Origin of the sequence: Eggerthella sp. BIOML-A4, from assembly GCF_009875575.1 — a bacterium.
Lineage (GTDB): Bacteria > Actinomycetota > Coriobacteriia > Coriobacteriales > Eggerthellaceae > Eggerthella > Eggerthella lenta.
The window spans coordinates 1-57,671 of the sequence record NZ_WWRX01000010.1; the positions used below are offsets into that span (position 1 = coordinate 1).

Annotated in this window: 36 protein-coding genes; 28 read left to right on the forward strand and 8 right to left on the reverse strand. The window is 65.4% G+C overall.

All coding sequences use genetic code 11. The features are described 5' to 3' along the window. On the forward strand, nucleotides 1-475 hold a 475-nt coding region (locus GT613_RS11240; RefSeq protein WP_161172626.1), incomplete at its 5' end, for a molecular chaperone. Here the strand turns inward: GT613_RS11240 and GT613_RS11245 are convergent. Both GT613_RS11245 and GT613_RS11250 read right to left on the reverse strand, forming a co-directional pair. Further along, nucleotides 433-1,374, reverse strand: a complete 942-nt coding sequence (locus tag GT613_RS11245; protein WP_009608734.1) for a YafY family protein — start codon at nucleotides 1,372-1,374, stop codon at nucleotides 433-435. The two genes, GT613_RS11240 and GT613_RS11245, sit on opposite strands and share 43 nt — an antisense overlap. A gap of 10 nt (nucleotides 1,375-1,384) precedes the next feature. Then, entirely contained in the window at nucleotides 1,385-2,026 is a 642-nt protein-coding gene (locus GT613_RS11250) for a GNAT family N-acetyltransferase (RefSeq protein WP_009608740.1), read from the reverse strand. A gap of 706 nt (nucleotides 2,027-2,732) precedes the next feature. Here GT613_RS11250 and GT613_RS11255 point away from each other — a divergent pair. The 6 genes from GT613_RS11255 (at nucleotide 2,733) to map (ending at nucleotide 11,954) form a co-directional block, all read left to right on the forward strand. Beyond that, on the forward strand, nucleotides 2,733-3,845 hold the full coding sequence (locus GT613_RS11255; protein ID WP_009608771.1) for a serine hydrolase: 1,113 nt from the start codon (nucleotides 2,733-2,735) through the stop codon (nucleotides 3,843-3,845). Then, complete coding sequence (locus GT613_RS11260) at nucleotides 3,842-5,017, forward strand: hypothetical protein (RefSeq protein WP_009608762.1); 1,176 nt, start codon at nucleotides 3,842-3,844, stop codon at nucleotides 5,015-5,017. Before GT613_RS11255 ends, GT613_RS11260 begins: the two co-directional genes overlap by 4 nt. 445 nt (nucleotides 5,018-5,462) lie before the next feature. Then, nucleotides 5,463-6,515, forward strand: coding sequence for a phenylalanine--tRNA ligase subunit alpha (pheS, locus tag GT613_RS11265; RefSeq protein ID WP_345784125.1), 1,053 nt, complete (start codon nucleotides 5,463-5,465; stop codon nucleotides 6,513-6,515). A 192-nt stretch (nucleotides 6,516-6,707) separates the two neighbouring features. After that, entirely contained in the window at nucleotides 6,708-9,146 is a 2,439-nt protein-coding gene (gene pheT / locus GT613_RS11275; RefSeq protein WP_009608763.1) for a phenylalanine--tRNA ligase subunit beta, read from the forward strand. A gap of 952 nt (nucleotides 9,147-10,098) precedes the next feature. Then, complete coding sequence (locus GT613_RS11280; RefSeq protein ID WP_009608721.1) at nucleotides 10,099-10,824, forward strand: TVP38/TMEM64 family protein; 726 nt, start codon at nucleotides 10,099-10,101, stop codon at nucleotides 10,822-10,824. A 245-nt stretch (nucleotides 10,825-11,069) separates the two neighbouring features. After that, nucleotides 11,070-11,954 (forward strand): type I methionyl aminopeptidase, encoded by an 885-nt coding sequence (gene map, locus GT613_RS11285; protein WP_009608735.1) that lies wholly within the window; start codon nucleotides 11,070-11,072, stop codon nucleotides 11,952-11,954. A 161-nt stretch (nucleotides 11,955-12,115) separates the two neighbouring features. Here map and GT613_RS11290 read toward each other — a convergent pair whose 3' ends face one another. Beyond that, complete coding sequence (locus GT613_RS11290) at nucleotides 12,116-13,525, reverse strand: sensor histidine kinase (protein ID WP_009608711.1); 1,410 nt, start codon at nucleotides 13,523-13,525, stop codon at nucleotides 12,116-12,118. Between the two features lie 6 nt (nucleotides 13,526-13,531). Continuing rightward, the gene (locus tag GT613_RS11295; protein WP_009608757.1) at nucleotides 13,532-14,251 is read right to left on the reverse strand and encodes a LytTR family DNA-binding domain-containing protein; all 720 of its coding nucleotides are present in this window, start codon (nucleotides 14,249-14,251) and stop codon (nucleotides 13,532-13,534) included. 265 nt (nucleotides 14,252-14,516) lie between these two features. On the opposite strand from GT613_RS11295, the gene GT613_RS11300 reads away from it, so the two are divergent. Beyond that, the gene (locus GT613_RS11300) at nucleotides 14,517-15,812 is read left to right on the forward strand and encodes a GHKL domain-containing protein (RefSeq protein ID WP_009608722.1); all 1,296 of its coding nucleotides are present in this window, start codon (nucleotides 14,517-14,519) and stop codon (nucleotides 15,810-15,812) included. A 111-nt stretch (nucleotides 15,813-15,923) separates the two neighbouring features. Then, nucleotides 15,924-27,425 (forward strand): fibronectin type III domain-containing protein, encoded by an 11,502-nt coding sequence (locus GT613_RS11305; RefSeq protein ID WP_009608731.1) that lies wholly within the window; start codon nucleotides 15,924-15,926, stop codon nucleotides 27,423-27,425. Between the two features lie 260 nt (nucleotides 27,426-27,685). On the opposite strand, the gene GT613_RS11310 is transcribed toward GT613_RS11305, so the two are convergent. Next, a complete protein-coding gene (locus tag GT613_RS11310; RefSeq protein ID WP_009608760.1) occupies nucleotides 27,686-29,341 on the reverse strand; it encodes an FAD-dependent oxidoreductase in 1,656 nt (551 codons plus the stop codon). Nucleotides 29,342-29,635: 294 nt separating this feature from the next. Between GT613_RS11310 and GT613_RS11315 the strand changes: the two genes are divergently transcribed. The 3 genes from GT613_RS11315 (at nucleotide 29,636) to GT613_RS11325 (ending at nucleotide 32,423) form a co-directional block, all read left to right on the forward strand. Next, complete coding sequence (locus tag GT613_RS11315) at nucleotides 29,636-31,186, forward strand: helix-turn-helix transcriptional regulator (RefSeq protein ID WP_035577212.1); 1,551 nt, start codon at nucleotides 29,636-29,638, stop codon at nucleotides 31,184-31,186. Between the two features lie 192 nt (nucleotides 31,187-31,378). Continuing rightward, on the forward strand, nucleotides 31,379-31,624 hold the full coding sequence (locus GT613_RS11320) for a hypothetical protein (protein ID WP_009608764.1): 246 nt from the start codon (nucleotides 31,379-31,381) through the stop codon (nucleotides 31,622-31,624). Further along, nucleotides 31,611-32,423, forward strand: coding sequence for a hypothetical protein (locus tag GT613_RS11325; protein WP_009608745.1), 813 nt, complete (start codon nucleotides 31,611-31,613; stop codon nucleotides 32,421-32,423). The genes GT613_RS11320 and GT613_RS11325 overlap by 14 nt, the downstream gene beginning before the upstream one ends. A gap of 109 nt (nucleotides 32,424-32,532) precedes the next feature. Here GT613_RS11325 and GT613_RS15780 read toward each other — a convergent pair whose 3' ends face one another. From GT613_RS15780 to GT613_RS11340, 3 genes are all read right to left on the reverse strand, one after another. Further along, nucleotides 32,533-32,961, reverse strand: coding sequence for a peptidylprolyl isomerase (locus GT613_RS15780; protein ID WP_009305051.1), 429 nt, complete (start codon nucleotides 32,959-32,961; stop codon nucleotides 32,533-32,535). 205 nt (nucleotides 32,962-33,166) lie between these two features. Further along, complete coding sequence (locus GT613_RS11335) at nucleotides 33,167-33,601, reverse strand: peptidylprolyl isomerase (protein ID WP_009608716.1); 435 nt, start codon at nucleotides 33,599-33,601, stop codon at nucleotides 33,167-33,169. Continuing rightward, nucleotides 33,598-34,881, reverse strand: coding sequence for a glutamate-cysteine ligase family protein (locus GT613_RS11340; protein WP_009608737.1), 1,284 nt, complete (start codon nucleotides 34,879-34,881; stop codon nucleotides 33,598-33,600). The genes GT613_RS11335 and GT613_RS11340 overlap by 4 nt, the downstream gene beginning before the upstream one ends. Nucleotides 34,882-35,018: 137 nt before the next feature. Between GT613_RS11340 and GT613_RS11345 the strand changes: the two genes are divergently transcribed. From GT613_RS11345 to rplL, 16 genes are all read left to right on the forward strand, one after another. Then, nucleotides 35,019-36,869 (forward strand): nucleoside-diphosphate sugar epimerase/dehydratase, encoded by a 1,851-nt coding sequence (locus tag GT613_RS11345; RefSeq protein WP_009608723.1) that lies wholly within the window; start codon nucleotides 35,019-35,021, stop codon nucleotides 36,867-36,869. A 967-nt stretch (nucleotides 36,870-37,836) separates the two neighbouring features. Then, nucleotides 37,837-38,901 (forward strand): N-acetyl-gamma-glutamyl-phosphate reductase, encoded by a 1,065-nt coding sequence (gene argC / locus GT613_RS11350; protein WP_009608759.1) that lies wholly within the window; start codon nucleotides 37,837-37,839, stop codon nucleotides 38,899-38,901. A gap of 55 nt (nucleotides 38,902-38,956) precedes the next feature. Next, nucleotides 38,957-40,234: a bifunctional glutamate N-acetyltransferase/amino-acid acetyltransferase ArgJ gene (gene argJ / locus GT613_RS11355; RefSeq protein WP_009608719.1), complete on the forward strand. Its 1,278-nt coding sequence runs from the start codon at nucleotides 38,957-38,959 to the stop codon at nucleotides 40,232-40,234. Continuing rightward, nucleotides 40,231-41,217, forward strand: a complete 987-nt coding sequence (argB, locus tag GT613_RS11360) for an acetylglutamate kinase (RefSeq protein WP_009305043.1) — start codon at nucleotides 40,231-40,233, stop codon at nucleotides 41,215-41,217. The genes argJ and argB overlap by 4 nt, the downstream gene beginning before the upstream one ends. Nucleotides 41,218-41,238: 21 nt before the next feature. Next, nucleotides 41,239-42,510, forward strand: coding sequence for an aminotransferase class III-fold pyridoxal phosphate-dependent enzyme (locus GT613_RS11365; protein WP_009608736.1), 1,272 nt, complete (start codon nucleotides 41,239-41,241; stop codon nucleotides 42,508-42,510). 361 nt (nucleotides 42,511-42,871) lie between these two features. Beyond that, entirely contained in the window at nucleotides 42,872-43,300 is a 429-nt protein-coding gene (locus GT613_RS11370) for an arginine repressor (protein ID WP_009305040.1), read from the forward strand. 265 nt (nucleotides 43,301-43,565) lie between these two features. Further along, complete coding sequence (locus GT613_RS11375; RefSeq protein ID WP_009608767.1) at nucleotides 43,566-44,960, forward strand: argininosuccinate synthase; 1,395 nt, start codon at nucleotides 43,566-43,568, stop codon at nucleotides 44,958-44,960. Between the two features lie 10 nt (nucleotides 44,961-44,970). Beyond that, entirely contained in the window at nucleotides 44,971-46,365 is a 1,395-nt protein-coding gene (argH, locus tag GT613_RS11380) for an argininosuccinate lyase (protein WP_009608754.1), read from the forward strand. A 281-nt stretch (nucleotides 46,366-46,646) separates the two neighbouring features. Continuing rightward, the gene (locus GT613_RS11385) at nucleotides 46,647-48,911 is read left to right on the forward strand and encodes a transglycosylase domain-containing protein (RefSeq protein WP_009608733.1); all 2,265 of its coding nucleotides are present in this window, start codon (nucleotides 46,647-46,649) and stop codon (nucleotides 48,909-48,911) included. Between the two features lie 111 nt (nucleotides 48,912-49,022). Beyond that, on the forward strand, nucleotides 49,023-49,529 hold the full coding sequence (locus tag GT613_RS11390) for a hypothetical protein (RefSeq protein ID WP_035577226.1): 507 nt from the start codon (nucleotides 49,023-49,025) through the stop codon (nucleotides 49,527-49,529). 225 nt (nucleotides 49,530-49,754) lie between these two features. Then, nucleotides 49,755-50,360, forward strand: coding sequence for a hypothetical protein (locus GT613_RS11395; RefSeq protein WP_009305035.1), 606 nt, complete (start codon nucleotides 49,755-49,757; stop codon nucleotides 50,358-50,360). 99 nt (nucleotides 50,361-50,459) lie between these two features. Then, nucleotides 50,460-51,545 (forward strand): isocitrate/isopropylmalate dehydrogenase family protein, encoded by a 1,086-nt coding sequence (locus GT613_RS11400; protein WP_009608769.1) that lies wholly within the window; start codon nucleotides 50,460-50,462, stop codon nucleotides 51,543-51,545. 22 nt (nucleotides 51,546-51,567) lie between these two features. Then, nucleotides 51,568-54,231: an aconitate hydratase AcnA gene (acnA, locus tag GT613_RS11405; RefSeq protein ID WP_009608710.1), complete on the forward strand. Its 2,664-nt coding sequence runs from the start codon at nucleotides 51,568-51,570 to the stop codon at nucleotides 54,229-54,231. A gap of 96 nt (nucleotides 54,232-54,327) precedes the next feature. Then, on the forward strand, nucleotides 54,328-56,253 hold the full coding sequence (locus tag GT613_RS11410) for a Tat pathway signal sequence (RefSeq protein WP_114548039.1): 1,926 nt from the start codon (nucleotides 54,328-54,330) through the stop codon (nucleotides 56,251-56,253). A 248-nt stretch (nucleotides 56,254-56,501) separates the two neighbouring features. Continuing rightward, entirely contained in the window at nucleotides 56,502-57,023 is a 522-nt protein-coding gene (gene rplJ / locus GT613_RS11415) for a 50S ribosomal protein L10 (RefSeq protein ID WP_009305031.1), read from the forward strand. Between the two features lie 90 nt (nucleotides 57,024-57,113). Further along, nucleotides 57,114-57,491 carry a 50S ribosomal protein L7/L12 gene (gene rplL, locus GT613_RS11420; RefSeq protein ID WP_009305030.1) on the forward strand — a complete coding sequence of 126 codons (378 nt, stop codon included), beginning with the start codon at nucleotides 57,114-57,116 and terminating at the stop codon, nucleotides 57,489-57,491. The last annotated feature ends 180 nt before the right edge of the window (nucleotides 57,492-57,671 follow it).

Sequence of the window (57,671 nt, forward strand, 5' to 3'; positions counted from 1 at the left end):
CGCCGACGCGCTCCTGCGCGCCCTGCGCCCGGAGGCCACGCGCCTGTTCGTCGGCGCGCCCGGGCCAGCCTGCTCGCCCTACGAGGGCGTGTGGGCCGCCGAGGCCGACGGGGTGCAGCCGCTTTTGTTCGTGAACCCCCGCTCCATGGAGGTCGAGCGCTTCATGAGGTCCTGCGGCCTCGGCCGCCCCGAGGGCACCAGCGAGCCCCTCGACCATGTCGCCACGGAATGCGAGCTCCTCGAGCACCTGGCCCTGCGCGCGGCCGGCGCCCCGGCTTCCGAGGGCGCCCCGGACGGCGCCGACCTCCCCGGAGGGAGCCCGGCCGCCGCCTACGGGCGGTTCCTCTCCGGGCACGCCCAAGCCTGGATGCCAGCCTTCGCCGAGCGCCTGGCCGCCGAGGCGCGCCATCCCTTCTACCGCGCGGCGGCGGCCTACTTGGGCGCGCTGCTGGCCGACTGGCCGTCGGAAGCGTAAGTGCGCGCCACGGCTTCGGCGTGCTTGAGCAGCCAGGTGCGGACGTCGGGCGGCTCGAGCACTTCCAGCAGAGGACCGAACGACAGCAGATAGTAGCGCGTGCGTTCGGTGATGTTGCAGGTAAGGGTCACGAGCCAGCTGCCGTCGGCCTCGCGCGCTATCGTCTCGGGCGCGAACTCCTCGCGGACGCGCGACTCGGCCTGCGCGGCGAAGCGCATCACCAGCACGTCGTCGCCTTTCATGTGCCCGCCTTCATCAAGTGCAGGCAGCTCGCGCGCTTCGAACGTTTCCGGCAGCACATCCAGCGTTTCCCAGTCGATGCGGAACAGCTTGAACATGCGCCATGCATCCCGCTCGCGGCACCATGCGCGCAGGTACCACGACGATTCCTTGAACATGAGCTGGGCGGGCTCCACGGTGCGCTCGGTGCGGTTGCCCTCGGCGTCGAAGTAGGCGAACGACAGCGGGTGCCGCCCGATGGCGGCGTCGCGGATGGTGTCGAACGCGGCGCGGTAGTTCGGCGGCGCGCCCCAGAACGAGAAGTCCATGTCCAGCCAGTTCACGTTCTCGCGCTGGAATAGGCGGCCGAGGCGCACGGCCGTCTCGTCGCTCGCATCGTCGCTGGCCCCGGTGCGGTTGAGCGCGGAGAGCGCGGCCATGATGTCGTCCTGCTCGCGCTCGCTCAGCACCGAGCGGTCCAGCACGTAGCCGTCCATGAGGTGCACGCCGCCGCCTTTGCCGCGCGTCATGTACACCGGCACGCCCGCGGCCGACAGCGCGTCGATGTCGCGGCGCACGGTGCGCTCGGACACCTCCAGCTTGCGCGCCAGCTCGCCTGTGGTGGCGGTGCCGCGATCCATCAGCAGGTAGACGATCTCGAACAGACGTTGAGGCTGCATGGCTTCGTCCTTACGCGCAGTCGGTCGGGACGTTGGCTTCCAGCGCGGCGTTCGCTTCGTCAAGCACCTGCTGCACGAAGTCGGGGCGCGTGCGAGCCAGTTCGCTGAAAGGAACGGGATCCGCCGGGTCGTCGTCGAAGGGGGCGAGCTCTTTCACGTACCAGGTCACGTCGTGCCACGAACCCGCCTTCCAGCCGGCGTGCGATTGCACCCAGCAACGCTGGAACCCGCAGCCGGCGTGCAGACGCTCGCTTGCCTCGTTCGGCACGGTTACCAGGCCGTATGCGCTTTTCACGCCCTGCGCGCGCAGCAGTTCCAATAGCGCGCTGTACAGTGCGCGTCCCCGGCCGCCCCCGGTCGCGCCTTGTTCGAGGTACACCGAGAGCTCCGCATTCCACCGATAGGCCGCCCGGCTGGCTTGGGCGTGTGCGTACGCGAACCCGACGACGCGCCCGTCCTGCTCGAGGACGAGGCACGGATAGTCGACCATCGCGTCGGCCATGCGCGCGGCGAATTCGGCGCGCGAGGGCGCGACGGTGTCGAAGGTGACAGGCGTCTCGACGTACGGCGCGTACACCGCGCGCATGGCTTCCGCGTCGCCGCGCGCCGCGATCCGTACGTTCGCGCTGGTCGCACAAGGGGAGAAGTCCATCGGTTCGATCCTTTCGTGCCGGAAGGGAAGGCGGTGCGCACGGTCTGGGCAGAACCGCGTCCCCATACTACCACGAGCATGCAACCGGCGTCCGCGCCCTCGTTTGGCGCGTTCGAGGCTTTCGATCGAACCTGCGTCGAGCGTGCTTCGGAGAAGGATGGCTGCGCCCTGTTCGCCTGCTGGCCCCGCTGGCACGATTCCGCTCATCTATATGCTGCAGAATCGAGGTTTTGGCACGCTGGGCGCTCTCCATCGAAAAAGGTTCGGACAAAACCCCAGATCACGTTTTTCTCGCGGTGACGAAACCATCGTTGCAAGGGGGGGGTCAACTGCCAAAAACTCGATTTTGCAGCATATTTCAACATTGGGAGGCGTACCGCGGCCCGAAGGACGAGCGCGTCGAGGCCGAAACGAATCGCATCTACAAGGTCGGGTTCATCATGCTTTCGATCGGGCTTGTGCTGTATATGTACTTATGTACTACGCAAGCAGCTTGACATGCGTTTGGGCGAATAGCCCTTTCGCGCGCCTCTTCCGACTAGCACGACCCCGTGGCGCTCCTATGTTGTTTGGCCGTTGCGTACTTGTATACTCCTGTTCGTTAGGGAATACTGCACAGACGGAACGACCCGGAAGCGCGAAGCGGCGAGGCGAAATCGCCGGAAAGGCTGTTGTGGCAAGGATTCTCGAAACGATCAAACATCGGTTGAAGCATCGACCGGCTCTCGTCGCGGGCGTGATCGTGGGTGCCGTGGCGGTGTTGACCATCGGCGCGTGCGCGATGGCTGCGAGCGCCGTGCGACCCGAGGATCCCGTCGCCGTGGCCGACGAGGTGGTTGCCGCGCTCCCCGAAGCGACTGCGCAGACGGGACAGGCTGCGGCCTCGCAAGCGCAATCCGGGGATGTCGTCGACCCGCGCGCCGTCGCCGAAGATGCGCGCACAGCGCTCGACGCCGCATCGGGCACCGAAGACGTGAACCTGTTCAATTCGGTGACCGGCATCGCGCGCACCCTGTCCTCCGACGAGATCTCCGATGTGGAAGGCGCCATCGCGGCATACCACGATGCGGGTTACGAGGTGGGCTTTGTCATGTACGACCTGACCACGCACGAGGGTGTGGGGTACAACGCCGATCAATGGTTCTTCTCTGCCAGCACGGTCAAGGCACCGTTCGTGGCTTTCGCGTCGCAGGATATGGTGGACGGCGGCCGAGCCTCTCTTGATGAAGAGGTGGTCGAAGACGTCATCCTCGACGGTACCGGAATCATGTCGTCGGACGACATAGATCGCTACGACCTGCAAACCGTCATGGCCAACACCATCGTGCATTCCGACAACACCGGTTACGGGCTGTTGCGCGAACGCTTCGATCAGAACGATTTCCAGGCTTGGTGCGCTGCGGCCGACGTGGACGCCGCCGCTTGGCAGGGCGAATGGTATCCCTATTACACGCCGCGCGACTTGGCGAAGATGTGGCTGAACGTCGGCGCATACGTGGCCGAGGGCCAGGGCAACGCGCCGTGGCTCGCCGACGTGCTGCAGCAGACTGAACTGTCGTTTCTGCGCACGGCACTGGGCGAGGGCCGTCGTGTTTTGTCGAAGCCCGGCTACGAGATCGATACGCCCTGGTACGACATGGGCGCGCTCAACGATGCTGGCCTCGTGGTCACCGATACTGATGTTTACGTAATCGCCATCATGTCCGATGCCGATTACGATGACGAATACTTCACCGACAACGAGCACCTGATCGTCGATCTTGCGTCCGCGTTGGGGGCGGCGCACGATCGCCTGCTGTTCGAAGGAGGCGTAGCATGAGATCCGCACGCTGGAGCATACCGAACGCGATGCTCGCGGGAGTTCTGGCGCTTGCTCTGTGTTCGGGCGGAACCGTTTTCGGCGGCGGGGTCTTCTCGCGTGCCTGGGCAGACGAAGCGGAAGAGGCGCAAAAGGCCGTCGACGATGCGCAGGCCACGCTCGACGACGCCGAGGCGCATATGGAAAGCATCGCGGGCGACTACGACGCCCTCAAGCAGGACGTCGAGGAGCTGCAAGCGCGCGTCGACGAGATATCGGCCCAGGCCGTGGATGCCCAGCAGGCGGTCATCGAAGGCCGCGCGGCTCTCGGCAAGACGGCGGTGCACGAGTATCTCAACGGGGGAGCGTCGCAATCGCTCGTGACCATGGTGCTGGAGGCGCGAAGCTTCAGCGACCTTATACGCAATCTCACCTATCTCGATTCGATCATGCAGTTCCACGCCGACGAGGTGGAGGCACAAAAAGAGCGCTCGGCGAAGTACGAGAAGCTCATCGACGACCTGAACTTCCAGAAAGACGAGCAGGAGAAGAAGCTCGAAGAGCTGGAAGCGAAGCGCGCGGAAGCCGAAACCGTGCTGTCCCAGGCGAGCTCCAAGCTGTCGAACGCCCAAAGCGACCAGGCCGCGCGTTTGGAAGCGCTCAGGCAGAAGGCCGAGGAGCTGGCGGCTGCCGATGGCGCCACCGGGCCGGTCATCGACGAGAATGCGGATACCATCGGCCGCGAGGACGTGGTCGATTCCAACACCCCGGTCCAGCCGAACCCCGATCCGAACCCTCCGGCGCCGGCTCCCGAGCCCTCGCCCGATCCCGATCCGGCGCCGAGTCCCGCTCCTGATCCCGGCATCAGCTGGTCGACCGGCATCGCGTCCGCGTACGGCGGTTCCACCGATCCGTACACGCCGAACCCCGGCACCACGGCGAACGGGTCGGTGTGCGACGACAACTCCATGGGCGTGGCCATCCCGATGTCATGGCCGAACTTCCGCTCGTATTTCGGCCGCACCGTCGAGATCTCCTACAACGGGCAAACCGTGCTGGCCACCGTAAACGATTGCGGTGGCATGGGCGGGGGCAGCCGATCTCTCGATTTGCAGCCCGGCGTCTGGAAGGCCTTCGGCTTCTCGTCGTGCCTCGACTGGGGTCTGCGCACGGTCAACTACCGCTTCCTGTAGAACGCCGCGACGCGTCCTTGTGAAATTTCCCGCACGGCGTGCGCTCATGTGCTAAACTGCATCGTTACATGCGATGACGAAGACAGCGCCGCGCAACGCGGCTGCCGGCAGAGACGGGTGCCACCGGCTGAAAGCTCCCGGGCAGCAAGCGCGACGATTCCCTTCCGAGCAGCGCGTTTGAACGCGGACGCAGAGGCGCGACCCTGGTCGCCGCCCCGCGAGACGCCAAGTAGGATGCGCCGGGAGCTCCCGTCACAGAGCGAACGAGCGGGCGGCGCGCGCAGGCGCGGCCGTCAACCGAGGTGGTACCGCGAGAGCCTTCTCTCGTCCTTGGACTTTGGGCGCATGCCCTCAGGAGCAAGGACGAGAGAAGGCTCTTTTTCATATGCGCCGCCGGGCGGGCGGCGCGGGGCGAGAGACGGAAAGGGACGGCAGAATGGCAATCGTGGAGGAACTGGAGGCGCTGCGCGAGCAGACCATCGCGCAGATCGCGCAGGCGGCCGACACCGCGGCGCTCGAGCAGGTGCGCATCGGCGTGCTGGGCAAGGCGGGCACGCTGACCGGGTACCTGCGCCAGATGGGGCAGATCGCGAAGGAGGAGCGCGCCGCCGTGGGCAAGACGGCGAACGAGGTGCGCGCCGCCGTGGAAGGCGCGCTGGCCGCGCGCAAGGAGGAGCTGGCCGCATCCGAGCTGGCCGCCGCCATCGACGCGGCCGCCGTGGACGTGACGCTGCCGGGTCGCTCGCAACAGGTGGGCACGCGCCACCTCATCAACCGCATCACCGACGAGATCTCCGAGATCTTCCTCGGCCTGGGCTACACGGTGGCCACGGGTCCCGAGGTGGAGACCGACTACTACAACTTCGAGGCGTTGAACGCCCCGGCCGACCACCCCAGCCGCAGCCTGGCCGACACGTTCTATGTGCGCGACCTTTCCGGCGCGCAGGCGGCCGTGCGCGGCGAGTCCGACGTACTGCTGCGCACCCAGACCTCCGGCGTGCAGGTGCACGCGATGGAGGACAACGAGCTGCCCATCTACGTGATCGCGCCCGGCAAGGTGTACCGCCGCGACGTGGCCGACCCGTCCCACCTGCCCCAGTTCACGCAGATCGAGGGCCTCGTGGTGGACGAGGGCATCACGTTCGGCGACCTCAAGGGCACGCTCGACTACCTGTGCAAGCAGATGTTCGGCGAGGAGCGCAAGACGCGGTTCCGCGCCCACTACTTCCCGTTCACGGAGCCGTCGGCCGAGGTCGACGTGAGCTGCGGCATCTGCCACGGCGAGGGCTGCCGCTTCTGCAAGGGCACCGGCTGGCTGGAGATCCTCGGCTGCGGCATGGTGGATCCGAACGTGCTGTCCATGTCGGGCATCGACCCTGAGAAGTACTCCGGCTTCGCGTTCGGCATGGGGGTGGAGCGCATCGCCTGCCTGAAGTACAACGTGCCTGACCTGCGCATGCTGGTCGAAGGCGACATGCGCTTCTTGCGGCAATTTTAGGTTCCGTCGGCCTGACGGCCGACGGAACGTGCCGACGCTGCGGTTTCCCGTGGCACCCGATCTCGCGGCGAGGTCGAGGGCTCGCGTACCGAAGTACGCTTCACCCTCGCCCTCCCCACGATCTCGGGCACCACGGAAACCCTCGCTGACGTTACTGGACCTATGAAGGTTTGAGAAGAGGAAGAAACCAGTATGAAAGTATCTTTGAAATGGTTGTCTGAGTATGTGGACGTGCCTTCGGATACGAAGGCGTTTTGCGACCGGCTCGATTTGACGGGCACGGGGGTGGAAGCGATCGAGAAGACGGGCGACGCGTACGACGGCGTGGTCGTGGGTTATGTGGAGACGTGCGAGCAGCATCCCGACAGCGACCACATGCACGTGGTCACCGTGGACGTGGGCGCGGGCGAGCCGGTGCAGATCGTGTGCGGCGCGCCGAACATCGCGCAGGGGATCAAGGTGCCGGTGGCCACCATCGGCGCGGTGCTGCCCGGCGACTTCAAGATCAAGAAGTCCAAGCTGCGCGGCGTCACCAGCTGCGGCATGTGCTGCTCGCAGCGCGAGCTGGGCATGGGCAGCAACCACGAGGGCATCTGGATCCTGCCCGAGGACGCGCCGGTGGGCATGCCCATCGCCGACTACCTCAAGCTGTCCGATACGGTGCTCGACCTCGAGGTCACGCCGAACCGCCCCGACTGCCTCAGCATGGCGGGCATGGCGCGCGAGGTGGGCGCGATGTACCGCACCGACGTGAAGCGCCCGCAGATCGACCTCGTGGAGGACGCCGACGCGACCCCTGCGTCCGACCAGGTGAGCGTGGAGATCGCCGACGCGTCCCGCTGCTGCCGCTACACGGCGCGCGTCATCAAGGACGTGCAGGTGGGCCCGAGCCCCGACTGGCTGGCCGAGCGCGTGGCCGCCGCGGGCGCCCGCTCCATCAACAACATCGTGGACGTGACGAACTACATCCTGTTCCTGCTGGGCCAGCCGCTGCACGCGTTCGACTTCGACAAGCTGGCAGGCGCGGACGGCAAGGCGCACATCGTGGTGCGCCCGGCGGCCGAGGGCGAGCGGTTTACCACGCTCGACGGCGAGGATCGCCAGCTCGTGCCCGACATGACCGTCATCGCCACGCCCGAGCGCGCCGTGGCGCTGGCCGGCGTTATGGGCGGCCTCGAGACCGAGGTCACCGAAGCCACCACCACGGTGCTGCTGGAAGCCGCCGCGTTCGACCGCGCGCACACCAGCCGCACGAGCCGCAACCTGGGCCTGATCAGCGAATCGTCCATGCGCTACGAGCGCGGGGTGGACGACAACCCGGTGGCCCTCAACGCCGACATGGCCGCCGCGCTCATCGCCGAGGTGTCGGGCGGCACGGTGTGCCCCGGCATGGTGGACGTGTGGCTGGAGAAGACCGAGCCTATCGACCTGGAGTTCCGCGTGCCGCGCTTCTGCGCCATGATGGGCGCCGAGATCCCGCGCGAGGAGGTCGTCGACATCCTCAGCCGCCTGGGCTGCGAGGTGTCCGATGCCGACGACGCCGACGTGCTGTCCGTGACGGCACCGACGTTCCGCCCGGACCTGGAGCGCGAGATCGACCTGTACGAGGAAGTGGTGCGCCTCTGGGGCATGGACCGCATCCCGGCCACGCTGCCGGGCGGCCGCGGCCGCTACGGCACGCGCTCGCAGGTCGAGCACGTGTCCGACGTCATCCATCGCACCATGTGCGCGAGCGGCCTCAACGAGACGATGACCTACTCGTTCGCCGAGCCGGGCGACCTCGACCGCCTGCGCATGAGCCACGAGGGGCTGGGGCAGCCGGTGGAGCTCATCAACCCGCTGAACGCCGACCAGTCCGTCATGCGCCAGAGCATCGTTCCCGGCCTCATGCGCAGCGTCGCCTACAACCAAAGCCGCGGCGTGAAGAACGTGCAGCTCTACGAGATGGGCGCGGTGTTCTTCGCGACGCAAGGCAAGAAGCAGCCGAAGGAGCGCCGCCGCCTGGCCGGCGTCATGGCGGGCGCCATGGGCGACGCCGGTTGGAACAGCGCTCCGGCCGCGTTCGACTTCTTCGACGGCAAGGGCGCGATCGAGAATCTCGCGCGCGAGCTGGCGCTGCCGAAGCTGCGCTTCAAGGCGCTCTCGGCCGACGAGGCTCCGCACCTGCAGCCCGGCCGCGCGGCCGCGGTGCTGTCGGGCGGCACCGAGCTTGGCTGGGTGGGCGAGCTGCACCCGCTGGCCGTGGACGCCTTCGACGCGACGGCGCCCGTCGTGGCGTTCGAGCTTGACGTAGACGCCCTGGCGAAGTCGGCGCGCCCCGCACGCGACTACGTGGACGTGCCCACGTTCCCGGCCGTGTCCATGGATGTGGCGTTCGTCGTGGACGAGGGCGTCGCGCACGAGAAGCTCGTGCAGTGCATGACCTCGGCGGGCGGCAAGCTCTTGGAGGACGTGCGCCTGTTCGACGTGTACCGCGACGAGGCGCGCGTGGGCGCGGGCAAGAAGTCCATGGCCTACGCGCTCACGTACCGCGCCGCCGACCGCACGCTCACCAGCGAGGAGGTCGACAAGGCCCACGAGCGCCTGGTCAAGAAGGTGTCCAGCGCCACCGGCGCCGAAGTCCGCGGGTAGGTCCGCCCGGGCTGTCCCTGCGTTCCCGTCCAGCAACGACAGGAACGCAGGGGGCCGGCGGGTGGTCGGCTTTGCCGTCCTGAGCGCAGGGCCGTCTAGGCTGCTCCTTTTGTCATCCTGGGCGCAGGCCGTAGGCCGGAGTCGAAGGATATCGCGCGGCGAAAGCGGGAAACATCACATCTGGCGCGCGTGCGGGTACCGCCCCGCCGTGCGCCAGATTTTTTTTCGGCGGAAATCCGGCATCAGGGGTCGAGCTTTCTCGTCATCGCTGGCGGGAATCGGAGCCAAAGCGGATTTTCCGCCCTTTCGTGCAAGTTTTTCGACTTCGTGGCATGCTTGAACCGTACGAGGGTTCTTCCCACCTGGAGTTTCTTGCTCGGAGATACCTCGAGGCGGAGCGCATGCTTATCTGCCATTCGCGAAATGCCTGGTCGACTATGTCGTGTTGTGCCACGAAGTCAAAAAACTTGCACGACCACCCCCGTCCGCCGTTAAACCAGGATTGACATAGCCCGGGTCGGCTCGTCCCTCGAAAGCTCGCCGGCGGCTCGGAAGCCCTCCTCGGCCATCGGTCAGACGCTCGTCCCGCCTGATCGCCAGCCACCCGATAGGTGAAGCGGCGTGCGGCGGTGCATGTCGATCCAGGTTTGACAGCGAACGCCCCCGAAGCGAGCGTTGCCCCCCTTCGCTCTCCGCGAGTTCTGCGGGGAGGCGAAGACTCGAACGATTTGGCGCGGGTCATTCGCAATCGCGAACCCGAATGCGGCGGGGTAGAGATGCGTTTTCGCTCGTCGGACGGCTTTGGTGCGGCGACGGCTCGTCACGGCGACGCCCAGTCGTCGGGGATCCGGGGCGACGGCGTGGAGCCTGTTCCGTTACCGGTTCGTTTTCGCGCACGCACCTGCGTGCGGCGCCGCCGTACGACAATTATGCGGACGGCGAAAGGGGCGGCATGGCGAAATCGGTGGGCACGCAGGATAGGGTGTTGCGCAAGCGGCGCATGGTTGTGGCGGCGGCGCTGCTTGTGTTCGCCGGCATCGTCGGGGTGCTGGCGCTACTGTTCGGCCGCGACGCGCTGGCTTTCCTGACCGACGGACATCGCGTGCAGCAGCAGGTGGAACGCTTGGGGCCGCTTGCGCCCGTGGTGTTCGGCCTGCTGGTCGTTCTGCAAGAGGTGACGGTGATCGTTCCCAGCGAGCCGCTGGAGCTTGCCGCGGGCTACGCGTTCGGGTTCTGGGAGGGCGCGTTCGTGTACCTTGCCGCCAGCGTGGTCGGCTGCTTCGCCATCATCGCGGTAGTGCGCTTCGGCGGCGATCGCGTGCTCGAGCTCGTCCTCACGAGGAAGGGCCGCGAGTGGCTGACCCGCTTGCGCGGGGCGCAGAGGTTCGACTTCGCTATTCTCGCGGCGTTCTTCATCCCTGGCCTGCCGAAGGATCTCATGGCCTACCTCGCCGCGTTCGCCGGCATGCATCCCGTGCATCTTGCAGTCGTCACCACGGCCGGTCGGTTGCCGTCGGTGCTGGCCATTACGCTGGGATCGTCGTTCGCCGCCGCAGGCGATTGGCGGGCGACCGCCATCGTGTTCAGCGTCACCGCCGCGGCCGTGGTGATCGGTGCGCTCGCATACCATCGTTTCAAGCGCCAGCGCGACGGGGGTGCGGGAGGAGCGGCGAAGTAGGCGGTCAATGCGCTTAGCGGGGCGGCGCGACGGTCTTCAGAATCTAGAGAAAACTCCCCATTTTGTCCATAGGTGTTTTGGTCATAATTTTGAACGTCCTCCAGGGGCATGGCGCGGGATTTGCTGGCGCACGGAGCGGGCGGGACGGGCAGAGTGGGATGCGATCTCCCGATCTTCCTTCTCTTTCCGATGTTCGCGATGTCTAACAAGCGGTACAATAGCCGGCAAAACGAAAGGATACGCGTATGTACGACGGACGAACCAACCCGGGCCGCAACGACGAATGCTGGTGCGGCAGCGGCAAGAAGTACAAGAAGTGCCACCTCGCTTTCGACGAGCGCCTGCAGAGCATGTACGAGCAGGGCTTCGAGCTGCCTGAGCGCGCCTCGCTGAAAAGCGCGGCCGACATCGAGGGCATCAAGCGCAGCGCGGCCATCAACATCGGGGTGCTGGACTACGTGGCCGAGCGCATCGGGCCGGGCACGACCACGGAGGAAGTGGACCGCTGGGTGCACGACTACACGGTGGAGCACGGCGGCATCCCCGCCGACCTCGGTTACGAGGGGTATCCGAAAAGCGTGTGCACCTCCATCAACGACGTGGTGTGCCACGGCATCCCGTCCGAGGACGACGTGCTGCGCGAGGGCGACATCGTGAACGTGGACTGCTCCACCATCCTCGACGGCTACTACTCGGACTCGTCGCGCATGTTCTGCATCGGCGCGGTGTCGCCCGAGCGGCAGCGCCTGGTCGACGAGACGAAGAAGGCCATGGAAGCGGGCCTTGCCGCCATCGAGCCGTGGGGGCTGCTCGGCGACGTGGGCGCGGCGGTGAACGCGTACGCGAAGGCGCAGGGCTTCTCGGTGGTGCGCGAGTTCGGCGGCCACGGCATCGGCTTCGACTTCCATGAGGACCCGTTCGTCAGCCACGTGTCGGAACCGGGAACGGGCATGGTGCTGGTGCCGGGCCTCGTGTTCACCATCGAGCCCATGGTGAACGCCGGCGAGGCGCCCATCGACATGAGCGATCCGAACGGCTGGACCGTGCGCACCGCCGACGGCAGCGACACCGCCCAGTGGGAAGTGCAGGTCGCCATCACCGAGGACGGCTACGAGTTGCTGAGCTGGTAGGATACTCGGTGTCTCGGAAGGCGCTGCGGAACGCATCATCGCCCGAAAAACACGGAATCGCGGGCGAAAACGTGTTTTTCGGGCGATGATGCGACGGCGCGTCATCGGGTCGCCACGCGGGCTGCTCCGGGCGGCCCGCGCGACCCCAAACGTTCCGGATGCTAGCGCGCGTCGCCTGCGAACAGCAGCACGTGGATGGTCGCCGCATACTCGTCGATCTCAACTTGCACCTCGCCCCGGTAGCGCTTCGCCAGCGTAGCCACCGAGGCCAGCCCGATGCCGTCGCCCTCCCGCTTAGCCGAGCGCACGTCGCTCGACAGCACGCCGTCCGGCGCTGCGGCGGCCAGCGCGCGGGCGTCGGACGGCGTGCAGCTGTTGCGCACGGAAACCAGCACGGCGTTGCCCTCGATCCGCGCTTCGGCATCCACGAAGAGCGGGCGCGCCCCGTCCTGCGCTGTCGACCCGCGCCCGTCCGCTCCGGCTTCCTCGCGCACCGCGCGCTCGCAGGCTTCCACGGCGTTCTCCAGCAGGTTCGCCATCGCCATGCAGAAATCGGCTTCGGGCAGTGGCAGGCGCTCGGGCAGCGCGAAGGCCAGCGACACGTCGGCACCGCAGGCTCGCGCCCGCTCGGCGAAATGCGCGGCCACGGCGTCCAAGGCGAAGTTGAGCGCGTAGGCGCCCGGCTCGCGCTGCGCCTGGCCGGCTCCCTGCTCGTCGAGGTACGCGCGCAGGCCCTGCACGTCGTCCTCGTCGGCGAACGATCGAATGACCAGCAGTTGGTGGCGGAAGTCGTGACGGGCCTTGGCGGTGTCGCGCAGGGTGCGCCGCAGGCTCCGATAGCGCTCGTGCTGCAGCTCTTCCAGCTGGGCCGCCTCGCGTAGGCGCGCGTTCTCCATGACGGTGCGCAGGGCCGAGAACAGCATGAGGTATGACGCCACCATCAGAAACGCCAGCACGCCCACCGCCAGCGCGTACAGCGCATCCGAGCCGCTCGACAGGAACTCCACCGCGTACGCGAACATATACAGCGCGTTCGCTGCGACGAAGAACCCCGCGGGCACCGCGGCCAGGCGCCGCCAGAGCGCGGGGTCGTCCACCTGCTCGACGCCCCAGCAGATGGTGCGGGCGAACAGCGGCGCCAGCACAAGCGGGCCCGCGGAGCACACGACGGCGTCCAGCACGCGCCGCGCCCCGAAGCTCCATTCCAACGCCACTGTGCGCAGCAGCACGTCGTAGGCGAGGATGGCGATGGCGACGGCAGTCGCGGCGCTGAAGAACACGAACAGGCGCTTGCCCCACGGCAGCTTCGTCAGCGCGGCCAGCGACAGCAGCGAGACGGCCAGCACGGGAACGGTCGCCCAGACCCCTTCTTCGCCGGCGAAGGCCGCCACGCCGATGCCGCAGGCCAGGCTGACGGCGGCGACGATACCCAGCGCCATGCCCACGGTGGCCCCAAGCGAGAAGCGCAGCCGCCCGCGCACGGCCAGCAGCATGAGGAAGAACATCGCCAGGAACGTGGGCGCGTTGCGCACGACGTACCACAGAACCCCTCCGGCAACGTCCTCTCCCATGGAAGCCTACCTCCGCACGTGGGTGAACAGGTAGTCGAAATAGCGGCTGCGCGCCTCGGCGCGCGACGAGCGGCGCACGGGCAGCTTCGAGCCGTCGTCCATGAGGAAGCAGCCGTCGTCGGTGAGGTCGTCCACGTGGGCGAGGTTCACCATGATGCCGCGGTTGCACGCGAACAGCTGTGGGTACGGCGCCACCATGTCGGCGAGCCGGCCGAACGACTGGCGCCAGCGCAGCGGCCCGTTCGCGGTGCTGAGGTTCAGATAGTGCCCGTCGGCGGTGATGGAGCGCACCTGCGACAGCGGCACGTTGATCACGGCCGACCCGTCGTGGATGCGCAGCATGGTCTCGTCCCCGGCGAGGCGCTCGATGGCCTCGTCCAGGGCGGCGGCGATGTCGTCGGGCGTGAACGGCTTGGTCAGGTAGTGGAACGCGCGCACGCGGAACCCGTCCACGGCGTGCTCGCTGGACACGGTGGTGAAGATGATGAGGCCGGGGTAGTTCTCGCGCCGCAGCCGCTCGGCTATGTCGATGCCGTTGGCGCCGTCCAGGAAGACGTCCAGGAACACGAGGTCGAAGGCGAGCGCGTCGGTCGCCTCGAACAGGTCGTCGCCGCCGTGGAAACGGCATAGCTCGCAGGTGCGTCCCCGCTTGTCCAGATGGGAGCGGATCGCGTCTTCCAGGGTTTTGGCATCGGGCGCGCAGTCGTCAACGATGGCGATTCTCATCGGTCTCTTTCTTCGATACATGCCGGCAGGGAGGGGTTCGCCTGAACGGCGCATATCGGTTATACGGCGCGTCATGGAACCTCCTTTCCATTTTGGCGGTATCGTCGAAAAGCGACGGATGTTTTCGTGCCAGATCGGCGCGTTTCGTGCCAGACTGTGCATGGACGGAAATCGCCTACGTGCGGTCGGGTCGTCTGGCGAACAGTATAATGCAACGCGCCGCCCTGGAGCGGACGGGTGGACGGACGGAAAGGGAAAGATGGCGATGGAAGGGGATCTGCCGACGTTCGTGCTGCGCTTGGCCGGGCTTGTCGTTGCGTTGTTCATCATGTACGCGTTGACGGAGAGCCGCTTCGGCCGCGCGACGACCTTCGTCGCGTTCGTCGGCGGCGTGGCGCTGATCGCGTTGGGCAACTTCGCCGTGTTCTCGCTGGCTGGTCCTGAGACGTTTCTGAGGTTCTACCCCCTGACCGGCAACGTCGCAGCGTTCGCGCTGCTGCTCGGCATCGCGCGGCAGCGGCCGCTGGTCGTGGCGTTCACCATCCTCACGGCCATCCAGTTGAACGCCGTCATCGGGATGCTGGGGCATGCCGCGTCGCTGACGGTCGATCCGACGCGGGCCTTGGCGGTCAACCTGGCCGTGCGTGCGGTCCTCGCCGTGCCGTTGGTATGGGCGACGTTTCGCTTCTTCCGGCCGTACTATCTGGAGGCCGCGCGCACGATGCGGCGCGGATGGGGGCTTCTGTGCCTGATACCCTTGGCGTTCTACGCTTTGTTCTACATCGTGTACATCGTGGGCGCGGTGGAGGGCGAGGGTATGCGTATCGCCATCGTGATGCTGGCGCTGGCCATGGCGCTGGCCGGTTACGCCATCGTGTTCGTCGCCCTGCGCGAGCATGCGCGGCGCACGCAGCTCGCCGAGGCGCAACGGCTGTTGGAGGAGCAGGCGAGAGCGTTCGAGCGGCAGATCGAGGCCGTGCGCGCCTCCGACGAGAAGATGCGCCTGCTGCGCCACGACCTGCGCCATCATCTGGGGATCGTCGCGACGCTCGTACGCGCCGGCGAAGACGAAGAGGCGCTCGCCGCGCTGGGAGGCGTGGACGAGGCGGTGGAGGAGGCGGCCGTGCGTCGCTGGTGCGAGAACGCAGGGGTGAACGCCCTACTGGATTTGTACCTGGGCCGCGCCATGGCCGCCGGCGTCCAGGTGGAGGCGTCGTGCGACGTGCCGCGCGACCTGCCGGTGAACGCGCTCGAGTTCGCCGGCGTGTGCGCGAACGCCGTCGAGAACGCCGCAGCCGCTTGCGCCGACCAGCCCGCCGGCGAGCGTCGACGCATCGCGGTGCGCATCGCGAGCGAGCCGCGTTTGGCGCTGGAGGTGGAGAACACGTGCTGCGGAACGGTGCCTCTGAATTCCGAGGGGCTTCCGGAGCCGCAGCGGCCGGGCCACGGCGTGGGCGTGCGCAGCATCGCCGCCTTCGCCGAACGGCATGGTGCGCATCTGACCTGCGAGGCTGCCGAGGGGATGTTCCGCCTGCGCCTCGTCCTGCCGAGCACCCTTTGATCGGATGCGTTTCGTGCCATAGGAACCCCTTTCGTGCCTAAGAACGGTTTTTACCTTCGCACCTCGGTAAACTTTGCTTGAAGTGTGTTTCCTGCGAGAACGAGGTGCGGTATGGGTCAAGTGTTGAAGCGCGAGCACGGAGGCAGGCGGGCGGCGTTCGCGGCGCTGCTGACGACGGGCATGCTCGCCGCGTTACTCGCGTTGACCGGAATTGCAGCCCCGGCGCCCGCCTACGCGGCCGACCAGCTGAAGGGCACCGGCACGGCCGACGACCCCGTGCTCATCTACACCACGGACGACCTCATCGCATGGTGCGACAGGCTGAACGCCATGGGCGAGGTTCAAGAGCGCCAGCAGCACGCGCGCCTTATGGACCACCTCGTCGCTCCTGGTCCCGACGGCACGGTGCACGGCGGCGCCGTCACCGACGACGTCATCGACGAGATGAATCACCCCGACCTGCAGGCGGCGGAACTCGACGGCAACGGCCACGCGATCGAGCTCCAGCTCACCAGCGGCGAACACGGCGCCCTGTTCGCAACCGGCGGCCAGCCCGGCGGCACGGGCACCACGAAAGTCAAAGACCTCCATTTCGTCGGCTCGACGAAGCATGCGAATGTGGATCGCGGCGATTCCGCAGCCACGCTGTTCGAGACTATCGGCGCCGAGGGCGACACCTCCAAAGACCGCCAGCTCAAGATAGAGGATTGCACGAACCAAGCGTCCGTATGGGGCGACCAGGCGTCCGGCGGCCTCATCGGCTCGTTCTTCGACAACGGAACCGGTAGCATCGTCATCGAGCGCTGCGCGAACTTCGGCGAGATCATGTCCGCGGAGGGGCATGCCGGCGGCATTGCGGGCAGCATCGTGCAGTTGGGCGACACGGACCGTAAGGGCCGCGTGAAGTACTGCACGAACGACGGCCTGGTCAAGTCGATGGGCGGCTCGTTCAAAAGCAGGTTCGGACACGACGGGAAAAGCGATAACGGCTCGAACGACAAGCTCGGCGGTTCCGCCGGCGGCCTGGTGGGCTACCTGTCTTTCACCGAGGGCGTCGGGTTCGGTTTGGGGACCAGCTACAACCGGGGAAGCATCTACAGCTTCAGCGGCATCGGCTATACCGGCGGCCTGGTGGGATACCTGGACACTCGCTACAATAGCTGGGTTTACGTTCACTCCTGCTACAACAAGGGCTCCGTTCAGCCCAACGCCACAACGACGCAGTACGCCGCCGGCCTGTTCGGCCATGCCGTGTCCACGCAGATCAGGGAGTCGCTGACCGTGACGGAAAGCGCGCCGTGGGGCTCCGTCAGCGATACCACACGCAACGGCACTTTGATTTCTTCGGGTGAATTCAGCCGCGGTTACGCCACGGATTACTTGAACGACGACATGTACACCGGCTCCAAGAAGCTTTCGGGCGTCGGCGAGGGCAAGAATGTCACGGTAACGTTCATAGACCCCACGGACGGCTACACCTTTGAAGAGTCCGTTGAGTGGAACGAGACCACGTCTCTGAAGACGTTCTCCTCCAAGATCGAAGGCTACAGGTTTGCCTACTGGACGCCCGATCCGCCCGACGAGGGCGGTTTCTGGAGCAACCCGCCCCGGGAGTTCAAGTCCTCTGATGCCAGCGACCCGGGCCAGCGCATCTACGGCGGGGACGTCACGCTGTACGCTTACTACGAGCCCTCCGTGGCTACCGTGGAGTTCGACTTGAACAGGCCCGACGGAACCGGATACAGCTGCTCCATGAATCCGGAAAACGGGAAGAAGACCGTCGTGAAGGACGAGCCGGTGGGCGCGCTGCCCACGGCCACCTGCGTCAATCCCAAGGACAAAAACGACACTCGCGCATTTCTTGGCTGGGCGACCATGAAGGACGGAAACGACCCGAAGGCGGAATGGATCAGCGAAAGCTCCGATAACCTGTACGATTACCGAGACGACGAAAACTACACCGTCACGCTGTACGCGCAGTGGGCCGAGGCAAGCCTGCCGTTCGAGATAACCCGTCAGCCCGAGAACTGCACGGTTCCCGCCGTTGCCGAAGGCGTAAGCCATGAGGCTTCCTTCGATTTCTATACCACCTACTCGACGAGCCCTTCGTACGGCTATTGGGCGCAGCTGCAGTACCGGAAGGACCGGAAGAGCGAATACAAAAACGTCGAGAACCTGCGCCTCTCCGCCGCCCCGAACCAGTTCTTTTTCGACCTTGAGTCCTCTAAGCAAGCCGAAGGGGACTACCGCATCAAGATAGAGTATTACGAGAACGGCAACACGATGGGCACGCTCTACACCGGTTCCGCGAACATCGTGATGGGCGTCCCGCAGTCGGAAGCGAAGGTGACGTCCATCGCGCTGAGCGAGTACACCATCTTCAACGATGACAGCGCAAGAGACGAGGTTATGGACACAGAGTCCTACGACGTCAAATTCAAGATAACGAACGATTCCCTCCAGACGCTGGTGGGCGACAAGACGGGTGAGTTCAGGCACCGGGTGTGGATAGAAGGCGGCCCCAGCAACACCTCTCCCGGAGACGATATGTACCTGGACAACGAGCTTTCCGGCACGCTGAAATACCAGCATTTGAAAGAGGGGCAAACCTACACGCTGTGCGTGTCCCGCCGGTTTTACCATTCCAACATCGACGGTTCCGGCTACAAGGGCGAAAGCGAGCCGTACCGCGTTCCGTTCACGGTGCCCTACGCTGACAGCATCCCGGCCGAGATCGGAAGAGTGCTGGTGACGGAGGAGCCTGTGGTGGAAAACGGTGTAGTGCTCCACTGGCCCTCCTCCGACAGCAACGTGAACGTCAACGCCCCGTTCAACCTGGCCTCGAACGTGAAGTACCAGCATGCGCAGCCCGACGACCGCCAGGTGTTTGCCCAGTGGCAGTATTACGTAGGCAAGAGCGGTTGGATCGACGTGCCCGACGAGCTGTTCGCCAAAGACGAGCAGGGCAACCCGATTCGCGGCGTTGCGTGGAAAAGCGATCGCAAAGAAGCGCGCGCGTACGCTACGCTGAACGCCGAGGCGAAGCTGAACGGGGCGTACTTCCGGGTGAAGCTGTCCACGCCGCCGGCGGCCGTCGACACGATAAGCGAAAAGTCGTATAAAGAGCTGAACGTGACCGTTCCCGAGCCGGAGATAACGAACGTCGAGGTGACGAACGACACGCATGTGAAGGCTGAGTGGGAGTGGAAAGACGCTTCAGGGCGCACGGTCCCGACCGAGGGCTACTATGTGAACATCGAGCGCAAAGAGGACTCGGACAACTGGGTAGAGGTTGACCGCAACCGGGTGTATGGGAACACCTATGAAGTCACGCTCGACCCGCAGCACACCCAGCAAGAGCACCGCGTATACGTGCGCGCCGACACGGACGGCCTGAAGGGCTCGTCCGCGAAGCAGGATTTCGCTACCAGCGGCAAGGTGGGAATCTCGTGGGAGAACGAATACGCCATGTGCTACCTTCCTGGCGACCATAAGAGTTCTACCATCAGCGTGGACTATGACTGGGCGGACTACAACGACGGCAAGCATGTCGTCCAGTACACGTGGATGCTCAGCAAAGAGAAGTACGTCGACACGGCGTTCTACGACTTCGTCACGACCGAAACCGACGAGGTGAGGTTCCCGGAGGACTTCGAGAGCCCCGATCAGCCGTGGGATCCGAGGGAAGCGCAGTGGGTGTGGGTGCAAGCCATCGTGATGAACCTTGACGACGAGGGCAACCCGACGTACGGCATTTCGGAAACCATGAGGACATCGGCGACCCTTCCCGTCGTCCACAACACCACCAAGCCGCAGAACCTGGACGTGAAGGATATCGGGTCGCACAGCGTGACGGTTTCCTGGGACGCGCCTGCGGAGGGCTTCACGCGCGAATACGAGGTGGACCTGGCCGGCCACAAGCGAATCGTTCGGGCGGAAGAGGGCAAGACGCACTATGAGGCGACGATCGACGATCTGGGCGGTTCTATTTCCTATGACGGCCTGTACGTGAGCACCGCCGATTCCCGCAAGGCGAAAAGCACTATCGCCACAGCGCAATACAATGACGGCGAGCGGATCAAGACGCTGCCCACCCCCAGGGTGGGCACCTGGACGGCTGCGGCCAACGTCAGCGAGGCCGACCTGGGCGACGAGCTTAAGCTTTCGGCCGTGTACACGCCGGAGAGCGGGAAATTCCCGAATGGCGATGTCGAGGTGCAGTGGTACTCCTGGCGCGAGGGCGACAAGGATTGGCAGCCCGAGGGCGAAAAGGTTAGGTATAAGGGCGACGGCCAATCCCACACGGCAACCCTGAGCCATACGGTGACCTCCGCCGATTACGGGCGTCAGTGGAAGCTGGGCGTGAAGGCGAGTTCGCCCGACGAGTCGGTAACGGGAGGATCGAACGTCGTGACGGTGGCCATCGCGCCGCCCGCGCCGACGGATGTCACGTGCGACGCGCCGACGCCTGCGAGCATCCCGGTTTCGTGGATGCCGGTTGCGGATGCCGAGGGGTATCAGATCAAGTGCGCGAAGCTGGATGCCGACGGCAATCCGGTGAGCGCGACGACGTACTCGGCGGCTGCGAGCAGCCTGACGCCGGACGATACCGGCAAGCTGCGCTACGAAGTGCCGAACCTTGAACCGGACACGGCCTACCGGGTGAGCGTCGCCGCGTTCGCGCATGGCGTGACCAGCGACTTCGTGGCCGCGCCAGACGTGACGACGCTGCCGACGCCCACCATCGACGCGCCCGTGTTCTCGCAGGTTCCGAAGTCGGTGCAGGTGGAGGCCGGCAAGGATGCGACGTTCACGGCGCAGGCCGGCGTGGGCGACGGCGGTGCGATCTCGTACGCCTGGCAGCACAAGGGCGTGAGCGAGCAGGAGTTCACCGCTGTCGAGCCGGGCGACAAGTACGCCATCGCCACCGACCCGGCCACCGGCGTGACGACGCTCACGGTGAAGGGCGTGGGCGCGGAGCAGGTGGGTGCATTCCGCTGCGTGGCGACGAATAGCAACAGCGGCCAGACGGTGAGCGCTGCCAGTGCAGCGGCTTACCTAGCCGTGACTCCCGTTAAGCCGACGGATTTGAAGTCGCGGGCGACCAGCCCCACCACGGGTGAGGTTACCTGGAAGGCAAACGGCGAAGTGCGTCGTTTCGTGGTGCGGTATTCGCGTGTGAAGTTCAATGGGAAAGACGTTGTAGAACCCGAGCGCTCCATGGTTGTCACCATTCCCGACGACGCCGCGGAAGGCGCATGTCAGCTTGATGGGCTGGAGCCCAACTCGGAGTATTCTGTCTTGATAGACGCCGCGCCGCAGGGAGGGTTCATTGCTTCGGGCAGCCAAGTAGGAACGTCCTTCACCACGCCGCTTGCGAGCGGGCTCGAGACGGCCACGGTGTCCCCGGACAAGGAGCTGGTGGAACCCGGCGAAACGGTGACGTTCAAGGTGACAACGAACGTGGACGGCATGTTGCCGGAGCAGCTGGAGTACCGTTGGCAGCGCAACGCGTTCGGCGAGGCGTGGGTCGACGTGGAAGGCGAAGACGGTGCGAAGAAGGAACTTTCCGTCACGGCGCCCGAGGGCGGGTCGGTTGACGGCTATCGCTGCATCGTGACATCCACGAGAACGACGATCGGCGAAAACGGCAAGGTAGTGGGCATCGACCAGAAGAGCGTGACCAGCTCCACCGGCTTGCTGCTGACGAGTGTTCCCGTGGCGCAGCCCGTGCAGCTTGCGGCCGAGCCGGACATCGTCTCGGTGCATCTGAGCTGGGCGAGCAACGACGTGCGTCCCGTCACGTACCAGGTGCAGTATGCGGAAGGCCCTAAGCCGAGCGAGAACGACTGGATAACTGTGGACAACGTGGGATCCAGCACGTCGTGCGACGTGGAGGGCTTGAAGGCGAACACGGTGTATTCCTGGCGCGTCCAGGCCGTGGTGCGCGATGAGCTGCAGTCCGAGTGGGCTCAGGCCGATACGTTCACCACGCTCGAAGAGCCCAGCGCGCTGGCCACGGTGTCGGTGACGCCGCGCTGGGGCGAGGCTGTGGCGGGTACCCCCGGAAACATCGTGTACACGGCGATGACGAACTTGGACGGCGTGGAAACCGACGAGACGCTGTCGTATCTGTGGCAGGAGAGCGCGACCGGTGATGAGTGGAAGGATATCGAAGAATTCTCGGGCACGGCTGCGAAGTTCGCCACGTACAACGCGCCTACGGTGAATACGAAACCGCGCTCGTGCCTGTACCGCTGCGTCGTGACGGCCAGCAAGGGCGGCGATGCGCTGAAAACCATAACCAGCGAGCCGGTCGGCTTCAGAACGACGGCGAAGCCCCCTACCTCGTTGCTGGCTCAGGACATAACGGCGGCCACAGCGGATCTGTCGTGGGAGGGCTCCCTTGTCGACGGGCTGTCCTACCGCGTGTTCTGGCGCGCATCGGGAGTCGCCGAATGGGCTAGCTCGGCCGACCTGACGGAAGCGAAGTATACGCTGAACGGCCTCATGCCCGCCACCACCTACGAGTGGTACGTGCAGGTGATGGACAACAGCGAGCCTTCGGCATGCTCGGCCACGTCGTTGTTCGTGACGCAATCGTTGTCGCCGATCCCTCAGCTCACGCGTGTGGTGGTGGGTCCGGTGGACCAGACGCCCAGCGCGACCGAGAAGGCGAAGCTCACGGCGTACACGAACGTGGACGACATGCTGAGTACAGGCGCGACCATGACCTACAAGTGGGAGAAGCGGGATCTGGGTTCGAATCCCGATGATCCCAATGCATGGACGACGCTCGAAGGCAAGACGGCGCGCGTGATAGAGCTTGGTGAGGGCGCGGTCGGCTATGTGCGCTGCACGGTGACGTATGCGCCGCCTACCAGCGTGTTTGCGCAGCCGCTGTCCAACACGTCGGTGATCAGCACCAATGAAGCGCGCGTGCGCGTCATGCCTGCAGCACCGAGCGGCCTGACGGTCAGCAACATGAATCAAACGACCGCTGCCATCAGCTGGACTCAAGGCGCGAGTGGCGTTGCATTCGACCTCACGTATCGCGCCGTCGGCTCGAGCGAGTGGATCAGCGCAAGGATAGATTCGGGGAACGCCCTCCAGCTGACCGACTTGAAGCCGGGCACGGTGTACGAGTGGGCCATGCGCTCCGTCGCCTACGGCGACAGCGCCGAACAGTTGTGCAGCGACTGGGTGACAGGTCCTCCGTTCACCACCCTGCCGGAAGAGATCGTGTTCTCGAGGGTCGAGGTCACGCCGAGCGCGAAGAGCGTCATGGTTGACACCAATCGCACCATCGAGCTCACGGCGAAAACCGATGCCGATAGCGACCACGAGCAGCTGACCTACCAGTGGCAGCGCCTTGATGGCTCCGATTGGGTGCCGGTGGACGGTGCGACGGATGATGCGCTGCAGGTTTCCGCGAAGGGCCTGTCGGTTGGCGCGCATACCTATCGCTGCGAGGTCACGGCCACGCGCGGCGTCAAGACGAAGACGCTCGACAGCAACGAGTCCGTCGTAACGGTGATGCCCGCCGCGCCGACTGATCTTTCCGTCTCCGATATCCATAGACTTTACCCTGATGATCCTAATCATACGAATGTTGAGGCCACGTTCCACTGGGCGTGGGACGGTGCCGTCGGTCAGCAGGACGAGGTGCAATTCGAGCTGAACTATCGAAAGATTGCAGGAGACGGTGCTTCGGTGGAGTGGAAATCGGTAACGTTCGACTACGACGAGAGCATGGCGTACGTGATGTCCTCGTTGGATGACGAGGATCTCACCTATCAATGGCGCGTGCGGACCGTGCAGAACGGCGTGGCATCGCCTTGGTCGGAGGTCGAAACGTTCAACACCACGCTGAAAGAGCGCGATAACCTCGATTGGGTGGAGGTGACGCCGTCCGACAATCTGGCAAGCGCGACCGAGGCGGTCACGCTCAAGGCGACCACGAACGTGGACGGCAAGGTGGATCCTGGCACCCTCGCGTACGCGTGGGAGCAGTGCGAACTCACGGTCGATCCTCGCGATAAAAAGACAACTTGGACGACAATCGCGAACGAAACAGCGGACACGATAACGCTTCCTGTCGACACGAACCGCTACGTGCGCTGCAAGGTGACGCAGACCATCGACGGCGTGGCCGGCAACCCGGTGGACAGCAATCCGGCGCGCGTGCGCGTTGAGCCTAAGCTGCCGTACGATCTTTCCACATCGATATACAGCAATTTTAGCGACAACCCCGGCATCACGCTTCGTTGGAAATGCGACGACTCGCGTAAAACGACCGATACGGTGCTCGGCTTTGACTTGAGCTATCGTAAGGTTGGCGCAAGCGAGTGGGTGGAGGTGCCGTGGAAGGCCGGATACCATCGGGGGAACGGTTCCTACACCTTGCTTCCCAATTATCTGGAGCCGGATGCAACTTACGAATGGCGCGTGCGTACCGTGCTGAATGATAATATAGAAGGTTGGAAGGGCGGTCCCCATACGGAGTGGGTGGACGGTCCGAGGTTCACCACGCCGAAGGTCGCCGCCACGCCGATGAGGGCGGCGGCGGTTATCGGCAACGGCCGCACCCTCGAGTTCACGGCCATGCCCAATACCGTCGTAACGAACGACAGCCGCGAGAAGAAGTACCAGTGGGAGCGCAAGGAGGGCACGAGTTGGGTATCTGTGCCGGACGCGACAAGCGAAACGCTGAGCATCGTAGCAAACGACGCGACTGCGGCCGGAACGAGTAGGTATCGTTGTAAGGTGAGCGTGGGTGACGCTTACAATGTGTATAGCAGCGAGGTCGCCTGCACGCTCGCGCCCGCCGCGCCTGCCGGCCTGGCGGCATCGGGCATCTCGTCTGACGGGGCTGAGCTTTCCTGGACGTGGGAAAAGGGCGGCTTGTCGCAGGCCGACGAGTTCAAGGTTCTTTATCGCGAAAGCGGTGCGAGGGAGTTGACGACCGCTACGGTTGCGGGCAATGCTCGCGAGTTGGTGCTTGAAGGCCTGAAGCCCGAGACGGTCTACGAGTGGCGTGTGCAGGCCGTGCAGAACGGCGTGGAGTCGCTTCCGTCGTTCGCGAACCTGTTCGTCACGGCCTCGGAGCATCCTGCCCTGAAGCTTGAATCGGTGCTGGTGGACCCGAGCGACCAGGCGGTGGAGCCGAATGCGTCGGCTACGGTGAAGGCCACTACGAACCTCGACGGTATGGTAGGCGAGGGCGAGCTTGCATATATGTGGGAGAAGCGGGCGCTCGATTCCGATCTCAACGATCCCCATGCGTGGACGAAGATCGTGAACGAAACGGGCAGTAGCGTGACGCTTCCCGTCAAGACGAGCGGTTACGTGCGCTGCCAGGTGACGTACACGGCCGACGGTTCCGCCCCGGTGGCCAGCAACGAGGCATCGGTGCGCGTGCAGCCTGCCGGTGTTCCGACCGGCCTGGAAGTGAAGGATATCGGCGACACGACGGCGACGTTCACATGGGGCGGCGCGCTGCCTGACGGCGGCTCCTTCACGCTGCTGTACCGGACGGCTGGCGCGGACGCATGGATCACGGTGCCGAAGCTTACGGCATCGCCCTGCACCGCTACCGACCTTGCTCCCAACACGAAGTACGAGTGGCGCATGTGCGCGGTGTCGGCCGACGGCGTGGCGTCCGCGTGGGTCGATGGCCCTGCGTTCACCACGACGTCGCCGGACGGCATGCTTGGCAGCGTGGTCGTTGCTCCCGAGCGCGTGGATGCGGTGGCGGGCGACAGCGCGCTGGTCGACGACTTCCTCGCCAAGGCTTCCGGAGTCGGAGAGGGCCAGTCGCTGGCGTACCAATGGCAGGTTCAGCTGGCCGGCACGTGGACGAACCTGCCCGGCCAGACGGGCGAGCGCACCCATCTGTCGCTCGCCAACCTGGAGGCGGGCGAGTACTCCCTGCGCTGCGTTGTGACGGCGACGGCGCCGGGCGGCAAGTCGAAGACGATCGAGAGCAGCGAGGTGACGCTGGCGCTTTCGCCGGCAACGCCGAGCGGCCTTGACGTGCGGGAGGCGACGAGGGATACGGCGACGCTTGCGTGGACGTGGGCGGGGCCGGGAACGGTCGATTCGTTCAACGTCCGGTACCGCGAGGAGGGTGCAACGGATCTGGATTGGGTTGCTGTGCCTGCGGAAAAGATCGATCCTGCGAGCATGACCTGCACTATCGAGGGTCTTGCGCCCGGCACGTCCTACGAGTGGCAGGTGCAGGCCGTACAGGGCGGCCAGGTGAGCAAGTGGGCCGCCAGTGGGTTCGTCACGCAATCGGGCGGGTCGCTCAAGGTCGCGCGCATATGGCCGCCCGACGTGGCGGTTGCGGCAGATGAACAGGCGAAGTTTGCGGCGTTCACGAACCGCGGGGATGCCGATGATGTCTCGTACGAATGGCAGTACCGCTCGCTCGGTTCTCCCGAGGACGCGTGGGAGACTATCCCCAATGCGACGGGTCGGATCTTGAAGCTTGATGCCAACACCACCGGCTACGTGCGCTGCGTGGCCACGCAGGCGCCCCCGAGCGCCGGGGCGGCCGAAGTCGCCGGGGCGGCTGAGACTCCTGAGACTCCTGAGGTGGCCGACGTGGCCGAGGTCGCCGCGTCGAATGAAACGCTGGGGATGAACGAAGCTCCCGAGGCGAACGAGACGAACGAGCCGCTTGCGGTGACCGAGGCGGATGAAGCGCCTGAGACGAACGAGGCGCCCGGAACGCCTGAGGTTGCCGAAGTTGCCGAGACGTTCGCGGCACCGGAGCCGGTCGTCGTGGTCAGCAACCAGGCGCGCGTGCGCGTGACTCCCAGCGTGCCGAGCAGCCTTGCGGTGGGCGAGGTCGGCTTCACGGACGCCGCGCTTTCGTGGGCGGCCGCCGATGTGGACGGCGCGGCGTTCTCGCTGGCGTACCGTGTTGCCGGCAGCTCCGAATGGACGGAGATTACCGGTCTGACTGTTCCTGCGTGCGAACTGGACGGTCTCGTTCAGGGCGCCTCCTACGAGTGGCGCGTGCAGGCGGTCTTAGGCGAGGGTGACGACGCTTTGGCGTCGGCGTGGGCGTACGGCGAGTCCTTCACCACGCAGACGATGAAGGCCTACCAGGTGACCGCCGGCGCCGACGGCACGTGGAAGCCGGGGCAGCCGGGTCTGGCGTTCGCCATCGACGCGCCGCGCGACAAGTTCCTGTCGCTGGCGGTCGACGGCGCTGAGCTCGCGCTGGGCACTGACTACACGGTTTCAGACGAGGGTATGACGGTAACGCTGTCGCCCGACTACCTGGCCAAGCTCGCCGAGGGCAAGCACGAGCTGACGGCGACGTTCGCCGACGGGGCGGCCTCCGCATCGTTCACCGTGGCCCCCGCCGATCCCGGCCCGACGCCCAACCCGCCGAGTCCGACCCCGCCGGATCCCACGCCCACGCCGAACCCGCCCACGCCGAACCCGCCGACGCCTACGCCGCTTCCAGACAGCGGCGGCAAGGCGCTCGCGCCCACGGGCGACCCGCTGACCGTCGCGTTGCCGTTGGCGGGCATGCTGGCGGCAGCCTGCGCGGCGGCGATCGCCCTTGCCGCGATGCGCCTGCGCAAGCGCAGGTAAGCGGCAGCCCGAACGTCCCAACGTCCTGGAAGGTGCCGACCCCTTCCAGGACGTCGTCGCTTGAAAGCCTCGATTTTGCCGTTGAAAGCGAGGCTTTCCAGCGACGACGCGCACTGAAACGCTCGGCTCACATGAAGCAGGCCGAGCGTTCGAAACCGCATCTTTGCCCCGAAAACGCGCTCCACGCGCTGAGGCGCGTTCTCGGGGCGCCGACGGTCGCGGGAGAGCCGGGGAGGGGGTCGGCTCTCCCCCGCGACCTGCTACTTCTCGGCCACCATGCGGCCGATGACGTATCCTTCGGTGTAGCAGCGGCCCAGCGACAGGCCGAACACGGTCAGCGGGTAGTCGATGCCGCCGTAGAAGTGGCCCGAACAGTTGCCGATGGCGTACAGGTTCTCGATGACCTCGCCTTCGGGCGTGAGGCACTCGTGCTTCGCATTCACGTCCACGCCCGAGCAGATGGCGCTCATGCGCACGTGGCGATGGATGCCGTAGAAGGGCGGGGTGTCCACGGGAACCAGGTAGTTCGCCGGCTTGCCGAAGTCCTCGTCCTTGCCGGCTGCCGCCAACTCGTTGTAGCGCTTCACGCTGGCGACGAACGCGGCCTTATCGGCGATTTCCAGCTTGTCGGCCAGCTCCTCAAGCGTGTCGGCCTTGAACGTGTTGATCTGCCCCTCGAACACGCCCTCGCGCTCCACGTCCTCCTCGGGCATGTACACTTTCAGGCCCTCGGGATCCACCAGCTTGCCGGGCCACTCGGCCGCCGCTTCCATGTAGTTGCTGTCGAACACCTGGCAGTAGTGCCCCGAATCCTCCTTCGAGCGCAGGTAGCAGTTCAGAAGCGACATCTCCACGGTCTCGTTCACGAAGCGCGTTCCGTCCATCTTCACGGCCAGGAACGGCATGTCGCACATGGAGGCCGGGCCCGCGTCGAAGTCGTGCAGCATCTTCGTGTGCGCCAGGTCCTCGATCTTGCCGCCTGCCCACACCACCATCTTGTGGCCGTCGCCGGTCTTGTTCGTCTGCTTGGGCTCGAAGTTCGTCATGTCGGGCTGGTAGTAATGCAGCATCTCCTCGTCGTTCTGGTAGTCGCCGCACGCCACGATCACGCCCTTCGAGGCGTTGAACTGCACATGTCCGTCCTTGCCCTTCGCGATGACGCCGGTCACTTTGCCGCCGTCGCCCGTGACCAGCTGCTCGGCGGGGGTGGAGTAGAAGATCTCGACGCCTTCCTTCTCGGCCGTGGCGGCCAGCGCGCGCATGCCGTCGCCGGTGTTGTAGGGCTTGGGGCCGAAGAACGAGGTGACGAAATTGATGTCGTACCCCTTCTTGTTGATGAGGGGCATATGCTGTTGATTGCCCTGGTCGATCACCTGTGCGCCGCCTTCGAGCGATTTCTCGATGACCCACTTCACAGCCTCGCCGGAGTTCTGCGCCCACAGCTCTACCAGTTCGCGATTCGGACGGTGCTGGCTGTCGGCGATCAGCTGCGATACGAGGTTGGCGATGTCGGCCGGGTTGCTGGTGGCCAGGTCGATGCCGCTGCCCGAGTTGCCCTGCGCGATGGCCTGCGATTCCTTCTGAAGCAGCGCCACCTTCGCGCCCGCCTCGAAGGCCGACAGCGCGGCCGGCACGCCCGATGCGCCGGCGCCGATGACCACCACGTCGTAGTCCTTTGTCTCCTTGACATCGGTGATGGCCTCGGGCGCGGTCAGGAAGCTGGGCATGCCGGTGCGCAGGTGCCCGGCAGCCGTGGTGGTCTCGTCGGTCGTGCTTGTCGTGCTGGCCGAGCCTGCGGAGCCCGTCCCTTGCGGCGCGCATGACGCCAGTGCCCCGGCGCCCACGACGCCCGCTGCTGCGATGCCTCCAAATTTGAACAGATCGCGCCTGCTGATTCCATTGTTATGCTCGTGCATGATGCCCTCCTAGCGTGTCGATCCTTCGCGTTCGCCCAGTTTTTTCGGGCGAATCCCTCGAGATGCACCATAGCCCCGCGGCGCGCGCCTGTCGTTCGTCCACGTGCCGGGAAACGGGGATTATTTTCATCATCCTTGCCTATCATCCCATCGTTGAGCAGGCAGTATGAGGGATCGAGGCTCTGGTCGAGGTGCGGAGCTCCCTGGGCATAGGGCGATAGTTTCGCTAGAATGGTGAACCATCGAAACACTGGGGAGGGGGTGCCGACGAGGGCAGCGCGTCGGCTCGATGCTATGGAAAACGACGAAACGAACGGATCCGGGACGCTCGATCGATCCCAGGAGGATGCGGAGCTTCGCTTCGCGGACGACGAAGCGGTCGGCGTGCGGAAGGCCGACGCGCCCGCGTGCGAGGACGGCACCGTTGCGGGCGCACGGGCGCCGGGTCCATTGCTGCCGTGGCTGCCGTCCATCCCGCTGTTCTTCCTCGGGCTGGGCGTGTACCGTGCGTGGATCGAGATCGTGTTCGTGGGCTCGTTCGTCGAGTTCCCCGCAGCTGCTGTCGCGGGTCACGACGCGTTCGATCTCGTGATGATAGCCACGATGTTTTTGTGCGCCGCCCTTGCCAAGCGTATCGGCCCGCTGTTCGGAAAGCGCTCGTTGTACGCCGTGTCCGGCGTTGCGCTTACGGTGTCCACGCTGTGCATGTTCGCGTCCATCTGGATACCGAGGTCGGCGGATGCGCTTGCCGTGCCGGCGGTGCTGTTGGGCGGGTTTGGCATCGCGCTCGTCATTCTGCTGTGGTCGGAACTGTACGGCTGTCTCAATCCGTTTCGCGTCGCGCTGTACTATTCGGCGTCCATGATCGTGGCGGCGCTCCTCATTTATTTGTGCAGAGGCTTGCTGTTACCGTGGCTCGGCGCCGTCGTGCTCGTGCTGCCCGTCGTGTCGCTTGCCGCCTGCGCGGCGGGGTTCCGCTCGTTGCCTTCCGGCGAGCTTCCGCGCGCCAAGCCGTCGAAGTTTTCGTTCCCTTGGAAGATCGTGCTGCTCATGGCCATCTACGCGTTCGCGTACGGGCTGAAGGAATCGTCGATGTACCAGTCGACGTTCGGCCCGCATTCGGCGTTCGGCACGCTGGCGGTGGCCGCTATCGTGTTCGTCGGCGTCATAGCGCGCGGCGGCAAATTCGACTTCGGTGTGATCTACCGCATCGCGTTGCCGCTCATGGTGGCGGCTTTCCTCATCTTGCCGAACGTGGGCGTCCTGGGGCAGGCCGCGTCCGATTTCTGCACGAGTGCGTCCTACACCGCGTTCTCCATCCTCATCATGCTCATCATGGCTAACCTGTGCTATCGCTACGGGATGTCGGCCGTGTGGCTGTTCGGCATCGAGCGCGGCGTGCGTGCGTTGTTTACCCTGTTCGGACGCCAGACCGAGCAGCTGTTGGGCGCGCCGTCGTTCGGACTGGCCGGATCGGATGCCGTCGTCAGCGGGCTCGTGGTCATCCTCGTGGTGGCAGCCACGATGATCCTCTTCTCGGAAAAGGAGCTGTCCAGCCGCTGGGGCGTGTCGTTTCTGGGCGAGGATGGCACGGCGGGCGACCGGGCCATCGTAAAGAAGCAAGAGCTGGCGAACCGGTGCCAGGAGCTGGCGCGTTCGTACGGCCTGTCGCCGCGCGAGGAAGAGGTGCTGCTGTTGCTGGCGCAGCGCAAGACCGTGGGCTCCATCGAGCGCGAGCTGTTCATTGCGAACGGCACGGCCAAAACGCACATTCGCCATATCTACCGCAAGCTCGACATCCATTCGCGCGACGAGCTGTCCGATCTGCTGGGATTATTCGAATAATTTAACAAACAAATGTTCGTATCATATGCTATACTGTTCTCGAACGAAAGAACCAGTGCAAGCGCTGAACCCGACGCCTCCCGAAGGACGGGCAGCCCATAGATGACCGCGGTGTTCCACGCGATCCGTACCACGCTTGCAGGATCGAGCATCCTCCCACGCCCTGGAACACGGTAAACGAGGTGTCGTGCTATGCCTGCATTCGGAAATCAAACGTCGTGCTCCTACCCTGAAACGCTCGTGCTCGTCGAGGCGCTGCCTTTGTGCCGCATCCTCGCGTCTGATTGGCCGGGAGAGGGGGTTTCGGCCGAGTTTCCCCTGTTCGACGAGGAGGTTGAAGAGGAAAGCATGCTCGCGCGCCCGTTGCGATGCGCCGTGGTCATGCCGTGCGCCGAAGCGTTCGCGCTTCTGGAAGAGGTCGGTCATGTCGGATGGTAGCGCCTGGGAACGCGAGGCGCTTTCCATCAAGCAGGTTCCTTCGCTGCAGGCCCTGTTGCGCTGCTGCGACGAGCGGCTGCTCGTCCGCGCCATCGTCGAGGAGCATGCGGTCCTGGCCGGCGATTGGGATGCGCTTCCGGCGAAGCGCAAGCGGGCGGCCGAGAAGCGGTTGGCGGCCACGTTGGCCACGATGCGGGGCCTGCCGCTCGACAAGAAAGGCGCACGGGGCAGCCTGCTGCTGCCGCACGAGTCGTTCGTGCTGCACGCGCGCAGCGGCTTGATCGAGCGCCACGTGTCCGCGGCGCTGCTCTCGCTCGACGACGTGCCGCTCGCGCGCAGGGCCGTCCAGCGTTCCGATGCCGCGACGCCGCCCGGGGAAGCCGAGGGGCCGCAGCCGCGTCCCTACACGCTCGATCCGTGGGAGCGGACGCTTGCGAGCCGCGTGTGGCTGGGCGGTTCCCGGTGCTGCCGCGAGCGCTACCTCGTGCTGGCGGCAGCGTTCTGGGAGATGACGTACTTCGGGTTCGAGTACGAGCGCGTCTGCGCGCGCCGTGCCGAGGAGAAGGCGCGCCGTCTGGTGGGGAAGGACGTGCCCGGCGAGCGTCCCTCGGAGCCTCCGCGCACCGTGTCCGACGAGCGGCGCCGGCAGGCGGAGGGGTTCGGGCTCGTGGAGCCCGACCGCTTCGAGCTCGACTACCGCGATAGCATGATCGTGCGAGTCGCGCAGCTCAACGACGACAGCCGCAAAGCCCTTTGGCTGCTGCTGCTCGACGTGGCGCGCCGTCTGGGCAAGGCCTGAGCGGCAGGGGCTCGTTGAAGCGATCGTCGGAGAGGAGGATAACGGGGCGAGAACGGGAACAGGCGCCCGCAGGCGCCTGTTCCCGAACGAAGCCGATGCCGTCGACGTGCTAGTCGGCAACCTCGACGAGCGTGATCTCGAAGTTGAGGTCCTTGCCCGCCAGCTCGTGGTTCATGTCGAAGGTGGCTATGCCGTCTTCGATGGAGCGCACGAACACGGGGAAGGGCTGGCCGCCCGGGCCCATCATGTACACGGTCTGGCCCACGGGAAGCTGGTCGCCGTTCGGGATCTGGTCGACCGGAACCTGCTGCACCATGGCCTCGTCGCGCTCGCCGTACGCCTCGGCGGCGGGGATGTGCACGTTCTTCGTGTCGCCTTGCGCCATGTCCTTCACGGCGGAGTCGAACCCGGGGATCATCTGGCCGGCCATGCAGGTGAACTCGATGGGCTCGCCGCGATCGACGGAGGAGTCGAACTTCGAGCCGTCGTCGAGGGTGCCCGTGTAGTGGACCTTGACCTTCTTGCCTTCGTTGCTCATCAAGAGCTCCTTTCGAGAGAATGCAATGCCCATCAGTCTACCCGAGGCATTCCGGCTTTCCCGTTCGCGGCGCGAAACTTGCTCCAAGTCGCCACAAGTCCGTAACCGAGCCTTCTGCCATCCTGGAAGGAGGTTGCGAGGCCCCTGCTCCCTTCGCCGCTGCGCTCAGGATGACAACACGCCCCAGCTCCAGTCTCCCGCGGTGCTACCGTTTCGGGAGATCGCGCACGTCGAGCAGCGTGATCTCGAAGTTCAGCGCCTTGGCGATGGCATCGTGGTTGAGGTCGAACACGGCGCGCTCCTCGTCCAGCTCCACGAGTCGTGCCGGATACGTCTGCCCGTCCGGCCGTTCGAGGCTCATCACGTCGCCCACGGCGAGCTTGATATCGGCCGGGATCTTCGCGCGCTCCACTTCGATGACGCGCTCTTCGGTGCGCTTCTCGTACGCCTCGTCGGCTCCAACGCGGACGCGTTTCGTTTCGCCCACGGCCATGTCGCGCACCGCGTCGACGAACGCGGGCGGCATCCATCCGTCTGCGCAGGGGAACTCGATGGGCTGCCTCGTCTGATCGATGAAGGTGGCACCGTCGTCGAAGTAGCCGCGGTAGGCCACCTTCACCATGCGATCCTCGTTGCTCACGCCCGTTCGCTCCGTTCCGCGAGGTCGGCCAGCGTCACGCGGCGCGCGACGAGGTCGGCGAGCGGCTCCAGGAAGCCCTGCTCCTCGTCGGCAAGGCCGTCGCGCGCGATCTTCACGATGCGGTCGCACAGCTCGGCGACGGGCCGTCCGAACACCTCGGCTTCGTAGCCGCTCTCCATGAGCGCGTCCTGCGCCGCCAGGTAGTCGTCGCGCCGCACGTCGGCGAACAGCCCGTCCATCGCGTCGAGGCTCGTCGGCGCGTAGAACAGCCCCTTGATCAGCGCCGCGTAGGCGATGACGTAGGGGATGGGCATGGCGTCGGCGGGGCGGATCTCGATGTAGGTCTTGAGGCGCACGTCGGTGAAGAACATGGACACCGCGTGCTCCACCTCGGCACGCGTCATCGTGCGCGCGGCGTAGATATCGCCGAACGTGCGGTCGGAGTAGCACCACCGCTGCTGCTGGCAGGGGATGAGGATGGCCACGGTGTCCAGGATGTACTCAGCGTAACGGCGCAGGTCGAACGAGGGGTCCAGCACGTCGGGCACGAGGCCGCATCGATCGTTGTCCACATGCTGCCAGATGTCCGTGCGCACCAGCTGATGCTCGCGCGGCTTGCCTTCGAACACGGGTGCGTTGTCGCACATAAGCGAGAGCATCGGCACCAGCGCGAACGCCAGCCGCAGCTTGCGCAGGCAGTCGGCCGTGCTGGTGTAGTCGATGGACACCTGCGTCGAGGCGCTGCCGCGCATCATGCAGGGGCCGTAGATGTCGCGCTCGCCCAGATAGAGGTTCATGAACTGGTAGCGGCGCTTCGGGATGAGCTCCAGCGAGCGCGCCGTGGCGGAGGGATGGTAGCCGATCGCCAGCGCCTTCTCTCCCGCGGGCTCCAGCACGTCGGAAAGGCGCTGCGCGAACCCTTCGAACGTGTCTCGCGCGGTCGCGAGATCGGCGAAGGGGCCGGCGGACAGCTCGATCTGCGCCGCGGGCTCGATGGTGACCGCCTCGCTCGGGCGGGCGACTCCCAAAAGGTCGCCGTGCTCGTCGGTGGTGGTGCGAGGATAGTCCGCCTCCAGCTGGCGCAGCACCCACGCCACGCCGTGTTCGCCGCTGTACGAGACGGGGCTCATATCGTCGTGCACGATGATCTGCTCCAGCTCGATGCCCAGCTCACCCGGGCCGCCGAAGGCTTTGATGCCGCTTTCGAAGTAGCTGACGATGGCGTTGATGTTGCTTTCGCGTGCAGGCTGCCCCTGCCCGGCTGCGGCTGTTTTATTCATGTAGCAAGCTCCTGAACTTCGCGTGTCCTGTGCAATCGTGCGTTACTTTGTATACAATACCGCTTTGGTCGCCGCGCATGGCGACATGTCGGCAAATCCATATCGTTTCGCTGCCCTACTCGAAGACGAGGCCCGGTTTGGACGCTCATATCACAAAACGCACAGCGATTCTGCTGCTGCTCGATATCGTTGCGACGTACGCCGCGTACTGGCTCGCATCGCTGCTCACCGACGTTGAGGGCGAAGTGTTCGTCAACAACGAGATCTACTTCATGCTGGGCATCCTCGCGCTCATCAACGTGGCCGTGTTGGGCTTGTTCCACCTGTACAACAACCTCTGGGAATACGCCAGCGTCGACGAAGCCATCCAGATCGTGCTGGCCGTGGTGCTGTCCACCCTGGTGGGAGCTGTGTTCTTATGGATCATCGACGTGCGGCTTCCCATCCGCGTGTTTTTCGTCTCGTGCTTCATGCTCATATTCTTCATGGGCGGCATCCGTTTGATCTTCCGCGTCATGCGCCAGAAAAGGCGCGCGCTCGTCTCCACGCAGCGCATGTGCGACCGTCCGCGCACGCTCGTGGTGGGCGCGGGGGAGACGGGCTCGCTGGCAATCGGACGCATGGCCTCGAAGGACCCGCTCATGCCGGGCATCCCCATCGTGGCCACTGACGACGACCCCACCAAGCGCGGTTCGCGCATCCACGGCGTGAAGGTGGCCGGCTCCACGAACGACATCGTCGACCTCGTGGACAAGCACAACATCGACCAGATCGTCGTGGCCATCCCGTCCTCCACGCCCGAGGAGCGCAAGCGCATCTACGGCGAATGCACGAAGACCGACTGCAAGCTGCGCACCCTGCCGAACGTGCGCGAGCTGTCGCTCGACGAGATCGGCGACGTGCGCCTGCGCGACGTGGACGTGGCCGACCTTCTGGGCCGCGAGGAGATCATCCTCAACACGCGCGCGGTGTCGGGCTACATCGCCGGCGAGACCGTGCTGGTCACGGGCGGCGGCGGCTCCATCGGCAGCGAGCTGTGCCGCCAGCTGTGCAAGGTGGCGCCCGCCCGCATCGTCATCTTCGACATGTACGAGAACGACGCCTACATGCTGCGCAACGAGCTGCTGGCCGAATACGACGACATCGACCTCGTCATAGAGATCGGCAATGTCTGCGACGAGGCGCGCCTGAACGAGGTGTTCTCGAAGTACCGACCCGGCGCCGTGTTCCATGCGGCCGCCCACAAGCACGTGCCTCTTATGGAGCAGTGCCCGCGCGAGGCGTTGCACAACAACGTGTTCGGGACGCTCAACGCGGTGCGCGCTGCCGACGCCTACGGCGCTGCGCGCTTCATCTTCATCTCCACCGACAAGGCCGTGAACCCCACCAGCGTCATGGGTGCCACGAAGCGCATGGGCGAGATGGTCATGCAGTACTACGCGCGCACGTCGAAGACCATTTTCTCCGCCGTGCGCTTCGGCAACGTGCTGGGCAGCAACGGCAGCGTCATCCCCGTGTTCCAGCGCCAGATCGCCGCGGGAGGCCCCCTCACCGTCACCCATCCCGACATCGAGCGCTTCTTCATGACCATCCCCGAGGCGTCGCGCCTGGTCATCCAAGCAGGCGGCATGGCGAAGGGCGGCGAGATCTTCATCCTCGACATGGGCGAGCCGGTGAAGATCGTCGACTTGGCGAAGGGCCTCATCCAGCTGCAGGGCCTCACGCCCGACGTGGACGTCAAAATCGTGTTCACGGGCCTGCGCGAGGGCGAGAAGATGTACGAGGAGCTGCTCATGGACGAAGAGAGCACGCTGCCCACCGACAACCACTCCATCCTCATCTCCACCGGCCAGGAGATCAGCTACACCGAAGTGGCCGAGAAACTGGACGAGCTGGAAGCCGCACTCACCCTCACCGACGAGGAAGCCGTCCACGTGCTGGAGAAAACCGTCTGCACCTATCGCCACACCCCCAACAAAGCATCCTAAAGAGGAGCGCTCCTTTCGAGACGCGTTCGAACATGGACGCGTCGCATGCCCGGCGCATCATCGCCCGAAAAACACGGAAATCGCCCGAAAAGCGTGTTTTTCGGGCGATGATGCGTGCGTAGCTAAATCTTGGTAAGGTCGAGCCGATACGGGAGCCTTTTCCCACCTCCGGCTCGTCATGTTCGTCGTTCAGATCGCCAAACCGCAGGTTGTACGAACTTCCTGTCAATGCATTCTCGAATTGGGATAGCCATATCGGTTGGATCTTACCAGGCATGCGCAACCGACGTCGCGTCGCGCGCAGTCGGGCTGCGAAGTCGGTTGCGGCTTGTGAGGCGAAATCCGGCCTCATGCGGTAAAGATCGATCGGTTTGGCAACCCTGAAGGGGCTCGAGTCGCCGTCTCGACGGTCGAAGGTTCTTGTCTTCGCGCGTTTTGCCAGCTCGGAAAACCAGTGCGCGAAGAAAGCGGAGGCAGGGGATTACCAAACCGCTTCGATTTTACCGCGCGCGCACGGTTTTTTCGACACGAGGCCCATGGTGCGGTAGCGCAATGGGGCGGCGTTGCTTGGGAACCCAGAATCCGGGCAGAGAATCGCGGTTCGGGCGCGGTGTGGGGGCATCGCGCTTGCGCGTCGGCCCGCGCGCCCGGCCTCTCGCGTTCGCGCGCTGGTCCGCGCGCCCGATGCCTCACGTGCGCCCCTCCCGCACCTCTCCGCACCCCCGCACCTCTCCGCGCATCCCACACCCCCCTCGCACCACTCGCCCCCGCGCTCGATCCTCGTCCGGGCGGTTTGATTCTCGTGTACCAATTTGCGCTCGAATCTTGTCAAACGCTGCTTTCTTTCATAGGATGGTATGCATCATTCAAAACGCCTCATTTTTGTGCATATGCACAAATCGTAGGTGACGCAACGGCTTGAGCGTCGCGTCCGCGCATCGGACGACGGAAGACGAAGGGGATCGACATGGCGATCACGACAGGCATCGTTGGAGCGGCCGGTTTTGCCGGCATCGAGCTGATTAGGCTCGCGCTGCGCCATCCCGATCTCGATCTGCGTGTAGTCACGTCCAACGAGCTGGCGGGCACGCCCGTCGTCGCGGAGTATCCCGGCTTCACCGGCGCCACCGACCTCGCCTTCACCGCGCACGACGACCCTGCGCTCGACGCGTGCGACCTCGTGTTCCTGGCCGTGCCGCACACCGCGGCGCTCGCCATGGCCCCGCGCCTGGTCGCGCGCGGTGCGACGGTGGTCGACCTGTCGGCCGACTTCCGCTTGAAGGACCCTGCCGTCTACGAGCGCTGGTACGCCACGCCGCATACGGCCACCGACCTGCTGCAGCGTGCTGCCTTCGGCCTGCCCGAGCTGTTCCCGGACGACCTCGCGCGCGCCGCAGGCGCCCGTGCAGCGGGCGAGGGCGTGCTCGTCGCCTGCGCGGGCTGCTATCCCACGGCCACGTCGCTTGCGGCGGCGCCCGCCGTCCGTGCCGGGCTCGTGCGGCCTAACGGCGTCGTGGTGGTCGACGCCATCTCCGGCGTCACGGGCGCGGGCAAGAAGGCCTCGACGCGCACGCACTTCTGCTTCGCCGACGAGAACCTCGAAGCGTACGGCGTGGCGACGCACCGCCACACGCCCGAGATCGAGCAGATCCTGGGCCTGGAAGGCCGCCTCGTGTTCACGCCGCATCTCGCGCCGCTCAATCGCGGCCTGCTGTCCACCGTGAACCTGCCGCTCGCGTCCGACGCGCCCGTCGACGCGGGCGAGATCGTGGAGCTGTACCGGGACTTCTACGCCGACGACCCCTTCGTGCACGTGCTGGATGCCGGCACCATGCCGAAGACCTCGTCGGTGGCGGGCACGAACTACGCGCACCTGGGAATCGCCGTCAACGCGACGGCGCGCATGCTGGTGGCCGTGGGCGCTATCGACAACCTGGGCAAGGGCGCGGCCAGCCAGGCCGTGCAGTGCGCGAACGCCGTGCTGGGCCTGCCCCAGGCTCGAGGGCTCGAACCGATCTCCGTACCCGTGTGATGCGAATCGTCCTAGTAAGCTACAGCCGCACCAGTCGCAACAGAAAGAAGCCGCTATGACCGACCAACCGATCGCTGCAACGCATCCCGCCCAAGGCGGCGTGACGGCGGCGCGCGGGTTCCGCGCGTCCGGCGTGCACGCGGGTTTCCGTAAGGATCCCGAGCGCCTCGACCTCGCGCTCGTGGTCGCCGACGAACCCTGCGCGTGCGCGGCCGTGTTCACCAAGAACGTGTTCTGCTCGGCGCCGGTCATCGTATCGCGCGCGCAGCTGGGCGCCGACCAGCCGGGCGAGCCCGCCTACGGCACGGCGCGCGCCGTGGTGGTGAACTCGGGCAATGCGAACGCGGCAACGGGCGAGCCCGGCTTGGAGGCCGCGCGCGAGACGGCGCGCATCGCGGGCGATGCCGTGGGCTGCCCCGCATCCGAGGTGCTGGTGGCGTCCACGGGCGTCATCGGCGTGCAGCTGCCCCTGGCGCCGTTCGGGATCGGCCTGCCTGCGGCGGCGTCGCTGCTGTCTGCCGGCGGTGGCGCGGATGCGGCGCGCGCCATCATGACCACCGACACGCGTCCGAAGGAGGCCGCCGTCACGTTCTCGGGCGACGGCATCGGCTACGACGGCTGCACGTTCACGGTGGGCGGCATGTCGAAGGGCTCGGGCATGATCATGCCGAACATGGCCACGATGATCGCCGTCCTCACCACCGACGCGCCGGTGTCCGCGCCCGCCTTGCACAGGGCGCTCGTGCACGCCGTGAATCGCAGCTTCAACAAGGTGACGGTGGATTCCGACACGTCGACGAACGATTCCTGCTTCCTCTTCGCCAGCGGCGCCGCAGCACCTGCGGGCGCAAGCGCGTTCGATCCGGACGGCCCGGCCTTCGCCCGCTTCCAGGCGGCGCTCGTCGAGGTGTGCGAGACGCTGGCCCGCATGATGGCGGCTGACGGGGAAGGGGCCACGCGCCTGGTCACCGTGCATGTGACCGGTGCTGCCAACGACACCGACGCCGACCTGGCCGCGCGCGCCGTGGCGAACTCGCCGCTCGTGAAGACGGCCGTCTGCGGCCGCGACGCGAACTGGGGCCGCATCGCGGCGGCCATCGGCAAGTCGGGCGCGGTCTTCCGCCAGGAGGATGCGTCCATCGACATCATGGGTCTGCCGGTGTGCCGCGGCGGGCTTGCGCAAGCGTTCGACGAGGACGAGGCGCTGCGCCGTTTCGAGCAGCCCGAGATCGTCATCGACGTCGACCTCGGCGCAGGCGAGGCGAGGACCACGGTTTGGACATGCGATTTCACACACGAGTACATCACGATCAACGGAGACTATCGCTCATGAAGTACGCGAAGGACACCCGCCCGAAGGGCGTAGCGAACAAAGCGGCGGAGGTGCTGGTCGAAGCGCTTCCCTGGATCAAGAACATCACCGGCAAGACCGTCGTCATCAAGTACGGCGGCTCGGCCATGGTGGACGAGCAGCTGCGCGCCGACGTGATGAACGACATCGTGCTGCTGAAGATCGTCGGCGTGAATCCCGTCATCGTGCATGGCGGCGGCAAGGCCATCACCGAGGCCATGGATTTCCTGCAGCTTCCCGTGGAGTTCAAGGACGGTCAGCGCGTCACCACGCCCGAGGCCATGGACCTCGTGCGCACCGTGCTAATGGGTAAGGTGAACCAGGAGCTGGTGGAGGCCCTCAACGAGCACGGCAACTTCGCCGTGGGCGTCAGCGGCGCCGACGCGGGCGTCATCGTGGCCGAGCAGGCCAGCCCGGAGCTGGGACGCGTGGGCCGCATCACGCGCATCAACAGCCCGCTTCTGGACGACCTCGTTGCCGGCGATTACATCCCCGTCGTGGCGTCGGTGGCGCTGGGCGAGGACGGCGGCTTCTACAACGTGAACGCCGACATGGTGGCGGGCCACATCGCGGCCGCTATCGGCGCGCACAAGGTGGTGTTCCTCACCGATGTGGACGGCCTGTACGAGAACTTCGAGAACAAGGACTCGCTCATCTCGAACCTCACGCTGTTCGAGGCGCAGTACATGGTGGAGAACAACATCGTGTCCACCGGCATGATCCCGAAGCTGAAGTCGTGCATCCACGCGCTGGATTCGGGCGTGTTCCGCGCGCACATCATCAACGGCATCACCCCGCACTCGCTGCTGCTGGAGCTTCTGACCAGCACCGGCGTGGGCACCACGATGCACTCCACGGAGGAGTCGTGCACGTTCGACACCCATCCTTTGGGCAACTTCGCCTCCAAGTTGCTGGAGAATCGCCAGCATGCTGCCAGCGCGACGCCGAACAACAAGATCTTCTAAGCGAGCGAAAGAAGGACGACCATGGGTTTCATCGAGGAACAGCAGCTTGAATCCGCATACGTGATGGGCACGTACGCCCGCAAGCCGGTGGAGCTCGTGCGCGGGCGCGGCATGCAGGTGGAGGATTCGGAAGGCCGCACGTACCTCGACTTCGTGTCGGGCGTGGGCGCCGTGAGCCTGGGCCACTGCCATCCGGCGCTCGTGTCGGCTATCGAGGAGCAGGCGAGCACGCTCGTCCATGTGAGCAACTACTACTACATCGAGCATCGCGGCGAGGTGGCGCACCTCGTATCCGACTTGCTGAACGAGTGCGTCGACGAGGCCGAGCGCGAGCCGTGGCAGAGCTTCTTCGCGAACTCGGGCGCCGAGGCGAACGAATGCGCCTTCAAGCTGGCGCGACTGCACGCCAAGAAGCGCGCGATGGCTGCGGCCGAGGCCGCCGGCGCCGACGAGGACGGCGTGCGCGCCGCCGCAGCCGCCGCGCCGCGCCTCATCGTCACGCTCGACGCCAGCTTCCACGGGCGCACGCTGGCCACGCTGGCCGCTACGGCACAGCCCGCCAAGCAGGAGGCGTTCCAGCCCCTGCCCGACGGCTTCGTCCGCACGCCCATCAACGATATCAAGGCGCTCGAGTCGCTGTTCGCCTCGCAGGGCGACGGCATCTGCGCCGTCATGGTGGAATGCGTGCAGGGCGAGAGCGGCGTGCATCCGTGCGAGTCCGAGTTCCTGGCCGCGGTGCGTCGCCTTACCGCCGAGCGCGGCGCGCTGTTCATGTGCGACGAGATCCAATGCGGCATGTACCGCTGCGGCACGTATCCCTTCGGGTTCCAGCACTTCGGCGTCACGCCCGACGTGGTGACCATTGCCAAGGGCATCGCCTCGGGCTTCCCCATGGGCATGTGCGCTGCGCGCGCCCAGGTGGCGGCGTCGTTCGATCCAGGCGACCACGGCTCCACCTTCGGGGGCAGCTGCCTGGCCGTCGCGGCGGCCGAGGCCACCGTGCGGGCGCTGGCGGCCGAGGACGCCGCCGGCAACGCCGAGCGCACGGGCGCGTACCTGCGCGAGAAGCTGGCGGCGCTGCCGCAAGTGGAAGAGGTGCGCGGCCTGGGGCTCATGGTGGCCTGCGACCTCGCCGAGGGCGTGAGCGCCCCCGACGTGGTGCTGGCCGGCCTGGACGAGGGCCTCCTGCTCAACTTCACCGGCCCGCGCACGCTGCGCTTCCTGCCTCCGCTGGTGTGTTCGAAGGAGGACGTGGACGTGCTGGTGCAGAAGCTTGCGGCGCTGTTGTTCTGAAAGGGCGGCTGTCATCCTGAGCGAGGCGCCGTAGGCTGTCATCCTGGGCGAGGCGCGAAGCGCGGAGTCGAAGGATCCCGAGCGGCGACAGCAGGAAGTCTCACGGTTGGCACCTTGCGGGATCCTTCGACTTGCTCAGGATGACAGGGTCGCTGCGCTCGTTCAGGATAACGACTGCAAGGACGTTCGTCGAAAATCTTTCTGCACTTTTTGAAATTCTGGGGTCGGAACGCTCACGGATAGGGTACTATTTAATGCATATTTTCGTCGGGTCTTGCGCAATTCTGCATACCCCGCGAAGGTACTTGTGATCGGAACCGTATGTGATCGTTCTTGAACGGGAACAGAGAGTATCGAGGGCATGAGAAAACGTCAACAACGGCACGACATCATTCGCGACATCATTCGCGAACATAATGTCAAGACGCAGCGCGATCTCGCCAATCAGCTGCAGGCCGCTGGCTACGAATGCACTCAAGCCACGATCTCCCGCGACATCATGGACATGGGTCTGGTGAAGTCTCGTGAGGGCTATTACGTTCTCCCTGAGGAAATGCGGCTCCAGCGCATGGTATCCGAATTGGTTGAAGAGGTGCACGTGGCAGGCAACATGGTCGTAGTGAAGACGTTCTCCGGCGGAGCAGCCGGCGTCTCTGCTGCGCTCGACAAGGCCAGCCTGCGCGGAGCACTCGGCACGGTGGCCGGCGACAACACGATCATGATCGCGGCGGAGAGCCCTGAGGCTGCCGTCGAAGTCGAGCGCGCCATCGACCGACTGCGACGACGCTAGTCGTCGACTATATTTCTTGGCGGGGACGCTTTTCTCCCTGCACTCATCCCCACGCTTAGTACAAGCAACAGCGTCCGAGCCGCCCGGCTCTGATGCCTGTCACCACGAAAAGCCGTGGTGCGCACGACGACAGCCTTGCGCGGTGAGAACCGCGATGGGCGCGCGCATACCCCTACCGTCCGGCGAGCGCTGGGGGAGGCGCCTTCGCAGCCGCACCATGACCGGGCATCCCGACGACAACCGAACACGGGGGAAGGACCCTACCATGGCTCAGCAGCAGACTCAGCAAACCCAGCAGAAGGACAAAGCGGTACTGGCGTATTCCGGCGGACTGGATACGTCCGTGTGCATCAAGTGGCTCCAGGAGGAGAAGAACCTCGACGTTATCGCCGTGGTCGGCGACGTGGGACAGGAGCATGAGGGCCTTGAGAAGATCAAGCAGAAGGCGTTGAAAACCGGCGCCGTGGAATGCCTGGTCGTGGACATGCGCGACGTGTTCGCCCAGGACTTCCTGTCCAAGGCGCTGGCCGCCAACGCCCTGTACGAGAACAAGTACCCGCTCGTGTCCGCGCTGTCCCGGCCGCTGATCTCCAAGCACCTTGTGGACGCGGCGCACAAGTTCGGCGCGAAGTACATCGCGCACGGCTGCACGGGCAAAGGCAACGACCAGGTGCGCTTCGAGGCGAGCATCCTCATGCTTGATCCGGACATCGAGATTATCGCCCCGGTGCGCGAATGGGATCTGCACACCCGCTCCGAGGAGATGGAATGGGCTCAGGCGCACGGCATCGAGGTTCCCACCACGAAGAAGTCGCCGTACTCCATCGACGATAACCTGTGGGGCCGGGCCATCGAGTGCGGCGTCCTGGAGGATCCCTGGATGGAGCCGCCGACGGACATCTACACGATGACGGTCGATCCCACCGAAGCTCCCGACGAGCCGCAGTACGTGGAGCTCGAGTTCGCACGCGGTCTGCCGTACGCCATCGACGGGAGCCAGAAGAGCTTCCTCGGTATCATCTACGCGCTGAACGAGATCGCCGGCAAGCACGGCTACGGCCGCATCGACATGATCGAGAACCGGCTGGTGGGCGTGAAGAGCCGCGAGTGCTACGAGGTGCCGGGCGCGCTGTCGCTCATCCAGGCTCACAAGGCGCTGGAAGACCTGGTGCTGGAGCGCGAGGTGCTGCACTTCAAGCTGGGCATGGAGCAGGAGTGGGCGAAGTGCGTGTACAACGGCCAGTGGTTCTCGCCGCTCAAGGAAGCCGTCGACGCGTTCCTCGCCTCCACGCAGCGCTGTGTGGCCGGCACGGTGAAGCTCAAGTTCTACAAGGGCTCCTGCACCGTGGTGGGCCGCAAGAGCGCCTACTCCCTGTACGATTACGCGCTGGCCACCTACGACAAGGACGACTCGTTCGACCACGCGGCGGCCAAGGGCTTCATCCAGCTGCAAACGCTCTCTGCCAAGACGTGGGCCTCGAACCGTCGGCAGGAGGGCGCGCCGGCCGAGCTGTTCGACGCGCAGAAGAAGGTCGGACCGTTGACGAAGGGTGCGTACGAGGACGTGACGCCGGTGTGGAAGCAGGTGGCCGAGGCTGAGAACGCGGCGGTCGTCGAAGAAGCGGAAGCGGCCCTGCAGGGCGCTGCCGAGAAGGCTTAAGGGGGACGTCATGGCTTTGTGGTCGGGCAGATTCACCGAGAACGTGAGCGAGTTCACCCAACGCTTCGGCGCGTCGCTGCCGGTTGACAAGGCGCTGTACGCGCAGGACATAGCCGGGTCGCAGGCGCACGCGCGCATGCTGGCGTCGGCGGGCGTCATCGAGCCCGCCGATGCGGAGGCCATCGTCGAGGGGCTCGACCGCGTGAAGGCGCGCATCGAGGCGGGCGACTTCGCGTTCGACATCAACGACGAGGACATCCACATGTCGGTGGAGCGCGCGCTCATCGCCGACATCGGCGACGCCGGCGCGCGCCTGCACACCGGCCGCAGCCGCAACGACCAGGTGGCCACCGACACGCGCCTGTTCGCCAAGCAGCGCTGCGAGGACCTCATGGCGGCGAACGTGGCGCTGCGCCAGGCGCTCGTCCGGCAGGCCGAGGCGCACTTCGACGTCGTCCTGCCCGGCTACACCCATCTGCAGCACGCCCAGCCGGTGCTGTTCTCGCACCATATGCTGGCCTACGTGTGGATGCTCGCGCGCGACTTCGAGCGCCTGGCGGCCGCGCGCACGGCGGCCGACGCGAGCCCGCTGGGTTCGGCGGCGCTCGCGGGCACCACGTACCCGCTCGATCGGCAGATGGCGGCGGCCGAGCTGGGCTTCTCGCGGGTGATCCCGAACTCGCTGGACGCCGTGTCCGACCGCGACTTCCTGCTGGACCTGTCGTACGCGTGCAGCGTGTCGTGCATGCACCTGTCGCGGCTGTGCGAGGAGATCGTGCTGTGGTCCAGCTCGGAGTTCGGGTTCATCGAGCTGTCCGACGCGTTTTCCACGGGATCGTCCATCATGCCGCAGAAGAAGAACCCCGATTTCGCCGAACTTATCCGCGGCAAGACGGGCCGCGTGGTAGGCGACCTCGTGGCGCTGCTGGTCACCATGAAAGCGCTGCCGCTGGCTTACAACAAGGACTTGCAAGAGGACAAGGAAGGCGCCATCGACGCGGCCAAGACGCTGGAGGATTGCCTCGTGTGCGCGGCCGGCATGATCGAGACGATGCGCGTGGTGCCCGAGGCCATGACGGCGCAGGCGAAGAAGGGCTACCTGGCGGCCACCGACGTGGCCGACTACCTGGCTAAGAAGGGGATGCCGTTCAGGCGCGCCCACGAGGTGGTGGGGCACCTCGTGCTGGTATGCGAGCAGCGCGGCTGCGACTTGGACGACTTGACGCTGGCCGACTTCAAAGCCGAAAGCGACCTGTTCGAGGAGGACATCACGGCCTCGCTCGATCTGGAGAGCATCGTGGCGGCCCGCACCACCGAGGGCGGCACCGGGCACGCGGCCGTGCGCGCGCAGCTGGCGCTTGCGAAAGACGCCCTCGCGGCCGACGAGGCGGTGCTTGCGGGATAAGCGCAGCGCCTTTTGGCGCGGGGGCACCGCCTGAGGCCCGAGCGTCCTTCGCCGCGCCGATCGCACGCTGCGAGCGTCTCGAATCGGCGCGGCACGCGCGCAACGGACCGCAAGCGGGCTCCCGCGCCCGAGAAAAAAGCGCTGCACCCTGCTTGCATCAACCACGTTTTGAGCTCCCGACCGGGCGTTTTCCCGTGTGACCTTTTTCCAACGAACTTGTGTTGATTCATGGGGGCCTGTGCCCCGATGTTACAATGGGCGGAGTTTTTTGGAGGTGACACGTGGCTTCACGTTCTATAAAGAATAGGCCGGGGATCAAGAAAAAGCATCCTTCCATCGGCTTCCTTGCGGTGTTCACGGTCTTTTTGGCCGTGATCGTCGCCGGCTTCTCAGGCGTCTACGCCCTCGGTTCGTCGTGGATCGGCGACCTTGAGGACTACGACGTGTCCGATGCCGGCCAGCTCAACTCGTCGCTGCCGTCGATCATGCTGGCGTCGGACGGTACGGAGCTCGCCCGCTTCCAGGTCGAGTACCGCGACCCCGTCGAGCTCGACCAGATCAGCGAGTACGTGCGCGAGGGCTCCGTGGCTACCGAGGACGAGCGCTTCTACGAACACGGCGGTTTCGACCTCGCGGGCATCGCGCGCGCGGTGTACGTGAACCTCACCGGTTCCGGCAAGGAGGGCGCGTCCACCATCACGCAGCAGCTCGTGCGCAACACTATCCTGGCCGACGAGATGAACGATATCTCGTTCAAGCGCAAGGTGCGCGAGATGTATCTCTCCGTCAAGTTGGAGGAACAGTACTCCAAAGACGAAATCCTGCTCATGTACCTCAATACCATCAACTACGGTTCCGGCGCCTACGGCATCGAAGCCGCGTCGCAGCGCTACTTCTCGAAGCATGCAAGCGAGCTCACGCTGGCCGAGGCGGCCGCGCTCATCGGCATTCCGCAGTCGCCGACGTACAACAATCCCATCGACCATGAGGACAACTGCCTCGCGCGTCGCAACCTCGTGCTGGATCGCATGCTGACGAACGGCTACATCACCCAGGAAGAGCACGATGCCGCCCAGGCGGAGGGCATCGTGCTCAACACGACCGAGACCACGGTGGATGGCCTGGAGAAGTATCCTTACTTCAGCAGCTACGTGCGCGACCTGCTCATGGATCCCGACGGCGACTATCGTTATTCCGACGATGAGCTGTTCAAAGGCGGCCTGACCATCCAGACCACGCTGGACGTCGACTCCCAGGAGGCCGCCGAGGCCGCCATCAAGGAGAAGCGGGAGAGTCTCAATCCGGCGATCTACGGTGCGCTTGTGGCCATCGAGCCCGAAACGGGCTACATCAAGGCCATGGTGGGCGGCGAGGACGACGAGTGGGCTACTCAGAAGCTGAACCTGGCCACGGGCGAGCGCGGCGTTCCCAATCCGGGCCGTCCGTCCGGCTCCTCGTTCAAGGTGTTCACGCTCATCGCAGCGCTCGAAGCGGGCATCAGCCCGCAGACGATGGTGGACTGCTCGTCGCCGGCCACTATTCCCAATACCGAGTACGGCTCCACCATCCCTCCGCTGGAGAACATCAACAACTACAACTACGGCACCCGTTCCATTCAGCGCGCGTTCGCCGTGTCGTCCAACACGGGCTTCGTTCGCCTTGAGATGGCCGTGGGCATCGACAAGGTGATCAAGGTCGCCAAGGACATGGGCATCACCTCCGCGCTCAGCGCGAACCCGTCGCTCACGCTGGGCCAGTCGAACGTCACGATGCTCGACATGGCCAGCGCCTACGCTGTCATTGCGAACGGCGGCGTGCGCATTGATCCAACGCCCGTCCTCACCATCACCAACTCGAAGGGCGAGGTGATCGTCGACAACACCACGCCCGACACCTCGCTTTCGAAGACGCATCGCGAACAGGTCATATCGCCTGAAGTCGCCCACGCGGCCACCGAGGTCATGAAGAGCGTGGTGAACACCTCCGAGGGCACCGGACAGAAGGCCGCTCTGCCGAACGGCCAGGTGGTCGCGGCGAAGACGGGTACGAGCGAAAGCTACAAGGACATCACGTTCTGCGGCATCACGCCGCAGCTGGCCACCGCCATTTGGTTCGGCGATCCCAGCAACCAGGTGACCATCCCTACCAGCACGGGTGCGGACGACGTCTTCAGCCGCTTCATGAGCGCGGTGCTCGACGGCCAGCCGACCGAGCAGTTCCCGCAGGCGGCCGATCCCACGTACAAGAACTTCTCCGATCCGACCTACCATGTGGGAGGGTCCGCTAGCTCGTCGAACACCGACGACGAGAAGGATGACGAGAAGAAGAAGGACGCCGAGGACAAGGACGCCGACAAGGGCAAGGACGATCCTGCGCCGACGCCGACGCCGACGCCGACGCCTACTCCCACGCCGACGCCCACGCCCACGCCCGATCCGACTCCTACTCCAACCCCCGATCCGACGCCGAAGCCGGATCCCGATCCGACGCCCACTCCCACGCCGACGCCCGACCCCGGAGGCACGACGGACAAGCCGGCAAGCTAGGTTGCGGACCCGGAAACCGTTCCGATACGAACGCGTCGCATCCCCGGCGCGACGGCGGGCGAACCGCTACGATAGTTCAACGATGATTCGATGCAAGAGAGCAGGTACGACATGAAACATACGAGATTCGCCAAGGTGCTGGTCGCCATGTTCGCAGGCGTCTTGATGGTGGCGGCTCTGGGCGGATGCGCGCAGCAGGATACGGCGGCCGCGCAACAGCAATCCGAGAACCGTCAGTACATGACTCAGGTCAACCAAACTATGGACGACCTGAAGAGCCGTCTGGAGAGCTTTACCGATGCGGTATCGCGCGGCGACGTGGTGGGCATGCGCACGCAGGCCGACAACGCGTTCAAGGCTATCGACGACCTGAGCAACCTCAACGTCCCCGACGCCCTCAAGGATATCCAGAAGGAGTACGTCGACGGCACGGCCGATCTCAAGGACGCGCTGAACTCCTATATCGACCTGTATACGGAAATCGACAGCGCCACCGAGGAACAGCCCTTCGACTATTCCACGTACGATCAGCGCATCCAGGATATCAAGTCGAAGTACGACGAGGGCATCGGCAAGCTCCAGTCGGGCGACAACAAGGCCAGCGAGCTGCCGGAATAACCTCGACTGACACGCACACTGCTTTGAGCGGCGGCCCTTTCGGGCTGCCGCTTTCGCATTCGACCACGCTTGCGTCCGCTCAGTCGTATTGCCGGGTTTTCGGCTGCCGCCTATCGGTTTCGCTCATGTTAATTCTGCGCTTGCTGCGGGGGCGCTTGGTGGCCGAGGGTATAATGGAAAGGGAGAATACTATACATTTTCCCACATGAGGACGAGGAGCGAGCGGTGAGCGAAAAGACACAGGGAGCCAGGAACATCGCCGAAGAGGCATTCGGAAACGAACGCAAGTTCAAGCAGCTGGTGGGTGCGCTGTCGGGTCCGTCGAGGCGCGAGCGCCAGAACGCAGCAGCGGCGCTCTCCTTCTTTGCCAAGGATCATCCCGATTTGATGATCCCGTTCGGCGCTGCCGTCATCGACGCGCTGAATCGCCCCGAAGCCCAGACGCGCTGGGAGTGCCTCGATATCCTCACCACGATGGTCGACCACGATTCCCGCACGTGCGACAAAGCGGTTCCCGGAGCCGAAACCGCGTTGTTCGACGAGGAGAGCGGGCCGGTGCGTTTGGCAGCCATGCGGTTCCTCTGCAAGCTGGGCGCTACGACGGAGAACCGTTCTGAGCGTGTGTGGCCTCTCATCGACGAGGCTATCCAGTGCTACCATGGCGACCTGGAGTTCCAGGATATGCTGGTGTCGGTTATCGACTTCTCGGCGGGCAAGCTGGCACCTTCCGTAAAGAAAGAGCTGGGCGCGCGCATGGCCTTCGACGCCTCCAACGGCAAAGGGCCGCTCAAGCGCCGTGCGCAGCAAATCATCGACAACGTGCAGAACTAGCGCACGGCATTCCGACGAGCCTTCCGGGCTCGTTTCGTCGCGTCGGCCCAGAAGGCGGCGCAAAGGGGCATCGTTCGAACAATTGCAGAAGGAGAGAACATGGCATCGCATACCGTGGCCCTCGTACCCGGTGACGGCATCGGCCCGGAGACGTCGGCCGCCATGCAACGGGTGGTGGAGGCCAGCGGCGCCGATATCGTTTGGGATGTGGCCGAGGCGGGGGCGCATCTCGTGGAGGAGCACGGCACGCCGCTGCCTGCTTCTACCATCGAAGCGGTCAAGCGGAACAAGGTGGCCATCAAGGGACCCGTCGCCACGCCGGTGGGCACGGGATTCCGCAGCGTGAACGTGGCGTTGCGCCGGGAACTCGGTCTGTACGCGTGCCTGCGCCCCGTCCTGTCCATTCCGGGGGCGGGCGGCCGCTACGACGGCGTGGATATCGTCATCGTGCGCGAGAACTCCGAAGACCTGTACGCGGGCATCGAGTTTGAAGAGGGCTCCGAGGGCGCCCGCAAGCTGATCGCGCTGTGCGAGGAAGAGGGCGCGGGCGCTATCCGTCCCGATTCCGGCATCTCCGTCAAGCCGATCTCGAAGGCGGCGTCCGAACGGATCGTGCGTTTCGCGTTCGACTACGCGCGCAGGCACGGACGCCGCAAGGTGACCGCCGTGCACAAGGCGAACATCATGAAGCATACCGACGGCTTGTTTTTGCGCGCGGCGCGCGAGGTTGCCGCAGAGCGCGCCGAAGATGCGGCGTTCGAAGAGCGCATCGTCGACGCGTTCTGCATGAACATGGTTATGGATCCTGCGCTGTTCGACGTGGTCGTGTTCCCGAACCTCTACGGAGATATCGCCAGCGACCTGGCCGCAGGTCTCGTGGGAGGCCTCGGCATCGCGCCGGGCGCGAACATCGGCGACGAGTACGCCGTGTTCGAAGCGGTGCACGGCTCGGCGCCCGACATCGCGGGGCAAGACAAGGCCAACCCCACCGCCCAGATACTGTCGGCGGCCATGATGCTCGACCATCTGGGCGAAGCGGAGGCGGCCGAGCGCATCCGCCGCGCGGTGCGCGCCGTGTACGCGGAGGGCGCGCACCTGACCGCCGACATTCGCAAGGCCACCGGCTCGTCCAAGCCGGCGGCAAGCTGCACGGAATTCACCGATGCCCTGATCGCGGCATTCTAAAACGTTGGAGTAAGGAGAACCTATGAGCCAAGAGAACAGCCGATTCGCTTCGACGCTGAACGTGAACGGCACGACGTACGCCTACTATCCGGTCTCGGCCGTCGCCGGCTCGGAGCAGCTGCCGTACTCGCTGACGGTGCTGCTGGAGAACGTGCTGCGCAACGCCGAAACGCCGGAGGCGGCCGAGGAGCTGGCCGCGCGCATCGTGGAAGCGGGGCGCGCGGGCGTCGTGGGCAGCGAGATCGAGTTCTCGCCGGCGCGCGTGCTGTTCCAGGATTTCACGGGCGTGCCCGTGTTCGTGGACTTCGCCGTGATGCGCGAGGCCTGCGCTCAGCTGGGCGGCGACCCGACGAAGATCAACCCGCAGATTCCCTGCGACCTCGTGATCGACCATTCGGTCATCGCCGACGTCGCCGGCTGCGCGGGCGCGCTCGCGCAGAACATGGAGCTGGAGTTCTCGCGCAACAAGGAGCGCTACGACTTCTTGAAGTGGTCGCAGGAATCGTTCGAGAACGTGCGCATCGTGCCCCCCGGAGCGGGCATCTGCCACCAGCTGAACATCGAGCAGTTCGCCCACGTGACCATGACCGCCGACGGCGCGCCCGGCGAGCCGCCGACGGCGTACTTCGACACGCTGGTGGGCACCGACAGCCACACGCCCACGGCCAACGGCATCGGCGTGCTGGGCTGGGGCGTGGGCGGCATCGAGGCCGAAGCGGCCGCGCTCGGCCAGCCCATCACCACGCTCGTGCCGAAGGTGGTGGGCGTGCGCCTGACGGGCGAGCTGGGCGAGGGCGTGGCAGCCATGGACGTGGCGCTGTCGTTCGCGCAGATGCTGCGCGCGAAGGGCGTGGTGGGCTGCTTCGTGGAGTGCTTCGGCCCGGGCCTCGACGCGCTCAGCGCCACGCAGCGCACGTGCATCTCCAACATGACGCCCGAGTACGGCAGCACCTGCACGCTGTTCCCGGTGGACGAGCAGACGCTGACGTACCTGCGTCTGACCGGCCGCAGCGAGCAGCAGGTGGCGCTCGTGGAAGCCTACGCCAAGGCGCAGGGCTTCTGGAACGACGCGGACGCGCCCGCGCGCACCTACGCCGAGGTGATCGAGTTCGACCTGGGCTCCGTGGAGCGCTCGCTGGCCGGCCCGTCGCGCCCGCACGACCGCATCCCGCTGGCCGAGGCGCAGGAGCGCTTCCGCGCCGTGTGCGACGAGCGCGGCCTCGACCTGTCCAAGCACGTGGCGGTCGATCTCGACGGCGAAGCGTGCGAGCTGACCCACGGCGCGCTGGCCATCGCGGCGGTGACCAGCTGCACGACGGCTACCGACCCCTCGATGATGCTGGCCGCGGGCCTCGTTGCGAAGAAGGCTGCCGACGCCGGCCTCAAGCCCCAGCCTTGGGTGAAGTGCGTGCTGGCTCCGGGCAGCAAGGCCACCGAGCTTCTGCTGGAGCGCGCCGGGCTGCTGGACGGGCTGCGGGCGCTGGGCTTCTACACGTGCGGCTTCGGCTGCATGAGCTGCATCGGCAACTCGGGTCCCATCCTGGACGAGCTGCACGAGGTGGCCGAGGACATCGAGCTGGCCAGCGTGCTGTCGGGCAACCGCAACTTCGAGGGTCGCATCTCGCCCGACGTGTCGCAGAACTACCTGGCGGCTCCCGCCGCGGTCATCGCCTACGCGCTGGCGGGCACCATGGACGCGGACCTCGAGCACGACGCGCTGGGAACGCGTCCCGACGGCACCCCGGTGCTCTTGGCCGACATCTGGCCCAGCGACGAGGAGATCGCCGCGCTGGTGGCCCAGCATGTGGACTGCTCCCTGTACGAGGAGGGCACGCGCGGCCTGTACGACGGCGATGCGGCCTGGGCCGCGCTGGGCAGCGAACCCAGCGACACGTTCAGCTGGGACGACGCGTCCACCTACGTGCGCCGCGCCCCGTACTTCGACGGCATGGAGCGCGAGCCCTCCGCGCCGAAGCCCGTTGAGGCCGCTCGCGCGCTGGCGCTGCTGGGCGACTTCATCACCACCGACCACATCTCGCCGGCGGGTTCCATTGCCGCCGACTCGCCCGCGGCCCGCTACCTGGAGGAGCGCGGCGTGGCTCCGGCCGACTTCAACACCTACGGCGCGCGCCGCGGCAACCACGAGGTGATGATGCGCGGCACCTTCGCCAACGTGAAGCTGCAGAACAAGCTGGCCGAGGGGAAGAAGGGCGGCTGGACGCGCGACTTCGCCACCGGCGAGGTGCGCCCGCTGTTCGACGCGGCCATGGACTACGAGGCTGCGGAAACGCCGCTCGTGGTGGTGGCCGGCAAGATGTACGGCAGCGGCTCGTCGCGCGACTGGGCGGCGAAGGGCCCGGCGCTTCTGGGCATCCGCGCCGCGTTCGCCGAGAGCTTCGAGCGTATCCATCGGTCGAACCTCATCGGCATGGGCATCCTGCCGCTGCAGTTCCAAGAGGGCGAGAGCGCCGAGAGCCTGGGACTGGACGGTTCGGAGCTGTACACGGTGGCGCCCATCGACTTCTCGCAGGGGCTGCCCGAGCCGCGCGTGGTGGACGTGACCGCCGAGCGCGCGGACGGCCAGACGACGACGTTCCGGGCGACCGTCCGCGTGGACACGCCCACCGAGGGCCGCTACTACCAGCACGGCGGCATCCTGCCGTTCGTGCTGCGCAGCCTTTTGTAAAGAAGAGGTAACGTCGGCGCCCGATTGCGAAGAGCGGTCGGGCGCTTTGTCGTATACTGGATACTTTAACTATCGGTACGCTTGGGAAGGGATGCCGTGAAACAGACATCCGGATTCGATGCGCTGATCGAAGCGCTCAAACAATCAGGGGTAAACGTGGACGGTCGGTTCGATGCCGACCATGAAGCGCCGTCGGGCGGGGCAGGACGCGCCGGAGGCGGGGGAGGCGGCGCTCAGCCGCCGCACGTGAACGTGGAGATCCCGTTCGCCGACCGCATGGCCTCGTGGGGCAAGCGCGCGCTCATCGTGGCCGCCATCGTCATCATCCTCGTGGGTCTCGCGGCCTACTGGTGGTTCCATCCGCCCATCAACATCCACTCGACCGACACGTGGATGTTCGTGGCCGTGTTCATCCTGCTGCCGTTGTTCCTGCTGTTCTGGAGCAAGTCGCACAGCTACAAGAACGGCACGGGCAAGGTCGAGCCGAACGAGGGCAAGGCGAAGGCCTTCAAGTGGGCGTCGTACCTGCCGGTGCTGGTGGCCGTCGTCGGCGTGCTGGGCGCCGTGGCGTCGCTGTCGATCTTCCCGGGCAACGCGGCGAAGTACGCCAACGTGTTGCAGACGGTGGAGGAGACGTTCGCCGACGACATCAAAGAGGTGAACTACTCGGAGATCCCCGTCATCGACCGCAGCTCGGCCATTTTGCTGGGCAACCGCGAGATGGGCTCCATCCCCGAGTACGTCAGCCAGTTCGAGATCTCGCCTTTGTACAGCCAGATCAACTATCAGAGCGCGCCGGTGCGCGTGAGTCCGCTGGGCTACGCCGACCTGTTTAAGTGGTTCACGAACCGCGAGGGCGGCATCCCGGCGTACGCCCTGGTGAACATGACCACGCAGGACGCCGAGATCGTCAAGCTGGGCGACAGCCCCATCTACTACTCGGAGTCCGAGCCGCTCGTGCGCAACATCGACCGTCACGTGCAGCTGAGCTATCCGTTCTACATGTTCGACCAGAAGTCGTTCGAGATCGACGACGACGGCCATCCGTGGTGGATATGCCCGGTGCAGACGCGCACCATCGGCCTGTTCGGCGGCACCACCATCAAGCGCGTGGTCATGGTGGACGCCACTACGGGCGAGACGCAGGACCTGGCTATCGAAGACGTGCCGCAATGGGTCGACCACGCCTATCCCACCGACCTGCTGCTTGAGCAGTACAACTGGTCGGGCAAGTACAAGGACGGCTGGCTGAACTCCGTGCTGGGCCAGCGCAACGTCGTGCAGACCACGCCGGGCACCGACGGCAACCTGGGGTACAACTACATCGCCAAGGACGACGACGTGTGGGTGTACACGGGCGTCACCTCGGCCACGGCGGACAACTCCATCGTGGGCTTCGTGCTGATCAACCAGCGCACGGCCGAGTCGCACTTCTACTCGGTGTCGGGCGCGACCGAGGACTCGGCGATGCAGTCGGCCGAGGGCCAGGTGCAGAACCTGCGCTACCGCGCCACGTTCCCGCTGTTGATCAACGTGTCCGGACAGCCGACGTACTTCATGGCGCTCAAGGACGACGCGGGACTGGTGAAGCAGTTCGCCATGCTGGACATCCAACGCTACCAGAACGTGGCCGTGGGCAACACGGTGGCCGAGTGCCAGAAAGCCTACCAGGCGCTGCTGGCCACGAACGGCGTGCTGGCCGATTCGAACGTGGGCACCGGCTCGCTTGAGGCGCAAGGCACGATCAGCCACATCGCGCAGGCGGTGGTGGAAGGCAACTCGCACTTCTACGTGACGCTCGAGGGCGACAAGGGCATCTACGACTTCGCGTTGCCCGGCCTCATCGAGATCGTCGGGTACAAGGAAGGCGACGCCATCGCGTTCAAGTACGTGGAAGCCGAGCCGACGAGCCCCGTCGAGGAGATCATCGGCAACACGAAGACGAACATCGGCGAGAAGGCGGCCGAGGAAACCACGAAGCAGGCCGAGGATACGGCCGACGCCAAGGGCGACGCGGCGTAAGGAAAACGCTTGACATTCGTTTTGGGCGGGGTACAATAAGCAAGTTGTTTAGTTCGTTCCGCTGCCCAAGACAGCTGGCACCGCAAGGTTTAATCGCAGAGATGCGGCCCGCCGAGGTGGTTCTGATAAGTTTCGCGCTTTGACGACCCCTGCTGTCACGAGACGGCGGGGGTCGTTTCTTGTTTTCAAGCGACGATTCCCACCCGCGAGGGGCGGAACCCGAGTTTGAAAAGAAGGAGGTGTACTACATGCCCAACGTGAAGAATCAAGAGACGCTGGTCAAGATCAAGGAAGATCTCGATGGCGTTTCCGCCATGTGGGTCGTGGACTACTGCGGTCTTACCGTGAAGGACATCCAGGCCCTGCGCACGGCTATTCGCGAATCCGGTGCGAGCCTGAAGGTGTACAAGAACACGCTCATGCACATCGCCCTGGAGGAGTCGAACCTGCCCACGCTCGACGACATGCTTGCCGGCCCGAGCGCGTTCGTGTTCGCCGGCAACGACGTCGCCGCGGCCGCCAAGGCCGTGAAGACGTTCGCCAAGGCCAACAAGAACCTTGAGATCAAGGGTGGCCTGATGGAAGGCGAGCAGGTGTCCGCCGCTCAGGTGGAGGCCATCGCGTCGCTGCCGTCCCGCGAAGAGCTGCTGGCCCAGATCGCCGGCGCCATTTCCGGTGTCGCCCGCGGCCTCGCTGTTGCCCTCAACGGCGTTCCCAGCGGTCTCGCTCAGGTCACGAAGGCCGTGGCCGATCAGAAGGAAGCTGCTTAAACGCAGTGCTGGCAGCGTGATGAACGCTGCCTAAACCGAACGTTACACATACCGGTCGGGGAGACCCGGCCACTTTGAAAGGAAACTAACATGGCTGTTACTCGCGAAGAGATCATCGAGGCCCTCAAGGAGATGTCCCTGCTCGAGGCGTCCGAACTGGTGAAGGACATCGAGGAGACGTTTGGCGTTTCCGCCGCCGCTCCCGTGGCCGTGGCCGCTGCCGCTCCGGCCGAGGGTGGCGCTGCCGCCGAGGAGAAGACCGACTTCGACGTCGTGCTCGAGGGCTTCGGCGACAACAAGATCGCCGTCATCAAGGTCGTCCGTGAGATCACGGGCCTGGGCCTGAAGGAAGCCAAGGAGGCCGTCGAGGGCGCTCCGAAGGCCATCCAGGAGGGTGTGAACAAGGAGAAGGCCGAGGAGATCAAGGCCAAGCTCGAGGAAGCCGGCGCGGCCGTCACCCTCAAGTAACTTCCGCTTCGTTGGTCTTACGACCGTCGAACATGCTTGTAGAAGAGACCCCCAGATCCTGGGGGTCTCTTAACGTCTGACGGCATTCGAGAGCGGGTTTCGTCTTACTGACGGAATGGCAACGAAACGGATTCTGGGGAATACGCGCGCTTATAGTGGTGGCAAACGCAAACGGAAAAG

Excerpts from the sequence above, each read along its gene's own strand:
- GT613_RS11250 (WP_009608740.1), bottom strand. The coding sequence starts at position 2,026 with ATGGACTTCTCCCCTTGTGCGACCAGCGCGAACGTACGGATCGCGGCG.
- GT613_RS15780 (WP_009305051.1), bottom strand. The coding sequence starts at position 32,961 with ATGAGCAACGAAGGCAAGAAGGTCAAGGTCCACTACACGGGCACCCTC.
- GT613_RS11300 (WP_009608722.1), top strand. The coding sequence starts at position 14,517 with ATGGAAGGGGATCTGCCGACGTTCGTGCTGCGCTTGGCCGGGCTTGTC.
- argB (WP_009305043.1), top strand. The coding sequence starts at position 40,231 with ATGAAGTACGCGAAGGACACCCGCCCGAAGGGCGTAGCGAACAAAGCG.
- GT613_RS11390 (WP_035577226.1), top strand. The coding sequence starts at position 49,023 with ATGAAACATACGAGATTCGCCAAGGTGCTGGTCGCCATGTTCGCAGGC.
- pheT (WP_009608763.1), top strand. The coding sequence starts at position 6,708 with ATGAAAGTATCTTTGAAATGGTTGTCTGAGTATGTGGACGTGCCTTCG.
- GT613_RS11320 (WP_009608764.1), top strand. The coding sequence starts at position 31,379 with ATGCCTGCATTCGGAAATCAAACGTCGTGCTCCTACCCTGAAACGCTC.
- rplL (WP_009305030.1), top strand. The coding sequence starts at position 57,114 with ATGGCTGTTACTCGCGAAGAGATCATCGAGGCCCTCAAGGAGATGTCC.
- GT613_RS11400 (WP_009608769.1), top strand. The coding sequence starts at position 50,460 with ATGGCATCGCATACCGTGGCCCTCGTACCCGGTGACGGCATCGGCCCG.
- acnA (WP_009608710.1), top strand. The coding sequence starts at position 51,568 with ATGAGCCAAGAGAACAGCCGATTCGCTTCGACGCTGAACGTGAACGGC.
- GT613_RS11340 (WP_009608737.1), bottom strand. The coding sequence starts at position 34,881 with ATGAATAAAACAGCCGCAGCCGGGCAGGGGCAGCCTGCACGCGAAAGC.
- GT613_RS11295 (WP_009608757.1), bottom strand. The coding sequence starts at position 14,251 with ATGAGAATCGCCATCGTTGACGACTGCGCGCCCGATGCCAAAACCCTG.
- GT613_RS11305 (WP_009608731.1), top strand. The coding sequence starts at position 15,924 with ATGGGTCAAGTGTTGAAGCGCGAGCACGGAGGCAGGCGGGCGGCGTTC.
- GT613_RS11290 (WP_009608711.1), bottom strand. The coding sequence starts at position 13,525 with ATGGGAGAGGACGTTGCCGGAGGGGTTCTGTGGTACGTCGTGCGCAAC.
- GT613_RS11260 (WP_009608762.1), top strand. The coding sequence starts at position 3,842 with ATGAGATCCGCACGCTGGAGCATACCGAACGCGATGCTCGCGGGAGTT.
- GT613_RS11370 (WP_009305040.1), top strand. The coding sequence starts at position 42,872 with ATGAGAAAACGTCAACAACGGCACGACATCATTCGCGACATCATTCGC.
- map (WP_009608735.1), top strand. The coding sequence starts at position 11,070 with ATGTACGACGGACGAACCAACCCGGGCCGCAACGACGAATGCTGGTGC.
- argC (WP_009608759.1), top strand. The coding sequence starts at position 37,837 with ATGGCGATCACGACAGGCATCGTTGGAGCGGCCGGTTTTGCCGGCATC.
- GT613_RS11325 (WP_009608745.1), top strand. The coding sequence starts at position 31,611 with ATGTCGGATGGTAGCGCCTGGGAACGCGAGGCGCTTTCCATCAAGCAG.
- GT613_RS11245 (WP_009608734.1), bottom strand. The coding sequence starts at position 1,374 with ATGCAGCCTCAACGTCTGTTCGAGATCGTCTACCTGCTGATGGATCGC.
- argJ (WP_009608719.1), top strand. The coding sequence starts at position 38,957 with ATGACCGACCAACCGATCGCTGCAACGCATCCCGCCCAAGGCGGCGTG.
- GT613_RS11375 (WP_009608767.1), top strand. The coding sequence starts at position 43,566 with ATGGCTCAGCAGCAGACTCAGCAAACCCAGCAGAAGGACAAAGCGGTA.
- GT613_RS11315 (WP_035577212.1), top strand. The coding sequence starts at position 29,636 with ATGGAAAACGACGAAACGAACGGATCCGGGACGCTCGATCGATCCCAG.
- rplJ (WP_009305031.1), top strand. The coding sequence starts at position 56,502 with ATGCCCAACGTGAAGAATCAAGAGACGCTGGTCAAGATCAAGGAAGAT.
- GT613_RS11280 (WP_009608721.1), top strand. The coding sequence starts at position 10,099 with ATGGCGAAATCGGTGGGCACGCAGGATAGGGTGTTGCGCAAGCGGCGC.
- argH (WP_009608754.1), top strand. The coding sequence starts at position 44,971 with ATGGCTTTGTGGTCGGGCAGATTCACCGAGAACGTGAGCGAGTTCACC.
- GT613_RS11365 (WP_009608736.1), top strand. The coding sequence starts at position 41,239 with ATGGGTTTCATCGAGGAACAGCAGCTTGAATCCGCATACGTGATGGGC.
- GT613_RS11310 (WP_009608760.1), bottom strand. The coding sequence starts at position 29,341 with ATGCACGAGCATAACAATGGAATCAGCAGGCGCGATCTGTTCAAATTT.